At 68.4% G+C, this 57,671-nt stretch carries 41 protein-coding genes (2 of these 41 running past the window's edge); 5 read left to right on the forward strand and 36 right to left on the reverse strand.

From position 1 onward, the window contains the following. The 13 genes from AQ610_RS31460 to AQ610_RS31520 form a co-directional block, all read right to left on the reverse strand. Positions 1-229 carry the start of a metallopeptidase TldD-related protein gene (locus tag AQ610_RS31460; protein WP_009917051.1) on the reverse strand. It extends 1,133 nt beyond the left edge of the window, so the window shows 229 of its 1,362 coding nt (coding positions 1-229); the start codon lies at positions 227-229; its stop codon lies beyond the left edge, outside the window. Next, entirely contained in the window at positions 229-1,662 is a 1,434-nt protein-coding gene (locus AQ610_RS31465; protein ID WP_009917052.1) for a TldD/PmbA family protein, read from the reverse strand. The genes AQ610_RS31460 and AQ610_RS31465 overlap by 1 nt, the downstream gene beginning before the upstream one ends. Then, positions 1,655-3,289 (reverse strand): ABC transporter ATP-binding protein, encoded by a 1,635-nt coding sequence (locus tag AQ610_RS31470; RefSeq protein WP_006028306.1) that lies wholly within the window; start codon positions 3,287-3,289, stop codon positions 1,655-1,657. Before AQ610_RS31470 ends, AQ610_RS31465 begins: the two co-directional genes overlap by 8 nt. After that, positions 3,286-4,401, reverse strand: a complete 1,116-nt coding sequence (locus AQ610_RS31475) for an ABC transporter permease (protein WP_006028307.1) — start codon at positions 4,399-4,401, stop codon at positions 3,286-3,288. Before AQ610_RS31475 ends, AQ610_RS31470 begins: the two co-directional genes overlap by 4 nt. Then, positions 4,355-5,407 carry a microcin C ABC transporter permease YejB gene (locus AQ610_RS31480; protein WP_006028308.1) on the reverse strand — a complete coding sequence of 351 codons (1,053 nt, stop codon included), beginning with the start codon at positions 5,405-5,407 and terminating at the stop codon, positions 4,355-4,357. The genes AQ610_RS31475 and AQ610_RS31480 overlap by 47 nt, the downstream gene beginning before the upstream one ends. Positions 5,408-5,419: 12 nt before the next feature. After that, positions 5,420-7,327: an extracellular solute-binding protein gene (locus tag AQ610_RS31485; RefSeq protein ID WP_006028309.1), complete on the reverse strand. Its 1,908-nt coding sequence runs from the start codon at positions 7,325-7,327 to the stop codon at positions 5,420-5,422. A gap of 237 nt (positions 7,328-7,564) precedes the next feature. Continuing rightward, entirely contained in the window at positions 7,565-10,396 is a 2,832-nt protein-coding gene (locus tag AQ610_RS31490; RefSeq protein WP_043282950.1) for a TonB-dependent receptor, read from the reverse strand. Between the two features lie 285 nt (positions 10,397-10,681). Beyond that, positions 10,682-11,257 carry a helix-turn-helix domain-containing protein gene (locus AQ610_RS31495; RefSeq protein ID WP_006028311.1) on the reverse strand — a complete coding sequence of 192 codons (576 nt, stop codon included), beginning with the start codon at positions 11,255-11,257 and terminating at the stop codon, positions 10,682-10,684. 178 nt (positions 11,258-11,435) lie between these two features. Next, positions 11,436-12,635, reverse strand: coding sequence for a tetratricopeptide repeat protein (locus AQ610_RS31500; RefSeq protein WP_006028312.1), 1,200 nt, complete (start codon positions 12,633-12,635; stop codon positions 11,436-11,438). Between the two features lie 17 nt (positions 12,636-12,652). After that, positions 12,653-13,084, reverse strand: coding sequence for an ExbD/TolR family protein (locus AQ610_RS31505; protein WP_015602703.1), 432 nt, complete (start codon positions 13,082-13,084; stop codon positions 12,653-12,655). 9 nt (positions 13,085-13,093) lie between these two features. Further along, a complete protein-coding gene (locus tag AQ610_RS31510; protein ID WP_006028314.1) occupies positions 13,094-13,516 on the reverse strand; it encodes an ExbD/TolR family protein in 423 nt (140 codons plus the stop codon). Between the two features lie 13 nt (positions 13,517-13,529). Then, the gene (locus AQ610_RS31515; RefSeq protein ID WP_015602754.1) at positions 13,530-14,426 is read right to left on the reverse strand and encodes a MotA/TolQ/ExbB proton channel family protein; all 897 of its coding nucleotides are present in this window, start codon (positions 14,424-14,426) and stop codon (positions 13,530-13,532) included. 73 nt (positions 14,427-14,499) lie between these two features. Then, the gene (locus tag AQ610_RS31520; RefSeq protein WP_043282952.1) at positions 14,500-15,198 is read right to left on the reverse strand and encodes an energy transducer TonB; all 699 of its coding nucleotides are present in this window, start codon (positions 15,196-15,198) and stop codon (positions 14,500-14,502) included. A 927-nt stretch (positions 15,199-16,125) separates the two neighbouring features. Here AQ610_RS31520 and AQ610_RS31525 point away from each other — a divergent pair. Beyond that, positions 16,126-17,526, forward strand: a complete 1,401-nt coding sequence (locus tag AQ610_RS31525) for a cache domain-containing protein (RefSeq protein WP_006028317.1) — start codon at positions 16,126-16,128, stop codon at positions 17,524-17,526. After that, positions 17,523-18,170 carry a response regulator gene (locus AQ610_RS31530; protein ID WP_009916120.1) on the forward strand — a complete coding sequence of 216 codons (648 nt, stop codon included), beginning with the start codon at positions 17,523-17,525 and terminating at the stop codon, positions 18,168-18,170. The genes AQ610_RS31525 and AQ610_RS31530 overlap by 4 nt, the downstream gene beginning before the upstream one ends. 71 nt (positions 18,171-18,241) lie before the next feature. On the opposite strand, the gene AQ610_RS31535 is transcribed toward AQ610_RS31530, so the two are convergent. The 14 genes from AQ610_RS31535 to AQ610_RS31600 all read right to left on the reverse strand — a co-directional run bounded on the left by AQ610_RS31535 (position 18,242) and on the right by AQ610_RS31600 (position 42,779). After that, positions 18,242-18,838 (reverse strand): MlaC/ttg2D family ABC transporter substrate-binding protein, encoded by a 597-nt coding sequence (locus tag AQ610_RS31535; protein ID WP_006028319.1) that lies wholly within the window; start codon positions 18,836-18,838, stop codon positions 18,242-18,244. 211 nt (positions 18,839-19,049) lie between these two features. Next, positions 19,050-19,790 carry an iron-containing redox enzyme family protein gene (locus AQ610_RS31540; protein WP_009916121.1) on the reverse strand — a complete coding sequence of 247 codons (741 nt, stop codon included), beginning with the start codon at positions 19,788-19,790 and terminating at the stop codon, positions 19,050-19,052. A gap of 33 nt (positions 19,791-19,823) precedes the next feature. Continuing rightward, complete coding sequence (locus AQ610_RS31545) at positions 19,824-22,442, reverse strand: putative bifunctional diguanylate cyclase/phosphodiesterase (RefSeq protein ID WP_009916122.1); 2,619 nt, start codon at positions 22,440-22,442, stop codon at positions 19,824-19,826. Positions 22,443-22,581: 139 nt separating this feature from the next. Beyond that, the gene (locus tag AQ610_RS31550) at positions 22,582-23,688 is read right to left on the reverse strand and encodes a triacylglycerol lipase (RefSeq protein ID WP_006028322.1); all 1,107 of its coding nucleotides are present in this window, start codon (positions 23,686-23,688) and stop codon (positions 22,582-22,584) included. Between the two features lie 95 nt (positions 23,689-23,783). Continuing rightward, a complete protein-coding gene (locus tag AQ610_RS31555; RefSeq protein WP_043282953.1) occupies positions 23,784-24,548 on the reverse strand; it encodes a 4'-phosphopantetheinyl transferase family protein in 765 nt (254 codons plus the stop codon). A gap of 81 nt (positions 24,549-24,629) precedes the next feature. Then, positions 24,630-25,028 carry a DUF4345 domain-containing protein gene (locus tag AQ610_RS31560; RefSeq protein WP_006028324.1) on the reverse strand — a complete coding sequence of 133 codons (399 nt, stop codon included), beginning with the start codon at positions 25,026-25,028 and terminating at the stop codon, positions 24,630-24,632. Between the two features lie 38 nt (positions 25,029-25,066). Continuing rightward, complete coding sequence (locus AQ610_RS31565) at positions 25,067-26,365, reverse strand: hypothetical protein (RefSeq protein ID WP_043282954.1); 1,299 nt, start codon at positions 26,363-26,365, stop codon at positions 25,067-25,069. After that, positions 26,362-27,144, reverse strand: coding sequence for an outer membrane lipoprotein-sorting protein (locus tag AQ610_RS31570; protein WP_009916127.1), 783 nt, complete (start codon positions 27,142-27,144; stop codon positions 26,362-26,364). The genes AQ610_RS31565 and AQ610_RS31570 overlap by 4 nt, the downstream gene beginning before the upstream one ends. A gap of 56 nt (positions 27,145-27,200) precedes the next feature. Then, a complete protein-coding gene (locus tag AQ610_RS31575) occupies positions 27,201-28,637 on the reverse strand; it encodes an ABC transporter permease (RefSeq protein ID WP_006028327.1) in 1,437 nt (478 codons plus the stop codon). Next, positions 28,637-29,335 (reverse strand): ABC transporter ATP-binding protein, encoded by a 699-nt coding sequence (locus AQ610_RS31580; protein WP_006028328.1) that lies wholly within the window; start codon positions 29,333-29,335, stop codon positions 28,637-28,639. Before AQ610_RS31580 ends, AQ610_RS31575 begins: the two co-directional genes overlap by 1 nt. Continuing rightward, positions 29,335-30,798: a flavin-containing monooxygenase gene (locus tag AQ610_RS31585; RefSeq protein ID WP_006028329.1), complete on the reverse strand. Its 1,464-nt coding sequence runs from the start codon at positions 30,796-30,798 to the stop codon at positions 29,335-29,337. Before AQ610_RS31585 ends, AQ610_RS31580 begins: the two co-directional genes overlap by 1 nt. 32 nt (positions 30,799-30,830) lie before the next feature. Beyond that, positions 30,831-34,913 carry a cytochrome P450 gene (locus AQ610_RS31590; RefSeq protein ID WP_006028330.1) on the reverse strand — a complete coding sequence of 1,361 codons (4,083 nt, stop codon included), beginning with the start codon at positions 34,911-34,913 and terminating at the stop codon, positions 30,831-30,833. Continuing rightward, complete coding sequence (locus tag AQ610_RS31595; protein ID WP_006028331.1) at positions 34,910-41,098, reverse strand: SDR family oxidoreductase; 6,189 nt, start codon at positions 41,096-41,098, stop codon at positions 34,910-34,912. Before AQ610_RS31595 ends, AQ610_RS31590 begins: the two co-directional genes overlap by 4 nt. 103 nt (positions 41,099-41,201) lie before the next feature. After that, positions 41,202-42,779, reverse strand: coding sequence for an acyltransferase domain-containing protein (locus tag AQ610_RS31600; protein WP_009916137.1), 1,578 nt, complete (start codon positions 42,777-42,779; stop codon positions 41,202-41,204). Between the two features lie 537 nt (positions 42,780-43,316). On the opposite strand from AQ610_RS31600, the gene hpnN reads away from it, so the two are divergent. Next, entirely contained in the window at positions 43,317-45,950 is a 2,634-nt protein-coding gene (hpnN, locus tag AQ610_RS31605) for a hopanoid transporter HpnN (RefSeq protein ID WP_009916139.1), read from the forward strand. A gap of 1 nt (position 45,951) precedes the next feature. Further along, positions 45,952-46,962, forward strand: coding sequence for an MlaA family lipoprotein (locus AQ610_RS31610; RefSeq protein ID WP_006028334.1), 1,011 nt, complete (start codon positions 45,952-45,954; stop codon positions 46,960-46,962). 116 nt (positions 46,963-47,078) lie between these two features. On the opposite strand, the gene AQ610_RS31615 is transcribed toward AQ610_RS31610, so the two are convergent. The 9 genes from AQ610_RS31615 to hpnD form a co-directional block, all read right to left on the reverse strand. Then, positions 47,079-47,642 carry a carboxymuconolactone decarboxylase family protein gene (locus tag AQ610_RS31615; protein ID WP_009916143.1) on the reverse strand — a complete coding sequence of 188 codons (564 nt, stop codon included), beginning with the start codon at positions 47,640-47,642 and terminating at the stop codon, positions 47,079-47,081. Positions 47,643-47,681: 39 nt separating this feature from the next. Beyond that, the gene (locus AQ610_RS31620) at positions 47,682-49,025 is read right to left on the reverse strand and encodes an aspartate aminotransferase family protein (protein WP_006028336.1); all 1,344 of its coding nucleotides are present in this window, start codon (positions 49,023-49,025) and stop codon (positions 47,682-47,684) included. Further along, positions 49,022-50,092, reverse strand: a complete 1,071-nt coding sequence (locus AQ610_RS31625; RefSeq protein WP_006028337.1) for a C45 family autoproteolytic acyltransferase/hydrolase — start codon at positions 50,090-50,092, stop codon at positions 49,022-49,024. Before AQ610_RS31625 ends, AQ610_RS31620 begins: the two co-directional genes overlap by 4 nt. A gap of 12 nt (positions 50,093-50,104) precedes the next feature. Continuing rightward, on the reverse strand, positions 50,105-50,833 hold the full coding sequence (gene glnQ, locus AQ610_RS31630; RefSeq protein ID WP_006028338.1) for a glutamine ABC transporter ATP-binding protein GlnQ: 729 nt from the start codon (positions 50,831-50,833) through the stop codon (positions 50,105-50,107). Continuing rightward, entirely contained in the window at positions 50,830-51,486 is a 657-nt protein-coding gene (gene glnP, locus AQ610_RS31635; RefSeq protein ID WP_006028339.1) for a glutamine ABC transporter permease GlnP, read from the reverse strand. The genes glnQ and glnP overlap by 4 nt, the downstream gene beginning before the upstream one ends. A 64-nt stretch (positions 51,487-51,550) precedes the next feature. Next, entirely contained in the window at positions 51,551-52,303 is a 753-nt protein-coding gene (gene glnH, locus AQ610_RS31640) for a glutamine ABC transporter substrate-binding protein GlnH (protein WP_006028340.1), read from the reverse strand. Between the two features lie 402 nt (positions 52,304-52,705). Beyond that, positions 52,706-53,413 (reverse strand): phosphorylase, encoded by a 708-nt coding sequence (locus AQ610_RS31645; protein ID WP_043282957.1) that lies wholly within the window; start codon positions 53,411-53,413, stop codon positions 52,706-52,708. Between the two features lie 6 nt (positions 53,414-53,419). Further along, positions 53,420-55,438 (reverse strand): squalene--hopene cyclase, encoded by a 2,019-nt coding sequence (shc, locus tag AQ610_RS31650; protein WP_006028342.1) that lies wholly within the window; start codon positions 55,436-55,438, stop codon positions 53,420-53,422. A gap of 202 nt (positions 55,439-55,640) precedes the next feature. After that, a complete protein-coding gene (gene hpnD / locus AQ610_RS31655; RefSeq protein WP_006028343.1) occupies positions 55,641-56,489 on the reverse strand; it encodes a presqualene diphosphate synthase HpnD in 849 nt (282 codons plus the stop codon). A gap of 553 nt (positions 56,490-57,042) precedes the next feature. On the opposite strand from hpnD, the gene AQ610_RS31660 reads away from it, so the two are divergent. Next, on the forward strand, positions 57,043-57,671 hold the 5' portion of the coding sequence (locus tag AQ610_RS31660) for an alpha/beta hydrolase (protein WP_009916148.1). 277 nt of this gene lie beyond the right edge of the window; 629 of the gene's 906 nt are visible here — the first part of the coding sequence; it begins with the start codon at positions 57,043-57,045; its stop codon lies off the right edge, out of view.

The following is a 57,671-nucleotide window of genomic DNA, read 5'->3' on the forward strand; positions in this document are numbered from 1 at the left end:
CCTGCCGCGCGCCCGCCACGAGCCGCACGCCGAGCTTGCCCTGCACGACGCGCCCCGTCTGGCGAATCCTGCCCGCGTTGAAGCGGATGAAATCGGACGTCTCGCCGGCGAACCACAGCAGCACCGTCTCGCCCGGCTGCTTCAGCCGCTCGGCCTCGTCGGCGAGCCGCGCGAAATGCGCATGCCAATCGATCGGGGCCGCGCGCCCCGGCTTCGCGAAGTCGGTCATCACGCGCCTCCGAACACGTCGACGTCGGCGAACACGCACGCGGGCGACGCGTGGCCGACACGGATGATCTGCGCCGGCTCGCCCTTGCCGCAATACGGCGTGCCATGCACGCCGAACGTGCTCTCGTCGCCGACCGCGCGCAGGCTGCGCCAGAAGCTCGCGGAAATGCCGCGGTAGTTCGGCCGCTTGACGACCTGCGTCAGCTCGCCGTTCTCGATCAGTTGTCCGAACTCGCAGCCGAACTGGAATTTGTTGCGATTGTCGTCGATCGACCACGACGTGTTCGTGCGCATCAGGATGCCGCGCTCGATGCCCGCGACGAGCTCGCCGAACGCGTGCGCGCCGGGCTCGACATTCAGGTTCGCCATCCGGTCGATCGGCGGCCGGTTCCAGCTCGACGCGCGCGCGTTCGCGACGCCCGGCAACCCCGCACGCGCCTGCGACAGCGCGCCGCCGAGCGGCCGCTCGAGCACGCCGCCGCGGATCAGGTATTGTTTGCGCGCGGCGCTGCCGTCGTCGTCGAACGCATACGATGCCGCCTCGCCGGGCAGCGCGGGATCGAACGTCACGTTCAGCAGCGGCGAGCCGTACTGGTACGAGCCGAACATCTCCGGCTTCACGAAGCTCCAGCCGGCGAAGTTGCGCTCGTCGCCGAGAATGCGGTCGAGCTCGAGCGGATGGCCGATCGATTCGTGGATCTGCAGCATCATCTGGTCCGGCATCAGCAGCAGATCGCGGCGGCCGGTCGGGCAGTTCGGCGCGGCGAGCAGTTGCAGCGCCTCGTCGGCGACGCGCGCGCCCGCGCCTTCGAAGCCGTAGCGCGCGAGCACGTCGACGCCGCCCTGCGCGAGCGTGCCCGCGTTGCCGAGCGTGCGCACCTGCGTGTCGCCGCGCGCGTGCGCGACGACGCTCAATTGCGGCATCACGTGGCGAAAGCGCTGCTCGATGCGCACGCCGTCGCTCGTCATGTAGAGCTGGTCGGTCTGCACGAGCATCACGGCGGCGGTGCGCTCGACGATCCGCGCGTCGACGGCCGCCGCCGCGCATTCGCGCGCGAGGCGCTCGATCCATTCGGCGCGGGCCGGCAACGCATCGTCCGCATGCGGCGACACGTAGCCGCCGCTCGCGTCCGGCCGCGCAACCGCGCGATGGTCGATCAGCGACAGCGCCGCGCTCGCCTTCGCGCGCGCAGCGGCCGCGTCGAGCGCCGCCTGCAGGCCGGCCGGCGACAGATCGGCCGTCGCCGCATAACCCGCGCCCGCGCCGGACCACGCGATCAGCATCGCGCCGCGATCGCGCGCACTCGAAAGCGGCTGCGCGACATCGTTGCGCACCGCATGCTCGTCGATCCGTTCGTCGACGACGCGCAGCGACCAGAATCCGGCGTCGCTGCGCAAGTGTCGGGCGGCCTGCGCCCAGCGTTCGTCAATCATCTGCCCTCTCCCGCGGGCTGCGCCGCGCCGTCATCATCGAAGACGCAAGCAGCGATCGCGTGTACGGATGCGACGGCGCATCCAGCACGTCCAGCGTGTCGCCCGCCTCGACCACGCGCCCCTCCTTCATCACGAGCACGCGGTGGGCCATCGCCCGCATCACCGCCAGGTCGTGCGTGATGAACAGGTAGCTGAGTTTGTACTTTTTTTGCAGATTCGTCAGCAGATTCAACACCTGTTTCTGGATCGACACGTCGAGCGCGCTCGTTGGCTCGTCGAGCACGAGCAGCTCCGGCTCGACCGCGAGCGCGCGCGCGATCGCGATCCGCTGCCGCTGGCCGCCGGAAAACTCGTGCGGATAGCGCAGCATCGCGTCGCCCGGCAGACCGACTTCCTGCAACAGCCCGGCGATCCGCGCGCGCCTCGCCTCGCCGGCGATCTCCGGCCGATGCACGGCAAGCCCCTCGCCGACGATCTGCTCGATCGTCATCCGCGGCGACAGCGAGCCGAACGGGTCCTGGAACACGACCTGCATTCGCCGGTACAGATCGCGCCGGCCGCGCGCCGTGCGCAGCGCATCGAGCGGCCGCCCGTCGATCTCGATCCCGCCCGCCGCTGGCCGCTGCAGCCCGAGCACGGCCGACGCGAGCGTCGACTTGCCCGACCCCGATTCGCCGACGATGCCGATCGTCTCGCCGCGACGCAGCGCGAACTGCGCATCGTGCACCGCGCGAAACGTCGTCTTGCCGAACAGCGCGCGCCAGCCCTTCGGCGCGATCCGGTAATCGACCGCGAGCGACCTGACGTCGAGGATCGTCCGCGCGGCCGGCGCGACGGCTTCGATCGCGCGCCGCGGCTCGCTGTCGAGCAGCCGCTGCGTGTACGGATGCTGCGGATTCGCGAACAGCGCGCCGGTGTCGCCCGTCTCGACGAGCACGCCGTGCTCCATCACGGCGACGCGCTGCGCGAAGCGCCGCACGAGGTTCAGATCGTGCGTGATGAGGAGCACCGCCATGCCGCGCGCCGCCGCCTCCTGCTCCTGCAGCGCGATCAGCAGATCGACGATCTGCTCGCGCACCGTCACGTCGAGCGCGGTCGTGGGCTCGTCGGCGAGCAGCAGGCGCGGCCGGCACGCGAGCGCCATCGCGATCATCGCGCGCTGCCGCTGGCCGCCCGATAGCTGATGCGGAAAACTGTCGATCCTTCGTTCGGGCTCCGGAATGCCGGTGCGCGTCAGCAGCTCGATGCCGCGCGCGCGCGCCTCGCCCGGCCGCAGCCCTTCGTGCAGCCGCAGGCTCTCGGCGATCTGCTTGCCGATCGTGTAGAGCGGATTGAGCGCCGTCATCGGCTCCTGGAACACCATCGCGATGTCCGCGCCGCGGATGCCGCGCATCTGCTGCTCGGTCTTCGTCAACAGGTCTTCGCCGTCGAACAGCATCCGGCCGGACAGCGTCGCGTGCTGCACGAGCCGCAGGATCGACAGCGCGGTGACGCTCTTGCCCGAACCCGATTCGCCGACGAGCGCGACACGCTCGCCGCGCGCGATCGACAGGCTCAGCTCGCGCACCGCGATCTTCTCGCCGAACGCCGCGCAGAAGCGATCGATTTCGAGGAGCGGCCGGGTCATCGCGGGCCTCCGCCGAACGCCGAGCCGCGCGTGCGCGTATCGAGCGCGTTGCGCAGCGCGTCGCCCATGAACGTGAGCAGCAGCAGCGTGACGACGAGCGCCGCGAACGCCGACATCGAGATCCACCATGCGTCGAGATTGTTCTTGCCCTGCTGCAGCAGCTCGCCGAGGCTCGGCGTGGGCGGCGGCACGCCGAGGCCGAGGAAATCGAGGCTCGTCAGCGACAGGATCGCCGCGCTCATCCGGAACGGCAGGAACGTGATGACGGGCGTGAGGCTGTTCGGCAGCACGTGCCGCCAGATGATCTGCCCGTTCGTGAGCCCCATCGTGCGCGCGGCCCTCACGTAGTCGAGCGCGCGGTTGCGCAGGAACTCGGCGCGCACGTAGTCGGACAGCACGAGCCAGCCGAACATCGACAGCAGGATGAACAGCAGCCACAGCGTCGGCTCGAAGATCGCCGCGAAGATGATCAGCAGGTACAAGTCGGGCAGCGCGCTCCAGATCTCGATCAGGCGCTGCCCGATCAGGTCGGTTCGCCCGCCGTAGAAGCCCTGCAGCGCGCCCGTCAGCACGCCGATCGCGACGCCCGACACCGTCAGCGCGATCGCCATCAGCACCGACAGCCTGAAGCCGTACAGCAGCCTCGACAGCACGTCGCGGCCGAACTGGTCGGTGCCGAGCCAGTTGCTCGCCGACGGCGGCGCCGGATACGGGCGCGACGCGAAATAATCGATCGTGTCGTAGCGGTAGCGGTTCGGCGGATAGATCGCGAAATTGCCGTTCGATTCGATCTTCGCGCGGATGTACGGATCGAGATAGTTCGTCTTCGCCGGGAAATCGCCGCCGAAGCGCGTCTCCGGGTAGTCCTTCACGATCGGAAAATAGTAGTGCCCCGCGTAGCGGACGACGAGCGGGCGATCGTTGGACAGCACGTCGGCGAACAGGCTGACCGCGAACAGCGCGGCGAAGATCACGAGGCTCCAGTAGCCGAGCCGCTGGCTGCGAAACCGCAGCCACGTGCGCCGCCACGGCGACGGCGACGCCGCGCACGCGGCGCACGCGGGATCAGCGGTCCACGCGGTGGAATTGGATGCGGGGGTCGACGAGGACATAGCAGACGTCAGCGATGAGTTTGGTGACGAGACCGATCAGCGTGAACAGGAACAGCGAGCCGAGCACGACCGGATAGTCGCGGCGGATCACCGAGTCGTAAGACAGTTGCCCCATGCCGTCGAGCGAGAACAGCGTCTCGATCAGCAGGTTGCCGTTCAGGAACGCGCCGACGAACGCGGCGGGCAGGCCGGTGACGAGCGGAATCGCCGCGTTGCGCAGCACGTGCTTCCAGAGCACGTCGCGCTCGGGCGCGCCCTTCGCGCGCGCGGTCAGCACGTATTGCCGGCCGATCTCTTCGAGGAACGTGTTCTTCGTCAGGATCGTGACGATCGCGAAATTGCCGACCACCGACGCGGTGACGGGCAGCACGATGTGCCACAGATAATCGAGCGCCTTGCCGAGCGCGGTGAGCTCGTCGAAGTTGTCCGACGTGAGGCCGCGCATCGGAAACACCTGCCAGAACGTGCCGCCGCCGAACAGCATCAGCAGCAGCACGCCGAGCACGAAGCCGGGAATCGCGTAGCCGGCGAGCACGAGCACGCTCGTCACGGTATCGAAGCGCGAGCCGTTGCGCACGGCCTTCGCGATGCCGAGCGGCACCGAGATCAGATACGTGAGGATCACCGTCCAGAGCCCGAGCGTGATCGACACGGGCAGCTTCGAGCGGATCACGTCCCACACGCTCGCATGCGCGTAGTACGACTGACCGAGATCGAACGTCGCGTAGCTCTCGAGCATCAGCGCGTAGCGCGTGAGCGGCGGCTTGTCGAAGCCGAACTGCTTCTTGATCTGCTCGATCTGCTGCGGATCGACGCCCTGGCTGCCGTGATAGCCGCCGCCCGCGCCGCCCGCCTCGCCGCCGCGCGCGGTGCCGTGGCGCAGTTGCGTCAGCACCTGCTCGACCGGGCCGCCCGGCACGAACTGCGTGACGACGAACGTGATCGTCACGACCCCGACGAGCGTCGGCACCATCAACAGCAATCGTCTGACTATGTAAGCAAGCATCGTCGCTCCCCGCTACGCGGCCGGGCCCGGCTTCGACGCGGCTGCGCCGCTCGCCGGCTGCTTCCGGAACCAGTAGTCGATGATCCAGTCCTCGTATTGATAGGATGCCGGAATGACGGACGGATGCCCGTACGTCGTCTTGTAGGCGATCCGCGCGTTCGGCAGGTAGTACTGCGGCACGAGGATGTACAGGTTGATCAGCACGCGGTCGAGCGCGTGCGTCGCCGTTTGCAGATCGTCGAGCGTATCCGCCGCGAGCGCCGCGCGGATCAGCGCGTCGACCGCCTTCGAGCGCACGCCCGGATAATTCTCGGAGCCGACTTCCGACGCCGCCGCGCTGCCGAAGCGGCGCACGAGCTCCGCGCCGGGAATCGTGACGGGCGGATAGATGAACGTCGTCATGTCGTACTGGAAGTTGTCGAGGCGCTTCTGATACAGCGCGCTGTCGATCTCGTGCATGTACGCGCGGATGCCGAGCATGCCGAGCGCCTGGATGTACGGCAGGATCAGCCGGTCCATGCCGGGCTCGTCGTCCATGATCTCGATCGTCATCGGCGCGCCGCTCGCGTCGCGCAGCGCGCCGTCGCGATAATGCCAGCCGGCCTGCGCGAGCAGATCGCGCGCCAGCTTCAGGTTCGCGCGCAGCGAGCCGGGCGGCAGCGTCGTCGGCTGCCTGACCATCGGGCCGAACACTTCGGGCGGCAGCTCCGCGCGGAACGGCTCCAGCAGCGCGCGCTCCTTGTCGCTCGGCAACCCGGACGCGCCGAACGGGCTCGCTTCCCAGAAGCTGTTCGTGCGGCGGTACTGGCCGTAGAACATCATCCGGTTCATCCAGTCGTAGTCGAACGCGAGCGCGAGTGCGTGACGCACGCGCACGTCGCGGAACTTCGGCTCGCGCATGTTGATGAGGAAACCCTGCATCTGCGCGGGGCCGTCCGCGAACTCGCCCTTCTTCAGCATGCCGTTGCGGAAGTTCTTGCCGACGTAGCGGCGCGCCCACTGCGTCGAGCTGTATTCCATCCGCACGTCGACGTCGCCCGCCTTGAACGCCTCGAGCATCGTGTATTGATCGAGGTACAGCTTGAACGACACGCGCGCGAAGCGGAACATCCCGCGCCGCGCCGGCAGATCGGCCGCCCAGTATTGCGGATCGCGCGCATAGACGATCTGCTTGTCGTTCTTGCGCTGCTCGATCCGGTACGCGCCGCTTGCGATCGGCGGAACGTTCACGATCTGGTCGAACGGCGGCCGCGTGCCGTCCGGCCGCTGCCCCCATTTCGGCGAGAACACCGGCAGATCGCCCGCGATCAGCGGCGCCGCGCGCTCGGGGCGCTTGAAATCGAAGCGGACCGTCAGCCGGTCGATCACCGTCGCGCGCTTGATGATCGCGAATTGCGCGTTGACGAGCGGCGACGCCTGCGGGCTCGTCAGCGTATCGAACGAATACTTGACGTCGGCCGCCGTGATCGGATCGCCGTTCGAGAAGCGTGCGGCCGGATTGATGTGGAACGTCGCCGAGCCGCGGTCGGGCGCGACGTCCACGTTGTCCGCGATCAGCGGATATTCGGAGGCGAGCTCGTCCCAGCTACGCTGCATCAGCGTGTCGAACATCAGGTTCTGGATGTCCGGCGCGGGCGAGCCGCGCACGAGGAACGGGTTCAGCGAATCGTAGCTCTGCGCTTCGTTGTAGTTCTCGAAATTCAGCACGCCGTCGTTCGGCGCGTCGGGGGCCGCATAGTCGAAGTGCGTGAAGCCCGGCGGATACTTCGGCTCGCCGTATTGCGCGAGCGCCGTCGCGGCAACCGCGCTCGACGGCGCAGCGGCGCAGGCGGCGAACGCCGCGCACACGACGGCCGCGATTCGCGCGGTCTCCCGCACGCGCGTCGCGAAGCGCGCGACGGTCGGCAAACGCAACTTCATGGGTCTCATCGTCACCTGCGTATGATCGCATCGGCATCGCGCCGATGCGGAGTCAATTCGAGCGGCGCGCACGGCGCAAGGCGCGCTTCGCGGCTGACGCCGCGCGTGCGGTTCGCATCATCGCGATTCATGGCCAAGCCGTCGCCGCCCGGCATCGGGCAAAAAGAGGCCGCTCCAAAGGGGTGGTTAGGGAAGCGGAGCGGCCCGTCGAATGCCGAAGGACGATGCGGGGCGGCGTCAGAACCGGTACGTCGCGCCGACCTGGATCACGCGGCCGTAGTACATGTACAGCGACTGGTCGTAGCCGTTCTGGTTGAGCGCGTTTTGCCAGACCGGATCGAACGGCGGCGCACGGTCGAAGATGTTGTTGATCCCGCCGTACAGCGTCCAGTTCTTGAAGCCGGTGTAGCTCGCGTACAGGTTGAACTGGCTGTACGACCCGACGTGATCCGCCGCCTGCGTCGGCGCGGCTACGCCGAGCGCCTGCGCATACGGCCCCGTGAATTCCCAGCTCAGCGTCGCATTCCACTTGCGATACGCCCAGTTCAGCGACGTATTGCCCTTCCAGCGCGGAATGCTCGCGCCGAACGGCTGCGTGATCGCGAAGTTGTTGCCCGCCGAATCGACGGTCGCCGCGCCCGGGAAGCCGATGTTGAAGTGATGCACGTACGCCCAGTCCGCCGACAGCGTGAACGTGCCGTACTTCGTCGGCAGCGCCTGGCGGAACGTCATTTCGAAGCCGTCGGTTTCGAGCGTGCCGAGGTTCTGGTACGGCAGCACGACGTACGTGATCTGCCCCGTCACCGGATCGCGCACGACCTGCGACGGGTTGTTGGCCGCGACGACCGAGTTCAGGCTCGCCTGGCCGATCACGTTGTCGATGAAGATCTTGTAGAAATCGAAGCCGAAGTCCGTGTAGCGCGTGGGCGAAGCCTGGAAGCCGATGTTGATGTTGCGCGTGCGCTCGGGCTGCAGGCTCGTGTTGCCGGTCTGCAGCGTGTTGATGAGCGAGTTGCCGAACGTTTGCAGGCCGATGTTCTGCGAAGGCGTGTTCTCGACGAACGTCGGCGCGCGGAAGCCGCGATTGTACGAGCCGTACATCGTGAATTCCTTGATCGGCTGATAGCGTAGCGCGAAGCGGGGCGAGAACGCGCCGCCGAAGTCGCTGTAATGGTCGTAGCGGCCCGACTGGCTGAACGTCAGGTTCTTGATGATCGGGATGTCGAACTGATAGTAGACCGCCGCGACGTTGCGCGAACCGCTCACCGATTGGGTGAGCGGATTCAGGACCTGCCCGCTCAATGCCTCGGAACCCTGGCCGATGAACTCGCTTTCATGCAGGAACTGCGCACCGAGGCCGAAGCCGACGTCGCCCGTGGGCAGCTTGAACAGGTTCGGCGTCGACAGCGTCGCGTCGAGCGCATCGAGCTTCGATACGCCCAGGTTGCTCGTCTTCATGTACAGGCCGTTGAACGCGTTCGGCGTCGCCGACGGATTCGCGAAGTTGAGCGTGCCGTTCTGATAGATGTCGTTGACGACGGATGCGTTCAGCACGTTGTTGAACGTGTTGGACACGACGCTCTGCGAGTGCGTGTACGCGGCCGACCAATCCCAGTCGCCGTACGGCAGCGCGAACGAACCCTTGACGCCCGTCGCGGCGCGCCAGAAGTTCGAGCTCGTCCGGTCGGACGCCGCTGCCGGGAACGTATACGCAAGCGGCGTGTCGACGCCGAACGGGTTGTACGGATTGCTCGCCGGCACGACCGAATTGAACTGGCTCAGCTTGCCGGTCGCCGGATTGAGCACGAGGCTCGGCGTCGTCGGGCTGCCCACCGTCAGCACGCCGTTGTTCTGCACCGTCGTGTTGTTGCTTTCCCACAGATCGGCGAACGCGGTCGTCTTGTCGTCGATCTTGAAATCGGCATGCACCTTCGCGCTCAGGCGCTCGGTCCACGGCGCGATCGACGTCGACTCCGCCGAGTTGAAGCCGCACACCGTGCCGCCCATGCCGGCGCCCGCGCTCAGATAGTTGCTCGCGGCGGGTCGCACGGCGCCGCCGAACGGGCAATTGCTCAGCGCCTGCGCGGTCGCGCCGCCGTTGGTCTGCCAGAACGAAGGCGCGAGCAGCGACAGGCCGCCCGCGCGGTTCGTGAAGTCCTGGTTCTTCGTCGTGTCGCGATCGGCGATCGTGAAGCCGTTCGACTTGTAGTAGCTCGCGGCCGCCGTGATGTTGAAGCGGTCCGAGTTCAGATTGCCGAAGCCGCCGAGAATGCTGAACTTCGTCGTGCCGTCGCCGCCTTGCGTCGCGCCAGAGTAGCTGCCGTCGAGTTGCAGCCCCTGGTAATTGTGCTTCGTGATGATGTTGACGACGCCCGCGATCGCGTCCGAGCCGTACTGCGATACGGCGCCCGTCTTCACGATCTCGATGCGGTCGATGATGTTCAGGGGAAGCGTGTTGAGGTCGAAGAACGTATCGGTGCCGTTCGACGCGAACGCGTACGGCGCGACGCGCTGGCCGTCGACCATCACGAGCGAATATTTTTCGCTCAGGCCGCGCAGCGCGATGCCCGCGCCGCCCGCCGCGAAGCCGTTCGTCTGCCCTTCGCTCCAGCTACTCGCGGAGTTCGCCGACACGCCGCGCAGGAAGTCCGCAACGTTCGTGTAGCCGCTGTCCTGAATGTCCTTCGCGGTGACGGTCTGGACTTGCTGGAAGCCGACCTTGTCGGCGCTTCGAATCAGCGAGCCCGTCACTTCGAAGCGCTTGATCTGTGCGACGCCCGGCTTCGCTTCCGGCGCGGCGGGCGGCGTGCCCGTTGCGGCCGCGCCGGAAGCGGGCGCGGGCGCGGCCGCGGCAGGCGCGGAGACGGCCCCCGTCGCGCTCGCCGCGCCCGTCGCGCCAGTCGCCGCGTCCGCCTGAGCGAGCGCGATGCCCGAGCCCTGTGCAGGCGCCGCGGCGGCGCCCAGCGCCGGCTGGCTCTGCGCGAACGCGGGCGCCGCCAGCGTGGCAGTCAGCGCCAGTTCGGCCCAGACGATCCGCTTGATCGCCGACGCCAATATTCTTTGCTTCATCTTTCCCCTCTCACTCGTCAGTAAGACCCCACCCGTTGCGCGCGGCAATCTCTTGAACTCCGCGCCCGACTCGCGGCGCTCGCGCACCGCCCCCGCTGCTGCCCGACTGCCCGCCGGACGCCGCCAACCGATCGACGCGCCTGCGTCGTCACAATCGTTTCGCTTCTTTTCAATTTGTTAGGTTCCCGAAATTTCCACGATGAATGAAACCGCTTTGCATCGGCGTTTCCTTTCATCACGACATCAGGAATCCATCCGTATTGCTTCGGGAACCGCCCGGCACGCTCAGAACAACCGGGGCGTCCCCACCCAAACCACCAGCGCCTCGCTGTCGCCGCCGTTGCGCCATGCATGCGGCGTCGTCGATTCGTAATGCGCGGTATCGCCCGCCGCCAGCGTGAACGTCGCGCGCTCGAGCGTCAGCTCGACGAGGCCGCTCACCACATACAGGAACTCCTCGCCCGCATGCGTCGTGACCTCCGAAACCGGCTGCCCGGCCGGCATCCGGACGAGAATCGCATCGAGCTGCCGGCCGTCGACGAGGTTCGTCAGACGCGCGAACGCGTTCGTCGAATTCGCGAGGCTGAAGTACCGGAGCGCCTCGTTGCGGCATACCGATCGCGCCTCCGTCGGCGCATCGACGAAGTACTGCATCGTCACGCCGAGCGCGCGAGCGATGCCGACGAGCGACGTGATCGACGGCGTCGCGCGTCCGCGCTCGACCTGCGACAGAAACGGCTTCGATAGGCCGGCCGCCGCTGCTGCTTCGTCGAGCGTGAGCCCGAGCCGCTGCCGCAGCGCCCGCATCTTGTTGCCGATCGAGGCTGCGACTACTGCCGATTCGTCGAGTGGCAAAACCATGACAAGGCACAATCCCGCGATCAAGAATCGTTTGTGTTGAGGAAGCCGGCGCCTGCAACGCGCACGCGCCACGCGATACGACACCGTTCGTTTCGCCGATCAGCAAAGCCGCTCCTTTCCCGTGATTCATCGACAGCCGCCATTTCCCGCGCTTCGCGAGGCAGCACGCGCGCGGCCGCTACCTCGACGCGACGAGCGCCCACAATCGCGCGAGATCCGCCGAACCGTCGCTGCCTCGCACGCTGCGGAAAGTCTGCACGGCGCGCGCCTTGTCGCCCGCGACGTAATACGCCTCGCCGAGCCGCAGCCGCGCTTCGTCGACGTGCTCGATGCCGCCCTTCGCAAGCGCTGCCTCCATCGCCGCGATGCCTTGCTTCGTCTGCCCGGCGAACACGAGATTCATCCCTGCGTCGATCGGTGCGACGGGATTCGCGCTGTCGGCCGGCGACTGCGCGCGCTTCGCCGCGAGCGCCTGCAGCCGCTTCTCGCGATCCGCGCCCGCATCGCGCCCGAGCACGCCGGACGCAAAACCCTGGTCGATCACCTGCTTCGCTTCCGCCGCCGCGCCCGCGACGAGCGCGAGCTGCGTCATCTCCATGTACGCGTCGGCGCCGTTCAACACGCCCGTCGCGCGCCGCAAGCGGTACATGTCGAGGTCGAGCGACGACAGATAGCCGGGCTTGTCGCGAATCGAACGGAACAGTTCGTCCCAATACGCCGGATTCGGGTGATACGCTACGAGCTTTTCGAGCGACGCCCGATAGGCCGCCCCGTCCTTCATCTTCTGCGCGCACGTGCCGAGCATCTGCAACTGCGCTTCGTCGGGCGCGCGCCCGGCGCGCGCCTGCGCCTCGACGCCCGGCTTGAGCTGGCCCACCACCGCCGCGCAGTCGTTCGACAGGTAGTACGACTGAACGAGCAGCGTGCGCATGTCGGGATCGCCGCCCCCCGCCTTCAGATAGCGCTGCGCGATCCTGATCGCCTGCGGGTAGTTCCGCTGCTGGAAGTAGACGCCTGCGAGCGCCGCCGTCGTGCGCTGCTCGTCGTCCTTCGACAGCCGCCCGGAACCGAGCACCGCCTCGTACGCCTGGATCGCCGCGCCGGCATCGCCCGCCGCCATCGCGGCCGCGCCGCGCATCTGCTCGACCATGTAGGTCTCGTATGGCGTCTTGTTCGGCACCGCCGCGGCCTGCGCGATCTTGCCGAGCGCGTCGCGGTACTTGTGCGCGCGATACAGGTCCTGCGCGGCACTGAGCGGCCGCGCGACGTCCGGGCGCAGCGATTCGGCGGCCGCCGCCGCGCCGAACGGCGCGGCAAGGACGCAGCAGCCTCCGAGCGCGGCCGCCAGCACGGCGCACTTCAACCATCGTTGGATCATGGGAAACGCTCGCTTCGTTATTGCATGTACTGCTCGTTGCCGATCAGCCCGATCTTCGTCGCCCCGATGCGCTGCGCGGACGCGAGCACCGCGGCGACGTCCCTGTACGGCACGAGCTTGTTCGGCCGCAGATGGATCTCCGCCTGCACCGGCTCGGCCGCGACCTGCGCGAGCTTCGCCTCGAGCGCCGCGCGGTTCGGCACGAGCGCGCCGTTCCAGGTCGTCGTGCCGTCGAAATCGATGTCGATCTGCACGATCTCGGGCTGCGTCGCAGGCGGCGGCGGATTGCCGATCGGCAGATTCATCTTGATCGAATGCATCTGGATCGGGATCGTGATGATCAACATGATCAGCAGCACGAGCATCACGTCGATGAGCGGCGTCGTGTTGATGTCGACCATCACGTCCGGCTCGCCGCCGCCACCGCCTGAAGATACGTTCATTCCCATCGTCGCCTCCTAGCCGCCGCGCGCGGGCGGTTCCGTGATGAACGAGACTTTCGCGATGCCGGCCCGCTCGCACGCGGTGATCACGCGGCCGATGAACTCGTAGCGCGTGCTCTGATCGCCGCGCACGTGCACGTCCGGCTGAGGGTTGATTGCCGACACCGTCTTCAGCTTCGACAGCAGCGTCGGCGCATCGACGAGCGTCTCGTTCCAGAAGACGTCGCCGTCGCGATTGATCGCGATCTCGACGCTCTTCGGGGTGGTCTGCAGCGGCTGGATCGTCTCCTTCGGCAACTGCAGTTGAATCGTGTGCGTGACGACCGGAATCGTGATCAGGAAGATGATCAGCAGCACCAGCATCACGTCGACGAGCGGCGTCGTGTTGATGTTGGAGATCACTTCGTCGTTATCGTCCTGCCCGACGCTCATGGCCATGGCGCACCTCGCTTCAGCGGACGAGCGACGCGGCCTGCACGTTCGCGCGCGGCAAGCGCTTGCCGCCTGCGAGCAGCACCGTGTGCAGTTGCGCGCCGAAGTTGCGCACGCGCTCCATCACCGACTTGTTGCGACGCACGAGGAAGTTGTAGCCGAGCACCGCGGGCACCGCGACCGCCAGGCCGATCGCGGTCATGATCAGCGCCTCGCCCACCGGCCCGGCGACCTTGTCGATCGACGCCTGGCCCGCGATGCCGATTGCCGTCAGCGCGTGATAGATGCCCCACACGGTGCCGAACAGCCCGACGAACGGCGCCGTCGAGCCCACCGTGCCGAGAAACGCGAGTCCGTCCTGCAAGCGATTCGATACGTTCGTGATCGCGCGCTCGACCGACACGTCGATCCACGTATTGCGGTCGACCGCTTCGAGCAGCGCTTCGTCGTGATGCTCGCCCGCCTCGATCGCGGTTTCGGCGATGAAGCGGAACGGCGACGCCTCGTCGAGCCGCTTCGCGCCTTCGGCGAGCGACGGCGCGCTCCACAGCTGCTCGTCGGCGACCTTCGCGCGGCGGTACGCGCGCAGTTGCTCGAGGAACTTGGTGATCATGATGTACCAGCTACCCATCGACATCACGACGAGCAGCAACAGCACGAAGCGCGCGACGAAATCGCCGTTCTTCCACAGCGCGCCGAGGCCGTACGGATTCTCGACTGCTTCGGTCGCGGCCGGCGCGGGCGGCGGCGCCGGCTGCTCCGCGCCGCTCGCCGTCTGCGGCGCTGCTGCCGCGGACACCGCGGCCGCCGCACCGCTCGCCTGCGCGAAAGCCTGCTGCGGCGCGACAAGCGCGTCAGCCGCGGCGACGGAGATCAACATGCTTGCCGCCAGAGCGGCCAGTGAACGCTTGGTCATACCCCACTCCAAATTTTTTCGTTGAACTGACTAAAAAGGTTCGAACCTGATTCCGGCCAGCCCGCGCACGGGCTCAGTTCAGGTTGAACGAGAATGGAACCTGCACGCGCACCGGCTGCCCCTGCGCCAAGCACTTGAACTGCCTGACCGCATTGAACGCCGCACGATCGAGCACCGGGTCCGCCGATTGCGCGACGCGTTCATTCGTGATGTGACCTTGCGCGTCGACGACGAATTCGATCGTCACGTCGCCCGTGACGTTGTTTTCCTGGGCTTCCTTCGGATACTGCATCGACGCGCGAATCTGGTCCGAATTCGGGCACACGACGCCCACTTCATGGCTGACGGCCTTCGCGGGCGCCGGCGGCGCGGCCACGGGCGCCTGGACGGCGGGCGCGGACGGCACGGGCGCCGCCTGATGCGTGATCGTCGGCTGGAGCGGCGCCTGCACCGGCACTTCCGGCGGCGGCACGAACGGCGGAGGCGGCGGCGCGAACTTCGGCGGCGGCAGCTTGACGGTCGGCATGGGCGGCGGGGGCGGCGGCTTCACCGGCTCGATGATGCGCGTCTCGATCGGATGCTGGATGACCTGCACGACCTTCGTCGCGAGGCCGTTGAGGAGCGCATAGACCAGCACGACGTGCAGCGCGAGCACGATCGCGAGGCCGCCGAAGCGCCGGGCGGGATTCTGCTGCTTGTTGCCGAATTCGCGCACGCGACCGAGCCGGGCGAGTCCGTCGTTTGAAACAGCCAAGCCATCGTCGACTTTCATACCCACTTCCCCCAAAGCACGATTCGTCCGGCCGTCCGGCCGCGGCGCAGCGCACCGGATCCGTCATTCGCCCTTTACCCGAAAGCTTTCAATTTGCTTTGGAATCCAAATTATCAGATTCGGTATGCGGCGCGAATTCGATCGATATGACGCTATTGATTTATTCCCTGCCAGCCGGATGCCCGATTTCGCTGTTTCAGCAACACCTTTCAGACAGCCTTGCGTCAACCGGATGCTTGCACACCATTCGTCAGACAAAATGCACGATCTTCACCTTCTTCAGGCAGCCTGACAGTAAAGGCCTGTCTTGGGTGCAGAAGATAGCAAGGAAAAAATTTTGCCGTCAAACTTTATTTGATGTGCCCACACAAAATTTGGAGCATTTATTCGAAATACAATTTAGTAAGCCATTTGAATTGAAACCGTCGACAAAGTAATTGTTTTGTATGGCGACGATATTCGATTATCTGATAAGCAGCGTTATTCGCTTGTTTGGTGCACTGCAAAGCGAATCTTCCTTTTTTGGTGCATCTCTGCATTTCGATCATTTCCCGTGCGATTGCAACGTCTCGCCTGTCTTTCACCTCTTCAAGTTGATTCGTATCTCTAATCAATTCACCGAGGCATGCGGCCCGGAAGATCTGCATCGCCCGTTCGAATCGCCGTTACGCACGCGCCGCGCGCCGTCAAATCGACTGGACGATTCTTCCGCTAGAATGCGCTCGGCGACATGCGCGGCGCCCCAACGACAACCACGAGCCGCCCGCCGACATGAGCCAATCCCGGCGATGGAAACCAGATGAGACTCGCGCGCGACATCATTGCAGGCGGCGCGCCGCCGACCGCACAGACAACCAACGCCGCGCACGCGCGCGCGCCCCGTCGCGCCTGCGCGACGCGCGCACCGATGAGCGAACGCCTGCCGCGATGAGACTGAAAATCAAGATCTTCCTGCTCGCGATCGTGCCCTTCCTCGTGACGATCGCGGCGATCGGCCTCGGCGTGCGGCAGCAGGCAACCGTGCTCGCGCGCACGCAGCACGCGACGATCGAAGCCGCGTATCTGTCGAGCAAGGAAATCGAACTCAGGCATTACGTCGACCTCGCGACGAGCGCCATTGCCCCGCTGTACGAAGCGGGCCGCGCGAACGCGCGCGACGACGCGCTGCTGCGCCAGCAAGCGCTCGCGATGCTGCAAAGAATGGAATTCGGCCCCGACGGCTACTTCTTCGTGTACGACCTGCACGGCAATTCGCTGATGCATCCGCGCGAGCCCGAGCGGGTCGGACACAATTACTGGACGCTGCGCGATCCGCAGGGCTCGCTGACGATTCAGCAGTTGATTGCGGCCGCGTCGCGCGGCGGCGGCTACGTGCGCTATGTCTGGCAGCGCCCGTCGACGGGCAAGCTCGCGCCGAAGCTCGGCTACGTCGTTTCGCTGCCGCGCTGGGGCTGGATGGTCGGCACCGGCATCTATCTCGACGATGTCGGCACCGCGCTCGCGCGGGTCGACGCGCGCGCGTCGGCGAACATCGAGCGCACGATGACGTGGCTGAGCGCGATCGCGCTCGCGGGCGCCGCGGTCATCGCGCTGTGCGCGCTCGTGCTGAACGTGAGCGAGTCGCGCAGCGCCGACGCGAAGCTCAAGCGCCTCGCGCAACAGGTCGTCGAATCGCAGGAGCAGGAGCGCGCGCGTCTTGCACGCGAGCTGCACGACGGGATCAGCCAGATGATGGTGTCGGCGAAGCTGATGTTCGAATCGGCGCTCGAGCGCTTCGCGCGCCTGCCGGCGCGCGAGAACGCGGCGGAAGCCGCGCTGTCGAAAGGCATTGCGCGGCTCGGCGACACGCTGCGCGAAGTGCGCCGCATCTCGCACGCGCTGCGTCCGACGATGCTCGACGATCTTGGCCTCGCGGCCGCGCTCGATCAACTGGTGCGTGAGCTCGGCGCGGAAACCGGCGTCGAGCTCGGCTTCACGCAGGTCGAGCACAGCGGCGCGCCGCCGCTGCCCGCGCCCGTGAAAACGGCGCTCTTTCGCATCGCGCAGGAAGCGCTGACGAACATCCTGCGCCATGCGCACGCAACGCGCGCGGCCGTCACGCTCGAACTCTCGTCGCGCGAAGCCGCGCTGACGATCGCCGACAACGGCCGCGGCTTCGACGCCGGGCGCGCGCAAGCGGACGCGCGCGGCGGCGTCGGCCTGCGCAACATGCGCGAGCGGCTCGACGCGCTCGGCGGCACGCTCGCGATCAGCTCGCAGGTGGGCCATACCGTCGTCGCCGCGCGCGTGCCGCTGTCCGGCGCAGACTCAACAGGAACCACGCGATGACCACTGCCTCTTCCACGCCCCACACCGCGCGCCTCTTGCTCGTCGACGATCATCCGCTCGTGCGCGACGGCCTGAAGATGCGCCTCGAGGCGGCGCCCGGCCTCGCTGTCGTCGGCGAAGCGGGCAATGCGGACGAGGCGCTCGCGCTCGCCGAATCGCTCGCGCCCGATCTCGCGCTGATGGATATCGGCATGCAGGGCATGAACGGAATCGCGCTCGCCGGCGTCTTTCACGCGCGCTTTCCGGCGATTCGCGTGCTGATGCTATCGATGCACGACAACGTCGAATACGTAACGCAGGCGGTGCGCGCGGGCGCGAGCGGCTATCTGCTGAAGGATTCGCCCGCGACCGAGATCGTGCGTGCGATCGGCGCGGTGCTCGCCGGACAGACGTTCTTCAGTGAGGGAATTGCCGCCAGAATGATTCATGCGAGCGCGGAAGCATCGCCGCTCGATCGGCTCACGCCGCGCGAGCGCGACATCCTCGATGCGCTCGCGCAAGGGTTGTCGAGCAAGCAGATCGCGCAGCGCAACGGCCTGTCGGTGCGCACGGTCGAGACGCATCGGCTGAACCTGAAGCGCAAGCTCGACATCGAGGGGCAGGCGGAACTGATCAAGTTCGCGGTCGAGCATCGCAGGCGGTAGACGCCATGCCGCAACGCAAAAGGGCGCCGAGGCGCCCTTTTGCATGACGAATGCGCAACCCGCTGGCGCGCTCAGTTCGCGCGCGCGTTGTGCTTCGTCAGGAATGCGATCAGGCCGTCGATGCCGCCCTGAGAGAGCTGCGCCTTGAACTGCCCCTGGTAGACCTGGATCAGCCACGCGCCCGACATGTCGATGTCGTAGATCCTCCAGTCGTTGCCGATCTTGCCGAGCCGGTAGCCGACCGACTGGCTGTCGCCCGGCGTCGTCACCGTGGAGCGAACGAGCGCGTCGGCGCCGCCCGCGCCCGCCGCCTTGAACGTGAACTTCGCGTCCTGGCTGCCGAGCTGCGCGAGCGATGCCGCGTACGTGCGCGTCATCAGAATCCGGAATTGCTTGTACAGCTCCTGCTGCTGCTGCGGGCTCGCCTGCTTCCATGCGTCGCCGACGGCGATGCGCGTCGTGCGCTCGAAATTCGTCGCGGGCAGGAAACGCGCTTCGACGATCTGCGTGATCTTCGCCATATCGCCGCTGCGCGCGACGGGATCCGCCCTCATCGCGCCGACGGTGCCCTCGACGGCGTTCTTGACCACCTCGACGGGCGCGGTTTGGGCGAATGCCGAAACGGACACGACGGCCGCGGCCACAAAAGCAAACAGATGACGTTTCATGCGTGTATCGAACCAGGAGGAAAACATGCCGGACGCGGCGAGGCGCCGGCGCAGACAGAACAGTATACCGAGCTTGGCGCGCTCGCGCGGCGCCGTGACGGTCTGTTACCGAATAGTCGAAATATTTACGATGCAGCGGGCGGACCGCGACGCGCACTCGCCTTGCCGTCGCCGGCCGGGCACCCCTTCGCCAGGCGACGACGCGCGAGACTCACGCGTCGAGGCAGCAGGACAGGCTCATCTCGAAGTAGCGGAAACTGCGCTCGATGCCGGCCGCGACGTCGCGCACCTGCTCCGTGCTCGGCGATTGACCAAGAATCGTCGCGACGATGTCGAGCGCTTCCCACGGATGCTTGTCGTCGTAACTCGAATGCAGCTTCAGCCAGCGCATCGCGCGGCCGCGCACCGCTTCGGGAAAGCCCATCTCGTAGACGTCCGAGCGGCACAGGTCCGCGCTCCATTCGCCCGTCACGCCTTCGATCGCATAGTTGGTCGCCGCGACGCTCGCCGCGAGCGTATCCGCGCTGCTGCTCTTCCAGCACCAGTGGCTGAGCGCGAGCGCGGCGGGCGGACTGCCGCCGTCGATCAGTTGCCGGCGCGGCACGCCGCTCGCTTCCGCCCAGTTCACCCAGTGCTCGACGTGATTCAGCTCGACACGGATGTTGCGGATCAGATAGCGGCGCGCCTTCTCTTCGCCGGACGAGTTCGTGCCGTTCGCCTTCAGCAGGTTCATCGACATGTACTTCGGAAACTGCTCGACGACGGGCCAGCCGTTCACGAAGAACGCGGCGAGCTGCCGCGGCGCGAGGCGGCCGTCGCGCATCAGCGAGAATACTTCGTGAAAGCGTACGCGGTCGCGCGCCGCGCGCACCGTGCCGACCACGTCCTGTAGCCAGTGCGGATAGCTCCCGATATCCATCAACTCGCCGTCGCGTTCAAAAGGGATATGCAATTTCCTCTCCTTGGATAAAGTCATCGGACCACGTCAATAGCCGCCCTCGCGCCACGGCGAAGGCTGTGCAAAGAAATATCCCTGGCAGAAGTCGATGCCGAGCTCGCGCAACATCCCGAGCTCGGCCTCGGACTCGACATGCTCGGCGACGGTGCTGCAACGCATCGAGTGCGCGACTTCGTTGATCGCGCTGACGACGCCGTAGCTCACCCGGTCCGACATCATGTTCGACACGAACTCGCCGTCGATCTTCAGATAATCGATCGGCAAGCTGCGCAGATAGCGAAACGACGACATGCCCGCGCCGAAATCGTCGAGCGCGAAGCGGCAGCCGATCGCGCGCAGCTCGCCCATGAAGCGCGACGCGAGCTCGAGATTCTTCACGGCGATCGTTTCGGTGATCTCGAAGCAGATCACCGAAGGCTCGAGACCGGAGCTCACCAGCTCGGCGATCACGAATTCGAGAAAACGCTCGTCGGAGATCGACGCCCCCGACAGGTTCACGTTGTACTCGTGGTACTCGCGCGCGGGCAGCGCGCTCAGCTTGCGGAACACCGTGCGGATCACCCAGCGGTCGATGAGCCCCATCAGCCCGTAGCGCTCGGCGGCCGGCAGGAACGCGGCGGGCGAGATGTCGCGGCCCGCGTTGTCCGTCATCCGCAGCAGCACCTCCGCGCGCCCGGGCGTCTGCGAATCCGGGCATGTGTGGACGATCGGCTGCAGGTACAGGCGGAAGCCGTCGGCTTCGAGCGCGGTCTTGATCCGGCGGCTCCACTGCACGTCGCCGACGTGGCGCGCCTGCTGCAGATCGCTCGGGTCCGCGAGCTGGATGCGGTTGCGCCCGCGCTCCTTCGCGATGTAGCACGCGATGTCGGCGAGCTTGACGGCCATCTCGAGACTGCACGGCGCGCGGCAGAGCTCGAGCACGCCGATGCTGACGCTCACCGTGAAGCGCTCGCCTTCCCACAGGAACACGAAATCCTCGAGGCTGCGGCGCAGCCGCTCCGCCTTGTTCTTCGACGGCCACGAACCCGCGCCGCGCGGCAGCAGCACGCCGAACTCGTCGCCGCCGAGCCGCGCGAGCACGTCGTCGTCGTCGAGGCAGCTCTGGAAGCGCTGCGTGACTTCGCGCAGCATCGCGTCGCCCGCCGCGTGGCCGCAGGTATCGTTGATCTCCTTGAAGCGGTCGAGATCGAGCATCAGCAGCATCGAGTCGGCGCGGTCCTTGCCGGACGTCGTGTCGGCGAGCGCGATCTCGAGCCGCCGCTCGAACTCGACGCGGTTCACGAGCCCCGTCAGCACGTCGTGCGTCGCCTGCCACGCGAGGCTTTCGAGGAACTGCTGCTCGCGCGTCATGTTGCGCAGGATCAGCACGTAGCCGATGTGGCCGTGCATGCGGTCGCCCATCTCCGAAATCGTTGTCTGCACAACGATCTTGGAATGATCGCGGCGCAGCAGATGCACCTCGCGCTTGATCGGCGTGCGCTCGTCGCGCGCCCAGAATTCGTCGACGATGTCGACCGCCTGCCCAGTCTCCTTGTCGAGCAGCATCAGCACGCTCGACACCGGCGCGCCGACGCACGCGGCGGCCGAATAGCCGAGCAGTTGCTCGGCCGCGTTGTTGATGAAATCGACGTTCTTCGCGAGCCCGACCGTGATCACCGCCTCCGCGACCGAGCTCAGCGCCGCCTCGGCGAACGCCTCGCTGCGGTCGAGCGCGTACTGGATCGACAGCCGCTGCAACGCGGCCTTGCGCGCCCAGACGAGCGCGAGATACATCAGGAACATCGACGCGACGAAGTAGCAGACGAGCAGCAGCGCGACGCTCGAGCGGAATTCGTCGCTGAACGCCTTCGAGAAGCGGTCGGGCAGGCCGGACACGCGCTCGTTGATTTCCCACGCGCGGTATTCGAACGCCTTCACGCGCGGATCGCCGCGATGGCCGCTGCTGACGAGCGCGTGCAACTGGCTCGCGACGTTGCGGAACTCGGCGAGCTCGACGTCCGCCTGCATCCAGCATTGCAGCGCATAGTTGATCTTCGCGACCCAACTGAGCGCGGGCAGCAGCAGCGCGGCCGCCGTCGCGTCGGCCGGGTCGATGCCGCTCGCGATGATCGCCTCGCGCGCGCTCGCGCGATCGGGCGGCTTGCGCTGCAACGCGGTGCGCGCGATGCTCAGGCGATACGGCTTGTCGATCGCGGCTTCGTAGAGCTTGTACGCGCGCTCGTCGCCCGTCTCGGCGTAGCGGATCAGATAGATGACCGCATCCTTCTGCGATTTCGACCACGTGCTCTCGCCGCCGATGTAGACCCTGAGGAACGACACCACGGCGAGACTCACGATCACGACGCACACGAGCACCGACACCATCAGCAGGATCGGCCAGACGTCGAGCGCCGGCCTCAGTTCGGCCGCCTGGCCACCCCCGTCGTTCAAGCCGAGCACCTGTTCGCGCATGCTGGAAGTCCCGTTCATCGTCCACCTTGCCTGAGCCCCGCCGCCGCGCCGCTTCGTCGCGGCGGTCTCGTATTCCCCCGGCGCGCGCAAACGCCGGAAACGAACCGGCGGCGGCCCGTTGCCGGTCCGCCGCCAGATGCTCGAAGCGTGGCCTGTCACGCTGTCGCTCGTATGGATCGTGCGTAGACTGGCCATCTTGCGCGCATTCGTCTGCTCGTCGCGTTACATATGAAGCGTTTGCTTCATGAATGCGCGTGCGCCGCCGCCCGCGCAAGCGGCGGCGCAATCGTCGGACAATCATACGACGCGCGGCGCGCCGCCGCTCAACCTTCTTTCAAACACCCTGCAATTTCAGCCGGTTCGCATGCGTGCGCAGCACCGCGACCGGATCGGCCGCATACGCGCCCCGGATGCCGAGCAACTGATTGATCTCGTCGAAGTGGTTCCACTTGTAATCGGTCGAGATCACCGTTCCGTACAACGAACTGCAGGTCGACGTGAAGCCGTCGTTCAGCCCCGCCTGCCTGAGCGCCATGACGTTGCCGGCCGTCAGGAACACGAGCGTCGACGGGTCGAGCACGTTGGCCGGATCGATGAGCGGGACCGTGCTCCTGTCGAGCGCGCCCGTCGTCAGGCCGAGCACCGTGATCGGCTGGTACGCGCTGCCGCTCCACGAATACAGCAGGTGCACGTTGCCGCCGACCGTCTCGCTCGGCGCGCCCGTCGCGCATGCGCCCGGCGCGCCGAGGCCCGCGCTCGGGAACTGCGCGTTGAACTGCGTCGCATGCGGCGTGCTGAGCGCGTTCAGCGCGGCGATCGCGTCCTGATTCGTGTTGTGCGTGTGGCTCGTCAGGATTCCGAAGATGTTCAGCAACTGGCCGAAGATCGGCGTCGACAGGCCGGTCGGGTCGAGACTCAGCGCGCCGAGCACGAAGTCGGCGAACGGCGAGCCGCGATGCGGCGTCGCGATCGACGTCACCGATGCGACGAGATCCGGCGCAACCGCCGCGACGTAGCGCGACGTCAGTCCGCCCTGGCTGTGGCCGATCAGGTTCACCTTCTGCGCGCCGGTGACGGCGAGCACCTGCTTCACGTACGCGAGCAGTTGCTCGCCGCGCCCGTTCGGGCCGAGGTCGCTCTGGAACCCGGACAGATCGGCGACGAACACGGTCGCGCCATGCCGCTGCAGATCGGACTGCATTCCGTACCAGTACGGGACGACGCCGAAGTAATCGTCGGTGCCCGTCAGCCCGTGGACGAGAATGATCGGGTAGCGCGTCGCCGCGTAGTCGTCGACCGCGCCCGTCGCGGCATCCGCGTGCGCCGCCACCGGCGCGCCGAACGCGCACATCGCGGCGACGATCGCGGCCGCCCATGCATTTGCCAGTTTCTTCGCTGCGGCCCGCGCCGTCGCCGCGACGCATCTCGACATCGACTTCATACCGATTCTCCTGTGTATTGCGTTACTCGAACGATGCCGCCCGCCCGTGCGCGTCGATCGCCGCGATCGCGACGCCGAACGAACCGCCCGGCGGCTCACCACCCCAAACAGAATCCGCGCACGTCCGCGCCCCGATCCTCCATCGCGACCGCGGCGCGCCATCCCGCGCCGAGCGCGATGTCGGCAACCGCCCAGCGCACGCCGTCGCTCACGCATTCGTCGCGCGCGGCCCGCCGCGCGGGCCAAGGCATCTCCAGCTCCCGCGGATCGCGCCGCAGGCCCGCGCCGTGCGCCTTCAGCAGCGCCTCCTTGCGCGTCCAGAGCTGCAACAGCAGCCGCATTTGCGCATGCTTCGGCGTGCGCGCGAACACGTCGCGCTCGCGTTCGCCGAGACTGGCCGCCGCGAGCGCGTCGGCGTCGAGCTTCCGGCCGAGCGATTCGAGATCGCAGCCGACCCGCTTCTTAGCGACCGCCATCAGCACTGCGCCGCTCGCGCGGCTTACGCTGAATTCGAGATCGCGGCCGAACAGCACCGGCTTGCCGCCCGGCTCGACGTCGAACACGAGCCGCGCCGGATCGGCATCCAGGTACTCGCCGAGCACGACCCGCAGCATCGCCCGCGCGAACACGAACAGCTCGCGATGCGCGCCGTACCTGAGCCTCGCCGCGCGCTCGCGTTCGCTGAACGACAGGCAATCGCGCTTCAGGTACGACCCCGCTTCGTCCGCGCGGGCGCGCCACACGTGCACCTCGCCGCGCATCAGCCGCTCCGTGAGCGCCGCCGACGGCCGCGCGACGCTGAACCGCAGCGCCGCCGTATCGTCGCGCGGCATCGCGTGCGGCAATCCTTCCACCCTCATTTGTCAGTCAACCTAAGTGTTTCAAACGCACGCCGGCCACGCCGGCCGCATGCCCCGCCCCGCGCCGTCCCGCGCCGTTCGTCAGGCAGCCGCCGCCGCGACGCGGCTTTGCCACCAGATGAACAGCGGCGCGCCGACGATCTCGAGTACGGTAAAGCCGATGAACGGAGCAAACGGTGCGCCGAGCGACACGAGTGAGATCAGACGGCCGAATCCGCCGGCGAAGATCATCGTCCACAGCGCGCGGAACAGCACGCCGTTGCGCTCGATGTTCGGGATCGTCCAGAACGCGCCGAGGCCGAGCCCGAACCAGACGCCCGCGTAGAAGCGCAGGTTGCTGTCGAGCGTCGCGTCGGCGGGCAGCGCGACGCCGAGCGATGCGTACAGCGGATCGTGGATGCCCAGCATGCCGAGCGTGCCGGTCGCGACCGGCACGGCTGCGAGAATTGCGGTGACGATTTGCAGGATGCGTTTGCTCATTGTAGGGTGGCCCTTGTTATTGGACGATCGGCGACGTCCTATTGATAAAAAATGCCCAGCGCCTGCACGCTGCTCGCCTCGGGCATCGCGCCGAAGCGGCTCCACGAAGGTCCGGTCTGCCGCAGGAACTGCACGGCGACGTCGAACTTGTCGAAGCGCCGCCGCAGCTCCAGCCAGTACTGCTGCCCCGCGCCGGGATCGAGCTGCGCGAAGCCCGTCAGGTCGAGACGCCGCACGAACACGTTGCGCCACGCCGCCATCAGGAACACCCCGTGCCGCGACGGCAGCTCCTGCGCGGCGATCGACGTGCGCACCGCGCGCGCCCACGCATACGGATCGCTCGCCTGCAGCGCACGCCACTGCGCAGCGGATGCGCCGCCGCTGTTGCCCTGCAGCTCCGCCGTCAGCGACAGGTCGATCGGCAGCGTCCACGTGAAGCCCACCGCCGAGCGCGTGCGAAATGCGCGATCGCGGTTGCCGCCGCCCGTCGCCGAGCCGATCAGCGACGGCCGCCAGCCGCCCGTCCATTCCGCATACGCGACGACCGCGTTGCCGAGCAGCACGCTCAGATTCTGCCCGAACTGCGGCGATTGTCCGCTCTCGCCGTACAGGACCCATTGCGGCTGGATCGCGGGCGCGATCCGCTGGCTGCCGACGAGCATCCAGCGATCGACGCCGTTCGTGCGCTGCAGGTCCGACGACGCGAACGGATCGCCCGGCACGCTGCGGCTCGCTAGCCGCGGCGACAGCATCAGCGCGATCGAGCCCGAATCCCAGACGCGCTGTGCGCGCACGGCGACGCTGCCGAGCCGGTTCGTGTGCCGGCTGTCGGGATCGGGCGGCACGTCGAGGCTCACCGCGCCCGCCTTGAAGAAATCGGTCGGGTTGTAGCCGATCGCCGCGCCGATGCGCTCGTTGATCCGGCCCGCGTCGATCGCCAGCAGCGGCGACGGCTTCCAGCTCGCATACGCCTCCTTCACGAGCGTCACGTCGCGGTGCGACGCCGCGCCGGACGACAGCGGATCGAACCGGTCGAACCGCATCGCGAAATTCACACCCAGCGTCGGCGTCAGCGCGTGCTCGAACTGGAATTCCACCGACAACTGATTGCGCCATGACGACGCAGCGCCGCGTCCGTCGCTCCAGCGAACGGCGTCCTGCACGCTGAACTTCCACGGGCGCGCCGTTTCCGGCGCCGCGACGGGCGTCGCGTCCGCGAGGTCGAGCGCCGCGTTCGTCGCGTCGTTCGCCGCGGCCGCGTCGCCCGCCGCCGCGGCGCGCAGCGGCATGGCCGCCGCGGCCGCGCAAATCAGGATCGCCAACGATCTGCGCGTCATTGCGCCTGGAAGCGGGGCAGGTAGTCGCGCTGCAACCATGCGTCCGGAATGTCGCGCCACGCGTAGCCGGAAAAGCGCATCACCGTGACCCAGTTCGGATCGAGACCGTCGATGATCACGGTTTCGGTCGGTCGCTCGACGCCGAGCTCGGCCGTATAGCGCCGATAGAACGCGCTCTTCAGCAGCCGGTCGCTTTCCGAATAGAACTTCGCCTTCACCGGCCGGCTGTTCGATGCATCGAGCCACATCTCGATCCGGTGGTACGTGAGGCCCGGCGCGTTGCCCGTCAACGAAAGCTTGTAGCAATGCCGCGTCTGCCGGTCGCCGTCCATCACGTCCTCGGCGCCTTTGAGCTCCGCCCGGTAATCGTGCGCGAGATTGACGGTCACGACGTCGCCGTTCGCGGCCTGCCCGAGCAGGCGCTGGTCCGGCGAGATGCGGATGCTCGCCTGATTCGCCGGATCGTAGAACCACAGATCGTTGCCGTTCTTCAGCATCAGCTTGCCCGTGTCGCGCGCGGGCGCGACGAAGCGCACCAGCGTGCGGAACGCGCCGCCCGGCGCATCGGGCTTCGAGTAGATCGACAGCGTGTTGCCGTCGACCTGCTTGCCGGAGCGGTATTCGGCAAGCGTCGCGGTCAGCACGAACGACTTCGCCGGCGTGCGGATCGCATCGCTTTCCGCGAGCAGCTTCTGCGGATCGGGCGCTGTCTGCGCGTGCGCGAGCGCCGCCGCGCAAAGGCTCATGCCGACCCACCATTGACGAAACAAGCGACGCACGCCACACCTCCCGATCGATTCGATCTTTCGTTGTTCAAACTGAAAACTTCCACCGCTCACGCGTAACGCAGCGCGTCGACGATCGACAGCCGCGCCGCGTGGCGCGCGGGCAGCCACGCCGACAAGCCGGCGACGAACGCGAGCCCGACGAACGTCAGCGCGATGAGACGCCATTCGCCCCACACGCGCACCGTCAGCGCGACCGAATCGATCCGCGCGGGCGGCGTCCATGCGAGGCCGCTGTGGTTGACCGCGAATGCGAGCGCGAGCGCGACGAGCACGCCGATCGACGCGCCGGCGACGCCGAGCAGCGCGCCTTCGCAGACAAACAGCGCCTGGATGCCGCCGCGGCGCACGCCCATCGAGCGCAGTGTGCCGATCTCGACGGTTCGCTCGAGGATCGCCGTGCTCATCGTGTTGCTGACGACGAACAGCACGATCGCGCCGATCAGCACGAACACGAAGCCGAAGATCATCGAGAACATCCGGTTCGTCTGGTCGTAGAACGGGTTCAGCGCGGCGAAGTCCAGCACGTCGAGCGGCTGGCCTTCGAAGCGGCCGCCGAACAGCGCGTCGATCCGCGCGCGCGCGGCGGGCAGTTGCGCGGTGTGCCGAAGCTGGATCTCGATCGCCGTCACGCGCGGCGCGTCGCCGCCGTAGACGAGCCGCTGCGCGCGCGGCAGATGCATCGCGAGATAAACGTCGTCGAGTTCCTTCACGCCCTGCTGCTCGGCCTTCGCGACCGTGAAGCCGCCGACGTTCGGCGCGCCGTATGCGTTCGCGGCGAGCACTTCGATGTGCGTCGCGCTTGCGCGCTCGTCTTTCTGCTCGCTCTTTCGCGCGCCCGCCTCGGCTGCGGCGAGCGCGAGCACGTCGTCCGGCGCATCGGCGGCCTGCGCGCCGGGCGCCGCGTCCGAAGCCGTCGCGGCTTCCTTCGCGATGTCGCCGTCGCCGCAATCGGGCACGCGCAGCGGCGCGCACAGATGCAGCACGCGCGCGACGCCATTGCCCACGATCGCCGCATCGGGCGCGGTGCCGACGAGCGGATACGGCTTCGGCGTCAACGGAAAGCCGTAGTCGTTCCATTGCTGCATCCGGTTCTGCTCGTCGGCGATCGCGCCCTGCGCGAGCACCGTGCGCGACACGCCCGCCTCGAAATTGCCCGCGATCCCGCCGAACTGCAGCGTCGGCGTGATCACCGCGATCATCGGCGCGAGCACCGGATCGTCGCGCAGCCGCGCGATCAGCCGCGCGTAGCCGCCGATCCCGTATGCGACCGGATTGCCGCTGCCGTACTGGAAATAGCCGTGGCGCTGGATCTGCAAATGGCCGCTGCGCCGCACGAAATCGGTCTGCAATCCGAACGTGATGTCCTTGCTGAAGCCGCCGAACAGCAGCACCGCGCAAACGCCGACGATCATCGCGAGCAGCGTGGTGATCGAGCGCCGCCGGTTTCGCTGCAGGTTGCGCAGCGCCAACATGAACGTATGCATCAGCTTTGCGCCTCCTGCGCGATGCGGCGCTCGACGATGCGCCCGTCGCGGATCTGCACCACGTCGTCGGCCGCGTCCAGCACTTGGGGATCGTGCGACGACACGATGAATGACACGCCGCTCTCGCGCTGCATCTCGTGCATCAGCGCGATGATCGCGCGGCCCGTGACGCTGTCGAGGTTCGCGGTCGGCTCGTCGGCGAGCACGAGCGACGGCCCCGCCGCGAGCGCGCGCGCGATCGCGACGCGCTGGCGCTGGCCGCCCGATAGCTGGCTCGGCCGGTGCGCGCCCTTGCCGGCGAGGCCCACTGCGTCGAGCAGATACGCGACGCGCTCCGCGCGCTCGCGCGCCGGCGTGCGCGCCATCAGCAGCGGATATTCGACGTTCTCGTACGCGGACAGCGCGGGCAGCAGGTTGAACGACTGGAACACGTGCCCGACCTCGCGCGCACGGAAGTCGGACAGCGCATCGTCGGACAGCGTCGCGGTGTCCTCGCCGGCCACGACGACGCGCCCCGCATCCGGCCGATCGATGCAGCCGATCATGTTGAGCAGCGTCGTCTTGCCGCTGCCGGACGGGCCGCTCAGCACGGTGAAGCGGTTCGCGTCGATGTCGACCGACACGCCGGCGAGGCCGGTCACTTTCACGCTGTCGAGCAGGTAGGTCTTGCTGACGTTCTCGACGGAGACGAGCGCCATCACGCGTCTCCCGTCCGCACGCGCGCGGCTGTGGCCGTGGCCGGCGCTTGCGCCGCGGACGCGACGGCCACGGGCCGCGCGTGCCGCGACGCGGCGCGCGAATCGGGCAGCGCGCGAATCAGCCGCTTCAGTTGCAGCCGGTACGCGAAGTGCTCGACTTCGATCACGTGCCGCTGCGTGTCGCTGAAATGAATCCCGCCGTTCCAGTTCGAGCGGTCGCGGCCGATCAGCCGGTCGAGCCGCGCGGCCTTGCGCGGCGCGGCGTCGCGCGCGCGCAGGTAGCGCGCGACGAGCTGCGCCTGATAGTCCATCAGCGGCCAGTTGCCGGTCGACGTCTGGAACAGGCCGATGAAGAACAGGTTCGGATGCGCGCGATCGAAGATGTTCAGATACAGGCGCGGCTGCATCTTGTCCCATTGCAGATACGACTGGTCGAGAAACGGGAAGCTCAACTGGAAACCGGTCGCGTAGACGATCGCGTCGATCTGCTCCTCGCTGCCGTCCGAGAACGCGACGCGGTCGCCCTTCAGCTCGACGACGTCCGGCTTCGCGACGAGATCGCCGTGCCCCAGGTGGTAGAACAGCGTCGAATTGATGATGAAGTGCGCCTCGAACAGCTTGTGATCCGGCTTCGGCAGCCCGTAGTCTTCCGGCTGGCCGGCCGTCGTCAGGCGCAGCAGGCGCTCGCCGAAGAAGCGCCGCGCCCATAGCGGCATGCGCAGCTTCAGCGGCCATTCGGCCCAGCGATCGGCAGGAATCCCGAACAGGAATTTCGGCCAGTAGAAGTAGCCGCGCCGCGTGCTGTGAAACACCGCGCTCGCGTGATGGACCGCCTCCACCGCGATGTCGCAGCCCGAATTGCCCGCGCCGACCACGAGCACGCGCTTGCCCTTCAGCGCGTCGGGGGTCTTGTACAGCGCCGAATGCAGTTGCAGCCCGTCGAAGCGGCCCGGATAGTCGGGCACCTGCGGCTTCGACAGATGCCCGTTGCAGACGAATACGCCCTTGTAATGCCGCACCTCGTGGCCGTCGAGCTCGACGCGCCACGCGCCGCCTTGCGCGAGCGGCGCGACTTCGAGCACGGTCCGGTTGAACTCCGCGTGCCCGTAGACGCCGAAGCGGCGTGCGTAGTCGCGCAGGTAGGCGAGCGCCTGATCGCCGCGCGCGTAGGTCGGGTAATCGGCGGGCATCGGGTAGTCCGTGTATTCGGAGAACTCGCGCGAGCTGATCATGTGCACCGATTGGTAGATCGCGCTGCACGGCTTGCCGTAATACCAGGTGCCGCCGATGTCGTCCTCGCGCTCGATCAGGTCGAACGCGATGCCCTGCTCGCGCAGGTTCTTCGCGGTCGCGATGCCGGCCGCGCCGCCGCCGATGATGCAGTAGCGGTCGCCGCAATCGCGGATCGCCGGGGCCGCGGCCGTCGGCGCGGCCGGGTTCGTCGTGGTGTTCGTCGTCGTCATCGTTGCCGTTCCTCCACTTGTGCGCTCGCGCGTCATGCCGTCAGCGGAGCGGCGAGCGCGCCCGTTTCGGTCTGCATCGCTTGCGCGGCGTCGCCGTCGACGCGCGTGTCGTCGATACGCAGCAGCACATAGCCGCGCGCGTCGAGCACCGCGAAGCGGCCGGTCGCGTACTCGACGACGCCATCGGCCGACGCCGCCGGCAGGCGCGCGAGCTTCGCGCCGCCGATCCGCCACACGGCCGGCGCGTCGGTCTGCGCGGCGCCCCATTCGGCGAGCAGCACGCGCAGCACGTGCTCGACGTGATTGACGGGCAGGCGCAGCTCGAGCGGCAACGGCAGCGTCCACAGGCTCAGCACCGCGGCGGGCGGCACGCGGCCGATCCGCACGATGCCGGCCGACGCGTCGTCCGGCACGCTCCAGTCGCCCGCCGGCAGCAGCTCGCCGTTCCATGCGGCATGCGGCGCGCTCGTGAGCGGCGCCGGCTCGGGCGTCGCGCCGGGCGCCCGTGCATACGCGGCGCCGATCTGCTCCGGCTGCGGCCGGTAGACGAGCGTCATGCTGAGCAGCTCGGCCCGCGTGCGCGCGTCGCTGCACCGCACGTCGACGCACCAGACGTCGCCGATCATGTAGCCGGCCGCCTCGCTGCCGATCTCGACGCCCGCGCCGCCCGCCGGCACCGCCGGCAGCGCGTCGAGCCGCAGCACGACGTTCGCCATCTCGCTCAGCTCGCGCGGCTCGCCTGTCGGCGGCATCACCCAGTCGCCGACCGCGCACGCGTGCTCGAGCACGAGCGACGCGGGCACCACCGCGCGCCCGTTGAAGCGGAACGCATGCGCATACGGCGCGACGGCGGGATCGATCGCATAGCGCCCCTCGAAGCGCTTGAACGGCCGAAAGCGCACCGGCTCGCCGACGTGATGCCGGCGCGTGACGAGCTCGCCGATGTTCGGCAGCTCGCGGATCGGCTGGAAGCCCTTGATCTGCACGGGCGTCGGCGCGCGGCCGACCGCCCCCATGAACATCACCTCGCCGCTGCCCGGCGAAGCCAGTTCGCGCAGCCAGTGCCGCACGCCCTCGTCGACGTTCATCGGGCTCACGTAGCGCTGCGTGACCGCGAAGTTCGTGATCATCCCGACGCCTTCCCACGTCGGCCACACGAGCGTCTTCACGCCGCATGCGGGAGAAAGCGCGTGCTGCGCGGCCCAGAGGCCGAGGCGCGCGAGCGCTTCGTTCGCGGCCGCGTAGTCGGTCTCGCCCGTCATCCCGCCCCAGCGGCCCGTCAGCGAGCCGACGTTGCAGAACTGCGCGAGCCGCGGCCGCGCGCGCACCGCATCGCACAGATTCGCGAAGCCCAGCACCTTCGTGCGGACCGTGCGCGCGAAATCGTCGGCGCGCTTCCGGATCAGGCGTGCCGGCTCGTCGACGCCCGCGTTGTGGATCACGATCCGCAGCGAATCGCCGAGCTCGTCGCACAGCGCGCGCACGGCCGCGCGGTCGGTCACGTCGCACACACGGTAATGGACCGGCAGGCCGAGCGCGGCCATCTCGTCGAGCGCCGTCTTCAGCTCGCGCCGGCGCTTGAGCCGCTGCAGCGACGCGCGGATCGCCTTCGGCGGATGCTCGGGCGTCGCCGCACGCAACTGTTCGAGGCCGTAGCGCTTGAAGCCTTCTTCGTCGAGCGTCATCCACGGCTCGCCGCCGTCGGGCGGCGTCTCGCGCCCGGTGACGATCACCGTGCAGCCGTGGCGCCCGGCGAGCGCGCGCGCGCACAACAGGCCGATCCCGCGCGCGCCGCCCGAGAACAGCACGGCGTCGCCCGGCCCGAGCGCCGAGCGCGCGTCGACGGCGAGCGGCGGCAGTTCGTTGCGCTTCGCGTGCAGCGTGTAGCGCACGCCGTTGCGATAGCCGACCTCGAACAGGCCCCAGCGATACAGCTCGTTGACGACGAGCCGGTCGACGCGGCCCGTCTCGTCGGGCGCGATGTCGAGCACGCGCACGTTGCAGTTCGGCAGCTCCTGCGGCAGCGTCTTCGCGAGCCCCGCCCACAGGCCGCCGAGCGGCTGCGCGCCGGCGTCGGCGCCATAGCCCATCTGCCCGTCCATCCATGTGAGCGCGACATAGAAGAGCCGCGACGTGTCGTCCTCCGCCGCCCAGTCGCCGTAGCACGCCTTCAGCAGCTCGACCGTGCGACGCATCGGCGCTTCCCACGCGCTCGCGTCGTCGAGCGCGAACGGCGCTTCGAGCCCGAGATCGACGATGCCGTCGAGCGGCCCCGCTTCGTTGACGAAAACCCGCGCCGCTTCCGCGTGATCGGCGTTCGCGGCGGGCGCGAACACCGACACCTTCGCGCACGTTCGCGCAAGCGCCGCCGCGACGCGCTCGACCGTGCCGCCGCGCCCGTTGACGAGCGCGATGCGCCTGCCGCTCAACGCGGGCGAAGGCTCGTCGGGCACCGGATCGACGGGCACGGGCCGCCACGTGAAGCGCCACGCGGGCACGCTGCGGGCGCTCGCGTCGGTGTCGGTGCCGGCCGCGGGCAGCGCCGTGGCGGGCGAAGTCGCGAGCGACAGCGTCGCGACGTCGCCCGGTTCGTGCTGCCGGGCGGCCTCGCGCGCGGCGGCGACAGCCGCGCCGCCTCCATGCGCGGCGTCGAGCGCGAGCGCCGCCGCCATCGGACACGCGGCGCCTGCCGCCGCAACCGTATCGCCGAGCGGCCGCAGCGCGCGCGCGGACTCGTGCTCGCGCACGCGCGCGAGATGGCTCTGCTGCCGCTCGCGCGGCTTCACGATCAGACGGATGCCGTGCACCGGCCGCAGCGAGATCGTCGCGCCGAACTCGATCGGGTGGCCGGGCAGCGCGTTCAGATCGAAGTGCTGCGCGACCACCGCGACGAGCACGCGCATCTGCAGGAGCGCGGTCTGGAAGCCGATGCACTTGCGCATCCCGCCGCCGAACGGAAAGTAGACGAAGCGATGGCGCGCCGGCGCATCGCTCGCGAAGTTCTCGGGATCGAACGCGTCCGGATTGCGCCAGAACGCCGGATGGCGATGCGTGACGTAAGGCGACATGAAGACCGACGAACGCGCGGGAATCCGGTAGCCGCCGATCTCGTCGTCTTCGACGAGATCGCGCGTGAAGCCCCAGATCGGCGGATAGACGCGCAGCACCTCGTCGACGACCTGCGACAGGTACGGCAATTGTTCGAAGTCCTGCACGGTGGGCGCGCGGCCGCCGAGGCGCGCGTCGAGCTCGTCGCGCAACTGGCGCAGCACGGCCGGATGCTGCGCGAGCGCGTACAGCGCCCACGCGAGGCCCGCGCCCGTCGTCTCGTGGCCTGCGAGGAACACGGTCATCACTTCGTCGTGCACTTCCTGCTGCGTCATCGGCGCGCCGGTGTCCGGATCGCGCGCGTTCAGGAGCAGCGAGATCACGTCGCTCGGCTCGCAGCGCGCCTCGCGGTGATCGGCGATGATCTTCGCGATGATCGTATCGATCGCGCGGCGCGCGTGCGCGATCCGGCGGTTGAAGCGCGTCGGCGCCCAGCGCGGGATGAAGTCGTTCATGTCGCCCTGCGGCATCATCGCTTCGATCCCGAAGCGCACCGCCGGGCCGACCGCCTCCGCGTGCGACGACACGTCGGTGTTGAACACCATCAGCCCGAGCATCCGGAGGCTCAGGTGCATCATCTCTTCGACGACGTCGATCGCCTTGCCGGGTGGCAGCGCGCTCCAGCGATGCGCGAGCGCGAGCGCCGCGTCGCCGACCGCGGCCGTATGCGCATCGACCTGCTTCTTGTGAAAGAGCGGCTGCACCGCGCGGCGGTGGCGCCGCCAGAATTCGCCGTCGGTCGTGAGCAAGCCGTCGCCGAAGAACATCTTGAAGTTGTCGTAGAAGCGCCCGCGCACGTAGTTGCGGTGATTCTCCTGCAGCACGTACTGGATGTGATCCGGATGCGCGATCGCGTGCGTGACGAACGGGCCGAGCCGGTTGCGCGCGACGTCGCCGTATTGCTGGTGCAGCCGCAGCAGCATCGTGATCGGATTGCGCTTGTACGCGGCGAGGTTGCCCATCACGAGGCTGCCGCGCGGCCCCGGCGCCTGGCGGTACTTGCTCATGCCGTCTCCCGCTCGGTTGCGAGGCGCGCGGCGAGCGCGTCGACCTCGGCCTTCGTCACATATGCGAGCGTCGTGCGGTGCACGTAGCCGATCACGACGCCCGACACGTCGCTCATCTCCATCAGCATCCGGCCGTCGGGGCGCACCGCCGCGAAGCGGTTGCCGCCGTGCGCGCCTTCGAGCGCGAACGCGCGGGGCGTCGCGTACAGATCGATCCGGTCGTAGCGGCGCGCAAGCTCGCAGTCGTTGCCGCCTTCGTACAGATCGATCCGGCCGATCGATACCGGCGCGGCGAGCGGAATGTAGTCGTTCGCGACGTAGTTCAGCACCGCGACGCGCGCGAGGCCGTCGAGCATGATGCTCGGGACGACGAAACGCGAGAACACGGGGTCGTCGGCGCCGACGTTCAACTGGTAGCGCGCGACCTTGCCCGTTGCGGTGACGCCCGTGTCCGCGGTCGACACGAACATGCCCGTCAGCCGCACGGGCGCCGATTCGAAGTGGTACGGATCGGCAACCGGCGTGCGCGGCTCGTCCGGCCGCATCGGCCAGACGGGCCCGTTCGGATGGCGCGGCGCGACGAGCGCCTTGATCTCGAAGTGCAGCTTGTCTTGGACGAGCACCTGCCCGTTCGGCGCGAGCACGTCGCCCGTGATCCGCACCTGCACGACCGCCGCTTCGCCGTCGCGGCCGACGACCTGCGCGTGGATGCGCTTCGTGCTCGGCCGCTGCGCGTCGTACACGCGCAGGAAGTGGCGGAACGCGGCGTCGCGGAAGCCGACGACGCGCAGCCCCGGCAGCAGCTTCATCGCCGCTTCGGCCGCGAGCTCGGGCACGAACGTGCCGGGCAGCGTCGCGAAACGATTCACGACGTGGTGCTGCAGGTACGCGTCGGTGCGCAGATCGAAGATGCGCTCGAACGTCACGCTGTCGCTCGTGCGGCGCACTTCGCGGCCGAGATAGAAGTCGTGGCTCGGCAGCGGCGCGATGCGCTCGCGCGGCGGTGCCGGGGGCGACGGCGGCTGCGCGGACTGCTCCGTTCGAGCTTGCGGCGCGGACGCCGGCGCGTCGAAGAACGTCGGCAGATGCGCCTCGATCGCGCGCCGCTCGGCATCGCCCAGATGCACGGAGCTCGCCGCGCGCTCGGTCAGGTTGATCTCGCGCAGGAAGTGATGGATGCCCTCGTTGGTCCGCATGCTCGTGAAGAGCCCGCTCTTCTCGAGGAACGCGCGCGTGACGGGATTCGCACCGAGCCCGACCGAGCGCCACAGCGTCCAGCCGATCGTGAACTCGTCGCGCGCGAGCGCCGCGCGATGGTACGCGGCCTGCGTGTTGAGGAAATCGTTGCCCGATGCGTAGTCGGTCTCGCCCGCCTGGCCCGTCAGGCCGATGAACGAGCCGAAGTTGCACCACGCGCGCGGCTGCGCGGCGCCGAACGCGTCGCGCACGTTCCAGTAGCCGCGAATCTTGATGTCGCGCACCGCGACGAAATCGTCGAACGATTTCACGTTGACCGACGCGGAGCGGTTCAGGCCCGCCGCGTTGACGACCAGATCGATCGGCTGGCCGGCCGCGGCGATCCGCTCGACCGCCGCGCGCACGCTGTCCGCGTCGAGCACGTCGGCGCACAGGTAGAACACCTTGTTCGGGCCGCAGTACGACTTCATCACGTCGATGTTGCGGCGCGCGGCGCGGGCCTCGACCTGGCGCTCGAACGCCTTGATGATCGCGGGCAGCGGCAGGCCCGGATTGAGCGCCTTCTGCTCGCGGATGTAATCGGGGCGGCGGCGCGCGAACGCTTCGTCGCTGCCGGCGAACACGTCGGGGCCGTAGGCGTCGAGCGCGCTGCTGCCGATCAGATGGATCGTCGGCTGGAAATGCTCGGCAACCGCCTTCATCAGTTCCGCGGTGATCCCGCGCGCACCGCCGAACGCGACGACGACCGAATCGGGCCCGAGCCGCGCGAAGCCGTCGGCGGGCAGCTCGCCCGCGTCGCGCGTCACGCGCGGCGTGAGGCGCCGCCCGCCGCACAGCGCGACGACGGGCAGCAGATGCTGCGCGCCGCTCTCGCGCTCGGCCCGTGCGACGCCGTGCCGGATGTCCGCATCGTCCGTCAGCACCGCGAGCGAGCGCGCATGCGGCAGCTCGATCGCGAGCGCCTTCACGAGGCCCGTGAACATCCCCGCATCGGGATGCAGCACGTCGTCCTTCACCGCGTCGAGCAGCAGCGCGATGAACGAGCCCTGCTGCGCGACACCGTCATAGCACTGCTTGAGCGCGAGGAATGCGAGGTCGTGCAGCTTCAGCCGCCCGGACGACGGCGCCGACAGGCGATCCGGCGCGAGCGCGCTCGTTTGCAGCGACGTCAGCAGCCGCACGTGGCGCGTGCCCGACGGAATCAGCCCTTGCAGCGCGGTTTCGCCGAGCGCGTCGACGACGACGAGCCGCGCGCGCGAGAACGCCGTCGCGCGCGTCGACAGCACGAGCAGGTCGGCGGGCAGCATGCCGATGCCGTCGAGCAGCTCGGGCGCATCGGTCACGACGACGCTGCCCGCGGGCAGGTACGCGATCGCACCCGCGCCCGCATGCCACGGCGTCTCCCGCAGATCGATCCGATAGCGGGCGACGCCGAGCGGCTCGCCATCGGCGGCAACGTCGGTCGCTTTCAGCGTCGCGGGAATCGGCACGCGCTTGTCGGGCGACGCGGCGGCGGCGGATGCCGCCGCCGCAGGCGTCGACGACATTGCGCCAAGGTGAGAAGAAACGGGAGCCGCCGAAGACGGCACCGAGGACGGCACCGAAGCGCCGCGCGCGCCGGACGCGTCATGCGAGCGCTTGCCGCCGTCGCCGCCGGCAAGCGCCGACGGCGGCGCATGGCGATCGATACGCAGGCCGAAACGCATCCGGTCGCGCGCATTGCCGAGCGCAACCGACGTCGCGGCCGCGCCGCCGACGAGCGCACGCAGCACCGCAAGCGCGCTGTCGGCGCCCGCATATGTGAGCTCGCGGCCGCGCGCATCACGCAACACGAGCGGCGTTGCCGCGGCGGCGTGCGCGAACGCCCGATCGCTCTCGATCCACGCGAGCGCCGGCAGCCCGGCCGCGTCGGCCTGCGCCTTCGTCGTCACCGCGAACAGCACGATCCCTTCGGCGAGCGGCCGATCGAATGCCGGCTGCACTTCGTCGGCCGAGTTGCCGTTGATGCCGCCGACGATCACCATGTCGAGCTCGCCGCTTCTCAGGAAGCGCGATGCCACCTCGAACGCGGCGAGCGTCGACGCATGCCCGGCGTCGACCGTCATGTTCATCCCGTGCAGGTCGTGGTAGTTCGCGACGCGCGCCGGAATCACGTTCGGCATCATGCCGGGGAACGAATTCTCGGTCGTCGGCGGCACGAGGCGCCTCGTCTTTTCGGCGACGCGCGCGAGCGCATCGTCGAGCGGCGCGCGCGATGCGTCGTCGAAGCTCGCGCGCACCGCGGCCGCGATGTCGTCGACATAGCAGCGGCTCGCATACAGCGCGGCGTTGCGCGTCGGCCCCATGTGGCCCATCACCACGCCGATCGAGTTCGCATGCGCGCTCCAGTAGTCGCGCAACTGCTCGCGCATGTCGTGCGCGGCGTCGAGCGCCATCAACTGGCAGCGGTCGAGCGCGCGCAGCACCGCGGGCGGCATCCGCACACGGTCGAAGCTCGGCAGCGGATACGCGGGGCCGAAGCTCGCGCCGGGCGCCCCGCCCGCGCCGTTCAGCCACGCGGCGATCGCGTCGCGGCCGTCGAGCCCCGGGAATTTCGCGGACCAGCCGACGATCGCGAGCGGCTCGCGGCTCACGCGCGCGGCAGGCTGCGACGCGCTCAGGTCCGGCCGATACTCGCCGACGATCAGATGGCCGTTCGTGCCGCCGAAGCCGAAGCCCGACACCGCCGCGACGCGCGCCGCATCGGCCTTGCGCGGCCAGTCGACCGCCTGCGTCGGAATCGTGAAGCCGCTCGACTCGATGTCGAATTCCCGCGGCGGCTCGGCGAACCGATGCTGCGGCGGGATGCGGCCGTGCTCGAGCGCGAGCAGCACCTGGATCAGCGAGACGACGCCCGCCGCCCAGCCGGTATGGCCGACGAGCGACTTGTTCGACGTCACGTACACCGGGCGGTCGTGCTTGAGCCCGTCGCGCAGGCTCTGGAACTCGGCGAGGTCGCCCGCGGGCGTGCCCGTCGCGTGCGCGACCACCCAGTCGACCGCTTCCTTGCGCACGCCGGTCTGCCGGTACGCGCGCTCGATCGCGATGCTCTGGCCCGCCGAATTCGGCGCGTAGATCGCCTTGCCCTTGCCGTCCGACGACGAGCCGAACGCCTTCAGCACGCCGAGCACGCGGTCGCCGTCGGCGAGCGCGCTCTTCAGGCGCTTCAGGATCACGACGCCCGCGCCGTCGGCGAACAGCACGCCGTCGCACGCCTTGTCGAGCGGCCGCACTTCGCCGCTCTTCGACAGCCCGTGCAGCTTCGAGAACAGCACCGAGCCGCGCGGCGCGAGCGCGAACGCGCCGCCGCACGCGACGACGTCGTGCTTGCCGGCGAGCAGGCTCTTGATGCCGAGGTCGACCGAATAGAGCGACGACGAGCACGCGGTGTCGACCATCATGTATTCGGCGTCGTCGGGCAGCACGCCGCGCATCGCGTTCAGGCCGACGCGATGCGGGAAATATTCGGACAGCTCGCCCGTGCCGCGCGCATAGCGCGCGCGCAGCACCGCGTCGATCTGCGCGATGCTGCGCTCGCGCTCGTCGGGCGGCGCGCCGGCCTCGTCGAGCGTTTCGCGCAGCCGCGCGCGCATCGCTGCGAGCACCATCCCTTCTTCCAGATGCTGGCTGCCGTCCGCCGTATAGCCGACGACGAACGACGCGCGGTCGCACGCGCGCACGCGCACGCCGTCGAGCGCCTGGCGCAGCGAATGGCGCAGCCACAGCGTCGTCAGCTCGCCGGGCGCGGCGGCCGCTTCAATCTCGGCGCGCAGCCGCGCTTCGGGCTCGAAATGCTCGATGAACACCGAGCGCGACTGATAGCTCTTGTCTTCCGCCGACGGATCGGTCGAATGGAACGATCGGTAATCCCAACGATCGGGCGGCACGTTGCCGAACAGCTCGGGGCCGTTCAGCAACGCCTGCCAGAACGCCTCCGGGTCGCTCGCGCCGGGCAGCGCGACGCCCATGCCGACGACGGCGATTTCGTCGGTATCGTCGTCGGGCGCGGTTGCCGCGCGAGACGCGTCGATTGGGGCGGAAGGCGATGCGCACGCGAATTCCGCCGTCGCCGGAGCCGCCGCCGGAGCCGATGCTGAAGCCGTGGCCGAATCCGCCGGCACCGACGAAGAAACCGCATGCGCCGCCTGCGCCGCGTCGCGCCACTCGCGCCGCGGCGACAGCGCCTCGCTGCACAGCGACAGCCCGCCGTCCGCGACGATCACCTGCCCGGTGATCCAGCGCGCCGCGTCGGACGCGAGAAACAACACGACGTCCGCGAGATCCTCGGCGGTCGCGAGGCGGCCGAGCGGCGTCGCCGCGATGCTCGAGCGCTTCGTGTTCTCGGGATCGGGAAACTGCGCAGCCACGTCGCCATCGATCAGCGTCGACGACGCGCCGTTCACACGAATGCCGAGGCTCGCGTACTCGACGGCCAGATAGCGCGTCAGCGATTCGAGCGCGGCCTTCGCGGTGCCGACGACGAGATAGTTCGCCGGCACGAGCGTCGCGCCCACCGACGACACGTTGACGATCGCGCCGCCGCCCGCGCGCGCCATCAGCCGCGCCGCGCGGCGCGCGCACCAGAACGCGCCCTTCAGATTGGTGTCGAGCGCGCGGTCGAAGTGCGCGGCCTCGATGTCGTCGACGCTCAGCAGCGCGCCCGACGCCGCGTTGTTCACGAGAATGTCGAGCTTGCCGTACTTCGCTTCGATTTCGTCGAACATCCGCTCGACCTGCGCCGGCTGCGCGACCGACGCGCGCACGACGTCGACCGTCGCGCCGAGCGCGCGCAGCTCGGCCGCGGTCTCTTTCGACGCGTCGAGCGAATGAAAGAAATTCACGATGACGTGCGCGCCCTCTTCGGCAAAGCGGCGGCAGATCGCCCTGCCGACGTTCTTTGCCCCGCCCGTCACCAGAACCCGTTTCCCCAACAGATAGGAATTCGACATAAATCGCAGTGTTCAGGATTACCAAACATTCGGACGAGACTCTCCGTCTGATCCGGCCCTCTCCCCTCGTTATCCTCGTGGCGCGCAGTGCGTGCGCGGCGCTTCAGCTCGTGACGAGCGCCGCCTCGCCTTGATGCTCGTAGACGAAATCGACGATCTGGCCCATCGCCTTGAAATCGCCGGCGCGGAAGTTCGCCGGCAGCGGCGGCAACCCGTAGCGCGCGCTGATCCGCTGGATGATTTCCGTCTGCTTGACCGAATCGATGCCGAGCTCCGCTTCGAGCTCGACCGTCTCGGTGAACACCTCGACCGGGTATTCCATCGCCTCCGCGTAGATCCCGACGAGCTCGGCGAAGAGCCGATCGCGCGGCACCCGCGCGGATGCGGCGGCCGCAACCGGCACGGCCGCTGCTTGCGCGACCGGCGCAACCGACGCAACGGGTGCCGCAGCCGGCGGGACGCCCGTCGCGGCCGCGGGCGCGAAACCGGCCGCCACGCCGCGATCGGTCACGATTTGCGGCGCGGGCGTCGCTTGCAGCCCGCGCGCGTCGAAGAACCGCTTGAGCTCGCCCTTGATCTTGTCGACGATTCCGGGACCGCTGTTGCGCCAGAACTCGTCGAAATCGAGTTGCAGATTGCTTGCGCGAATGTCGTCGTTCATGACACTACCCCCATTGAAATATGCGAGAACGTTCTCCAGGCCGGCGAGTTCGCCTTCCGCGCTCGACGCGCCCGGAAAGGTCTTGGCGGCGCCGGGCCCCAGCGCGCGCACCGAGATCCTGCTGAGCGCGTTCAGCGCCCCGCACTCGACGAACGCGCCGACGCCGGCGGCTTTCAGTCTTGCGACCCCATCTCCGAACCGGACCGGCAGCACGAGATGGCGCGCGAGACACGCGCCGAGATCGTCGGCCGCCGCGTAATGGCGATTCAATATCGGTGAATAAACCGGATATTCAAGCGCTTTGTTTTTATAGGCTTTCAGACATCGTCCAAATTCGATTCGCGCATTTTCCAGATCGTCATGATGAAATGCGTAAGGCGAATTCAATATTTGCGCGGAGATATTGTTTCGAGCGCAATAGGCGCAGAATTCGTCGACGTATTCGCGCGCGCCGGACACGACGGTCTGCAACGCGTGATTTTCGACCGCGATCCGCACGCGCCCCGCGCGGCCGTCGGGCACGCCGCGAAAGCACGCGGCGAGATGCGCGCGCACCGCGTCGGGCGACGCGGACACGGCCGCCATCCGGCCATCGGCGGGCGCGGCTTCACGCAACGCGTCGATCCGGTCGCAGACGATGTCGGCGCCTTCGTCGATCGAGAACGCGCCGGCGCACGTGAGCGCGGCGATCTCGCCGAAGCTGTGGCCGACGAGCACGTCGGGCCGCGCGCCGTGCACGCGCAGCGCCTCGAAGCATGAGACGGACGTCGCATAGATCGCGAGCTGCAGCAGATCCGGCGCGTGCCGCAGCAGATCCTCGACGCCGATGTGCCCGTCCCACATGGTCGCGAGCAGCGGGCGGCGCAACCGCCGCACCGAGACGGCGTCGATCGCCTGCATGGCCTGCCGCACCACGGGATACGCGCCGCTCAATGCCCGCGTCGCGCCCGCATAGAACGCGCCTTGCCCGGGAAACAGAAATGCCACTTGCGCCATGAGATTGCCTTTGCCCACCACCAATGCCGAACGGCCCGATGTCGATCGGTCGAGCGTCTCCCCAGCCTCCTGGTGAATATTTATTCGATTACGCATCGCGGCGGCGATATGCAATCCTTAAATCCATTAATGAATTGGCGTAAAGTAACATATACGCTTACACACCTATGTTCGCCAAACTACACATCTTCTGTGCGCATTTATGCGTCGAATGCACATGACATCGCGTTGCGCCTGCTCGAACCAAAGTCAAAGCCGCGACAATATTTGTTAAATATCTTGAATTAACCGACTGAAAATCGATATTCGCGCGCGGCGCTCCGGATTGGCGGCCATCATGAACGAATCGGCGCGGAGCGCGGGCCGCAACGCGCCCGTCGCCTTCCCCGCGGCGACACATCACTCCCCGTTTTTTCGCAGGCATCCACGCCCTCGCATTCCCGCCCTATTTCACAACAATCCGGCGGGGATTCCCCCGCGCCGGAACCCAGCCGACTCTGAAACCCGCGCGCCGGTATACTTGGACACTTTGCCTTTCCGCAGCCCCCAACCCGCCGCCTCATGCTGACTTCCGTCCTCGTCCGACTCGTCGCCTGGTCGGTGCGGCGCCCTATCTGGGTCGTCGTGCTGTCGCTCGCCGCCGCCGCGCTCAGCAGCGTCTACGTCGCACACCATTTCAAGATCAACACCGACATCAGCAAGCTCGTCGAGAACGACCCGGAATGGGCCGCGCTCGGCCATGCGATCGACGACGCGTTCCCGCAGCGCAGCCAGACGATCCTCGCCGTCGTCGAAGCGCCCGCGCCCGAATTCGCCGCCGCCGCCGCCGACGCGCTCGCCGAAGGGCTGCGCCGCGAAGCCGAAGCGGGCCGCATCGGCCAGGTATCGGAGCCTGCGGGCGGCCCGCTCTTCGAGCACGACGGGCTGCTGTTCCTGCCCGAGCAGGACGTCGCGACGACGACCGCGCAGCTCACGGGCGCGCGGCCGCTCGTCAACGTGCTCGCGAAAGACCCGAGCATCGCGGGCCTCGCGACGACGCTGTCGACGACGCTCGGCGTGCCGCTGCAATCGGGCCAGGTCAAGCTCTCGGGAATGGCGAAGCTGCTGTCGCGCAGCGCGGCGACCGTCGACGACGTGCTCGCCGGCAAGCGGGCCGCGTTCTCGTGGCGCGCGCTCGTCGATGCCGATGCGGCCCGCGAGCCCGCGCGCGCGTTCGTGACCGTGCAGCCCGTCGTCAACTACGGCGTGCTGAAGGCGGGCGAGCAGGCGTCGCGCACGATCCGCGCGACCGCGCAGGCGCTCAGGCTCGACGAGCGCTTCGGCGCGGCCGTGCGGCTGACGGGCGAGCAGCCGCTCGCCGACGAGGAGTTCGCATCGGTCCAGGACGGCGCGGCCGTCAACGGCATCGCGACGCTCGCGATCGTGCTCGCGATCCTGTGGATCGCGCTGCGCTCGAAGCGGATGATCGCGTCGGTGTTCGTCACGCTGTTCGTCGGCCTCGTCGTCACGGCCGCGCTCGGGCTGATGATGGTCGGCTCGCTGAACATGATCTCGGTCGCGTTCATGGTGCTGTTCGTCGGCCTCGGCGTCGATTTCGCGATCCAGTACGGCGTCAAGTATCGCGAGGAGCGGCACCGCGATCCGAATCTCGAGCACGCGCTCATCGGCGCCGCGCATGCGATGGGCATGCCGCTCACGCTCGCCACGGCGGCCGTCGCCGCGAGCTTCTTCTCGTTCCTGCCGACCGCGTACCGCGGCGTGTCCGAGCTCGGCCTGATCGCGGGCGTCGGGATGTTCGTCGCGCTCTTCACCACGCTCACGCTGCTGCCCGCGCTGCTCAGGCTGCTCGCGCCGCCCGGCGAGCGCAAGGCGCCCGGCTTTCCCCGCCTCGCGCCCGTCGACGACTATCTCGACCATCATCGCAAGCCGATCCTGATCGGCACGCTCGCCATCGTGATCGGCGCGCTGCCGCTCCTCGCGCATCTGCATTTCGATTTCAATCCGCTGCATCTGAAGGACCCGCATAGCGAATCGATGGCGACGCTGCTCGCGCTGAAGGATTCGCCGGAAGCGTCGGTCAACGACGTGTCGCTGCTCGCGCCGTCGCTCGCGGCCGCGAACGCCGCCGCGAAGCGCCTCGACGCGCTGCCCGAGGTCGGCCGCACGACGACGCTGTCGACGTTCATCCCCGACGCGCAGCCGCAAAAGCTCGCGACGATCGCCACGGCCGCGCGCGAGCTGCTGCCCGCGCTCACGCAACCGGCCGCGGCGCCCGTGCCCGACGCGCAGCGCGTCGCGGCGCTCAAGCGCGCATCGAACCTGCTCGAATACGCGTCCGAAGACTACCCGGGCCCAGGCGCGGCGGCCGCGAAGCACCTGTCGGAATCGCTCGCGAAGCTCGCCGCTGCCGATGCGGCGACGCGCGACCGCGCGGAGCACGCGTTCTCCGCGCCGCTGAAGATCGCGCTGAACCAGCTCGCGATGCTGCTGCAGCCCTCGGAGATCACGCGCGAGAACCTGCCGCCGCAGATCGTGCGCGACTGGATCGCGCCGGACGGCCGCGCGCTCGTGCAGATCTCGCCGAAGGTGCCGAAGGGCGTCGATCCGGGCGACGACGCGACGCTGCGCCGTTTCGCGAAGGCCGTGAAGGCGGCCGAACCCGGCGCGATCGGCGGCCCGATCTCGATCCTGCATTCGGCGGATACGATCATCCGCGCGTTCCTGCAGGCGGCCGCGCTGTCCGTCGTGTCGATCACGGTGCTGCTATGGATCACGCTGCGCCGCTTCGGCGACGTGCTGCGCACGCTCGTGCCGCTCCTCGTGTCGGGCGTCGTGACGCTCGAGCTGTGCGTGCTGCTCGGGATGCCGCTCAATTTTGCGAACATCATCGCGCTGCCGCTGATGCTCGGCGTCGGCGTCGCGTTCAAGGTGTATTTCGTGATGGCGTGGCGCGCGGGCCAGACGGGCCTGCTGCAGTCGAGCCTCACGCACGCGGTGCTGTTCAGCGCCGCGACGACGGCCACCGCGTTCGGCAGCCTGTGGCTGTCGCATCATCCGGGCACGGCGAGCATGGGGCGGCTGCTCGCGCTCGCGCTGTCGTGCACGCTGATCGGCGCCGTCGTGTTCCAGCCCGTGCTGATGGGCAAGCCGCGCACGAAGCGCGTGACGAATCAATCGCAAGGAATCGATGAATAAGATGCGAACCACCGCGTCGGCGCTCGCCGTCTGCCTGCTTGCGAGCGGCTGCGCGACCGGCCCCAACCGGCACCCGGGCGACCCGCTCGAGCCGATGAACCGCGCCGTTTTCAAGTTCAACGACACGGTCGACTCGGCGATCGCCGTGCCGATCGCGAAGGGCTATCAAAAAGTGACGCCGACGCCGTTGCGCACGGCAATCAGCAATTTCTTCTCGAACCTCGGCGACCTCGGCAACATCGCGAACAACCTGCTGCAGCTCCGGATCACCGATGCGACGCAGGACGTGATGCGCGTGGCGATGAACTCGGTGTTCGGCGTCGCCGGGCTGATCGACGTCGCGTCGCTCGCCGGGCTGCCGAAGCATCACCAGGACTTCGGCCTCACGCTCGCGCGCTGGGGCGTGCCGTCCGGCCCGTATCTGGTGCTGCCGGTCTTCGGGCCGAGCTCGTTTCGCGACGGCGTCGGCCGCGCGGTCGACGTCCGCTTCAATCTGCTGAACTACATCGAGCCTGCCGCACGCAATCCGATGTACATCGCGCAGTTCATCAGCGCGCGCTCGGATCTGCTCGGCGCGACCGATCTGCTGCAACAGGCGGCGCTCGACAAATACTCGTTCGTGCGCGACGCGTACGTGCAGCAGCGCCGCGCGCTCACGTATCACGGCGGCGGCGAGGAGGAATCGCTGCCGAACTACAACGAACCCGGCGGCGAGCCGGCGGGCGGCAAGGGCGGCAGCGCGCCGGGCGGCTTGCCGCAATACGAGAACCCGGGCGAGGGCGCGGGCGGCATGCCGCCGGGCGGCGGGCGCGAGCCGGCCGGGCTGCCGCAGTATCAGGACCCGGGCGACGCCGGCGCGAGCGGCGCGGCCGCGGCGCCGGCGGCGGCATCCGCCGCGGCGCCCGCCCCCGCATCGGCGGCTGCGCCTTCGCCGGTTGCGCCGGTTGAACCAGCCGCGCCGGTCGCGCCAGCTTCCGCGCCGGCGGCAAATTCTCCGTCGTCGACGAACTGACACCCGCCCCGCCTACCGACAACGGCGGCCGTTTCGCTTCCGCAACGGCCGCCGTTGTCTCGTCCGGGTCGGGCGCGCGCATTGCCCGCCTCGACGCGGCTTCGTCTTTCCTCCCGTCACTCCGCGAACGGCAACGCCGCCTGCCCGTCGGCGCGCATGTCGAACACGTTCAGCGTCATCGCGACGAGCGCGTAATAGCCGAGCAGCGCGACGAGATTCACGACCACCTGATGCCCGAACCGCGCGACCGCCGCGTCGTACGTCGCATCCGACACGCGCTTCGTCTCGTACAGCTCGGTCGAAAAGCGGAAGATCAGCGCGTCGTCGGCATCGTCGAACGTTGGGGCCGCGCCGGCCCGGATCGCTTCGGCGACGGCGGCGGGCACGCCCGCATCGAGCGCGATCGGGTGGTGGATGTGCCATTCCGCCTGCGAGCGCCAGCGCGCCGCCGTCACGAGGATCGCGAGCTCCGACAGCCGCAGCGGCAGCCCCGTCCGATACCGGCAGAACGCGCCGAGCCGCTGCGCATGCCGTGCGAGCTCGGGGCTCGCGATCCAGCCGAGAAACGGCCCGTTCAGGTTGCCGCGCGGCCCGCTCAGGATCTCGTCGAGCACGGCGTTCTGCTCGTCGGTCGCGGTGTCGCGATTGAATTCAGGAAGCCTCATCTTCGTTTTCGTCATGTCGATCATCGATGGCAAGGATGCGCGAGCGGGCGCGCATCAACGCGCCGCCGCGCCGATCGAAGCGAGCGCCGCATCGATCGCGTCGCCAAGCCGCCCGACGATCGTGTCGATCTGCGGCGCGGTGCAGATGAACGGCGGCGCGAGCAGGATATGATCGCCGAGATGGCCGTCGACGGTGCCGCCCATCGGATACACCATCAGCCCGCGCTGCATCGCCTCGCGCTTGACGATCGCATTCAGCTTCAGCTTCGGATCGAACGGCGCTTTCGTGCCGCGCTCGCGCACGAGCTCGACGCCGACGAAGAGCCCGCGGCCGCGCACGTCGCCAATGTGCGGATGATCGGCCGAGCGCGCGCGCAGCAACGCGCGCAACTGCTCGCCGCGCGCCTTCACGTTGTCGAGCAGCCGGTCCTCGGCGATCACGCGCTGCACTTCGAGCGCGGCCGCACACGCGCTCGCGTGGCCGATGTACGTGTGGCCATGCTGAAAGAAGCCCGAGCCGTCGACGATCGTCCGGTAGATCGCGTCGCTCACGAGCGTCGCGCCGATCGGCTGATAGCCCGCGCCGAGCCCTTTCGCGATCGTCAGGATGTCGGGCGCGACGCCGTCCTCTTCGCACGCGAACAGATAGCCGGTGCGGCCCATCCCCGACATGATCTCGTCGAGGATCAGCAGCACGCCGTACTTGTCGCACACCGCGCGGATCTTGCGGAAATAGTCGCGCACGGGCGGCACCGCGCCCGCCGTCGCGCCGACGACGGTTTCCGCGACGAACGCCGCAACCGTGTCCGGCCCAAGTTCGAGAATCCGGCTTTCGAGCTCGTCGGCCAGGCGCTGCGCGAACGCCTCCTCGGTTTCGTCCGCACGCTGCTCGCGATACGCGTAGCACGGGCTCACGTGATGCGCTTCGATCAGAAGCGGCAGGAACGGTTCGCGCCGCCACGCGTTGCCGCCGATCGCGAGCGCGCCGAGCGTGTTGCCGTGATAGCTCTGCCGGCGCGCGATGAAATGCCGGCGCGCGGGCTCTCCCTTTTCGACGAAGAACTGGCGCGCGAGCTTCAACGCGGCCTCGATCGCTTCCGACCCGCCCGATACGAAATACACGTGCTCGAGCCCGGCGGGCGCCGCCGCGACGAGCCGGTCCGCGAGCGCCTCCGCCGGCTGCGTCGTGAAGAACGACGTGTGCGCGTATGGCAGTTGCTGCGCCTGCCGCTTGATCGCGTCGATCACGCGCTGATTGCTGTGCCCGAGGCACGACACGGCGGCGCCGCCGCATGCGTCGATATAGCGCTTGCCGGTCGAATCGACGATCTCGATGCCGTCGCCCGCGACCGCAACCGGCAGATTCGCGCGCGGCGCGCGGTGAAATACGGTGGTCATGCGTGTCCTTGTTCCTGTCGATGCGCCGACGGACGCTGCGCGTCCCGCGGCACGAATTGCTGAAATCGCACCGAGCCCTGCTCGCGCACCTCGAACGCGACGCCGTCGTCGCCGATCGAGAACAGCGCGGTCGCAAGCGTGTTCTCGTCGTCCGGATCGTGCGGATCATCGCGATAGATCGGCAGGCCGTCGCCCGCGCGATCGGCGAGCACGCGCCACAGCGCGGGCGCGTCGGCCGCGCCGCCGAGCGGCGGCAGCAGTTGCGCGAGCCGCGCTTGCCGATCGGCTGACGACGCGGTGACGATCTGCGCCTCGGCGTCGCAACCCGGATGGATCAGATGGTTCGCATGGCCGTACACGCCGTCGACGTCGAGCACCGACGTGCGCATGACGCTCGCCTCGACGCTGACGACGCGCGCATCGCCCGCGCAGCCAAGCGTGTGATGGAAACCGCTCGCGCGCGGCGCGCCGCGCAGCACGCGCAGCGCATCGTCGAGCGATGCGGCGTCGAGCACCGCACGCGCGAGGATCATCCGCGGCACGCCCGCCGCCGGCCGTCGAACGCGCACGTTGTTGATCGTCTGCACGAGCCCCGCGCGATTCGCCGCGAACGTATGGCCCGGCAGCGAGCCCGGATAGTAGAAGCTGACGAAGCCCGGCTTGCCGTCGGGCCGCACGTCGACGAGCATGCACTTGCCGCGCAGATGCGGATCGCCGTCTTCGTTGTGCGCGATCGTCCGCTCGCGCGGCGTGCGCACCGCGAGCGTCGTGCAGCCGTCGGGCGCATTGTGGATCAGCTCGCCGCGGCAGTTCCAGACGAACACGTCCTGCGCATGCCAGCCGAGGCCGGCGGCAATCCCGTCGAGCTCGGCGACGAGCGCCGGAAACGCCGCCTCGGCCGCGCGGCGCAGCGCGGCGACGAACGGATGGCCGCGCCAGCGCGCGACCGCGCGCCACGCGCCGCTCTGCGCGAAGTACGCATCCATTGCCGGCCGGGCGAGCTCGCCGAGCTGCCGGCCGATGTCATGCGGCGAACCCGTCACGACGACGGGCGTAAGAAACTTCATCGGTTGTCCTGATCACGAAACATGTTTGAGAAAATCCTTCAGGCGCGGCGTCGGCGGCTGATCGATCAGCGCCTTCGGATCGCCGTCCTCGGCAATGCCGCCCTGATCCATGAACAGCAGGCGCGTGCCGACCTGCTTCGCGAAGCCGATCTCGTGCGTGACGACGATCATCGTCATCCCTTCGTTCGCGAGATCGCGCATCACCTTCAGCACCTCGTGGCGCAGCTCGGGATCGAGCGCCGACGTCGGCTCGTCGAACAGCATCAGCTTCGGCTTGATCGCAAGCGCGCGCGCGATCGCGACGCGCTGCTGCTGGCCGCCCGACAGCTCGGACGGATAGTGGTTCGCGCGCGCCTCGAGGCCGACTTTCGCGAGCAGCGCCATCGCCTGATCGCGCGCCTGCGCGCGCGACGCGCCGCGCACCTGGATCGGCCCGAACATCACGTTCTCGAGCGCGGTCATCTGCGGAAACAGATTGAACTGCTGGAACACCATGCCCGCTTCGAGCCGGATGTTGTGGATCACCGCGGCCTTGCCCTTCACGCTCTGCCCGTCTACGAGCAGATCGCCGCCCGTGATCTTCTCGAGGGCGTTGATGCAGCGGAGCATCGTCGACTTGCCCGAGCCCGACGGGCCGACCACGACCACCACCTCGCCCGCGTCGATGCGCAGGTTGATGTCCTTCAGCACCGGCACGTGGCCGAAGCTCTTCGACACGTTGCGGAATTCGACCATGCTCATAGGATGCGCATCCTTTTCTCGACGAAGCGAAGCGTGAGCGTCATCACGCCGGTGAGCACGAGATAGATCGCGGCGACCGCGGTCCAGATCTCGACCGCCTGGAAATTGCCGGCGATGATCTCCTGGCCCTTGCGCGTCAGCTCGCCGACGCCGATCACGATGAACAGCGACGTGTCCTTCAGGCTGACGATGCATTGATTGCCGAGCGGCGGAATGAGCCGCCGGAACGCGAGCGGCCCGACGATCTTCACGAGCACGCGCGGCATCGACAGCCCCATCGCGAGCCCGGCTTCGGTCAATCCTTTAGGAATGGAAAGCAGTGCGCCGCGCACGACTTCGGCGAGATACGCACCCGAGTTCAGCGTGATCGCGACGATCGCGGCCGTCAGGCCGTCGATGCGGATGTGCGCGAGCAGCGGCAGCGCGAAATAGAGAAACATCACCTGCACGACGATGGGCGTGCCGCGAATCAGCTCGATGTACACCTGCGCGAGCACGTTCAGCACGGCGGGGCCGTACGCGCGAAACATGCCCGCGATCATGCCGACGAGAAAACCGCCCGCCAGCCCGAAGAATGCGATGAAAACCGTGAGCCGCACGCCGTCCATCAGGTCCGGCAGCGCAGCCCATATCGCTGACCAATCGAATTGCACATTCAGCTCCCGATAACGTTCCGATCGACGCGGTGCCGCGCGCCGCGTCGCCCTGATGCGTCGCTCAAGACTTCGGCGGCTCGGAGCCGAACCATTTCTTGTAGATCTTCGCGTAGCGGCCGTCAGCCTTCATCTTCGCGAGCTCCGCATTGACCTTCGCGACGAGCGGGCTGCCCTTCGGGAAGCCGATGCCGTACTTGTCGCCGCTCACCGGCGCGCCCGCCACCTTCACGCGCCCCTTGCCCTCGTTGTTCACGAAGAACAGCACGTTCGGCGTGTCGTGCATTGCGGCGTCGACACGGCCCGCCTCCAGCGCGAGATACGCCTGATCGATGTTCGGGAACTGGCGGATCTCCTTGGGCTTCAGATGCGCCTTGATCCAGTCGATCGTCGCGGTGCCCGTCTTCGCGGCAATCACCTTGCCGTTCAGATCGTCGATCGACCTGATCATCGTGTCGTTCGCCTGCACCATCGCGGCGAGGCCGCTGTCGTAGTACGGGTCGGAGAAATCGATCGCCTTCCTGCGCTCCTCCTTGATCGTCATCCCGGACAGCGCGACGTCGATGTTCTGCGTCTGCAGCGCCGGAATCAGGCCGGCGAAATCCATCGGCTGGATCTTGTAGGTCCAGCCGGCGTCCTTCGCGATCTCGGCCCACAGGTCGAGATCGAAGCCGACGTACTTGTCGCCCTGCTTGAATTCGAACGGCATGAACGAAGTGTCGGTGCCGACGACGAGCTCCTTCGCATGCGCGCTCGCGAGGCTCGCGCCGACGAGCGCGACCGCGACGACTGTCTTGATGAACGAACGGCGTCCCATGATTTCTCTTCTCCGCAGTGAATGGCGATGCCCCGAGCCGACGGGGGATTGGCGACGAACACCGGCGACATCTAAACATCCGATGTCATTATCGTAATCTATGCAACATGTGTTGTCATGACGGATGCTAAGCCGCCAAAAAAGAAAGCAACAGGAATTCGTGTCGCGAGAAACCCTAGGGTCGGTGGAGGATGGGAAGGAGGGCGGAATGGCCGCGCGCGCCGGTCATGGTGGAGCGGATGTCGGAATCTCTGGCGGGGTCGGAGCAAGAACGGGCGCGCATTGCTTCGAATGACGAACCGATTCGCACGGCGGCTGCGCAGCGGAATGCGGCCGCGTCGCACACGCGCCGAAACGACGCAACGGATCAGTCCATGCTGATCGCGGACCGCCGCCCCGCGCTCAACCGATCCGCCACGCCCCCGCGCGCTCGAACGCCTGCCGCGCCTGCACGAGCGTCGCGCGGGCGGCGCGCGCGTCGCCCGCGACTTGCAGCAACGCGCCGAGCTGCGACGGCGCTTTCGCGAGTTCGCGCAGGATCGGCAGGATCGCCGTGCTGCCGTCTTCGCGCAGGCCGGCCATCGCGGCCTTCGGCAGCGTGCGCCACGCCGGATCGACGATCGCGCGGCACACCGCGAACGGCACGCCGCGCGCCGCCGCGAATGCGCCGGCGATATGCGATTCCATGTCGACCGCGAGCGCGCCCTTCGACCGGTGCAGCGCGTCCTTCTCGCGCGCGTCGACGACGGGCGCGCCGACCGCCGCGACCGCGCCGCGACGCGTGCGCGACGCGACCGGCGTGCCGGCGAGCGCGGCGACGATGCGCGCGCTCCACGCGGCATCGGTATCGAGCACGCCGAACGGCCCGTCGACGGAATCGGCGACGATCAATGCGCCCGGCGCGAGTTCGGGCGCGAGCCCGCCCGCCGTGCCGAAGCTGACGACGCCCGCGCAGCCGTGCGCATCGGCCGCCTCGGCGAGCGCACGCTCGAGCCGGTCCGCGCGCGCCGCATAGACGGCCTCGACGCCCACGCCGCGCGCGATCCGCGCTTCGAACGCCATTCCGGCGACGGCGATCACGGCTGCGGCCGAACGACCGAAACCAGCCATCGGCCGTTACATCCCGACCGTCACGCGCGCCGCACCCGCGCGCTTCAGGTTGCGATAGCGGGCGAGCGCCCACAGCGGGAAGAACTTGCGGTAGCCGTGATAGCGCAGATAGAACACGCGCGGGAAGCCCGTCGCGGTGAAGCGCGTCTCGTCCCACAGGCCATGCTCGCGCTGCGTGCCGAGCAGATGGCCGATGCCGCGCGCGACGGCCGGATTGTCGACCTCGCCCGCCGCCATCAGGCCAAGCAGCGCCCACGCGGTCTGCGACGACGTGCTCGGCGCGCGCTCGTAGCCGCGGTAGTCGAGCTTGTAGCTGTCGCCGTCCTCGCCCCAGCCGCCATCGGGATTCTGGATCGACAGCAGCCATTGCGCGGCGCGCTTCACGCGCGGATCGTCGTGGCCGAGGCCGGCCGCGTTCAGCGAGCACAGCGCGGTCCACGTGCCGTAGATGTAGTTCATCCCCCAGCGGCCGTACCAACTGCCGTCCGGCTCCTGCTCCTTCAGCATGTAGTCGAGCGCGCGGCGCGCGGGCTCGCTCGACGCGCTCGTCTCGCCGAGCTGCGCGAGCATCGACAGGCAGCGGCCCGACACGTCGGCCGTCGGCGGATCGAGCAGCGCGCCGTGATCGGAGAACGGGATGTTGTTCAGGTAGTACTGCGTATTCTCCGGCTCGAACGCACCCCAGCCGCCGTCGCTGCTCTGCATGCCGACGACCCACTCGCGCGCGCGCGCGATCGACTCGCGGTACGCGTCCGTCTGATCGTGCTTCGCGACGCGGTCCATCGCCATCACGACGACCGCCGTGTCGTCGACGTCCGGATAGTGCGCATTCGCGTACTGGAACGCCCAGCCGCCGGGCCGCACGTGCGGGCGGCGCGAGATCCAGTCGCCGCGCACGTCGAGGATCTGCCGCGGCACGAGCCAGTCGAGGCCGCGCACGGCCGCTTCGCGCGCGCGCTCGTCGCCCGTTTCGAGCAGCGCGTGCGCGGCGAGCGACGTGTCCCAGACGGGCGACAGGCACGGCTGGCAATACGCCTCCTCTTCGCCGACGACGAGCAGCTTCTCGATCGACTGGCGCGCGATCGCGCGGTTCGGATGATCCTCGGGGTAGCCGAGCGCCGCGTACATCATCACCGCGTTCGCCATCGCCGGATAAATCGCGCCGAGGCCGTCCTCGCCGTTCAGGCGCTCGTCGACGAACGCCGCCGCCTGGCGGATCGCGCGCTCGCGCGTATAGCGCGGGAAGAGGCCGTCGGCGAGACGCAGCACGCCGTCCACCGCGCGGAAGAACGCAAACCAGCCGGCATGCTGATGCGGCTGCTTCGGCAGCAGGCCGGTGTTGACGGGCGCGCTCTTGAACAGCTCGTCGATGCGCACGCCGCGCGGGTTCTTCGCGACCGGGCGCTTCGCGTTCAGCACGAGAAGCGGCACGATCACGGTGCGCGCCCAGTACGACACCTTCGACAAATGGAACGGGAACCACTGTGGCAGCAGTATGATCTCGACCGGCATCATCGGCACCGCGTACCACGGCACGACGCCGTACAGCGCAAGCTGGATCCGCGTGAACACGTTCGACATCTCCGCGCCGCCCATCGCATGGATCGCGCGGCGCGCACGCTGCATGTGCTCGGCGTTCTCGTCGTCGCCGATCACCTTCAGCGCGAAGTACGCCTTCACGCTCGCGCTGATGTTCGGCGCGCCGTCGGTGAAGAGCGGCCAGCCGCCATCCGGCTGCTGGATGCGGCGCAGATAGCGCGCGATCTTCTGCTCGAGCTCGGCGTTCGGCTCCTCGCCGAGATAGTGGACGAGCAGCACGTATTCGGCGGGAATCGTCGAATCGGCTTCGAGCTCGTAGACCCAGTGGCCGTCCGCGTTCTGCGCGGCGAGCAGCGCATCGGTCGCGCGCGCGACGGCGGCGTCGAGGCCGGTCGTCGCGGCGGACGGGGCGGGCGCATCGGCGGCGGCCGGCGCGGCGGGCACAGCGGTGGCGTCGAGCGTGTGCATTTCGGTCATGTCGTTCATCGGTCCCTCTCTTATTGCCGGCGCGTGCCCGGCGGTTTCGCCTGGCGGAGCGCGCCCGTTCGTCGCGGGCCGGCCTGCGGCCGTCCAAGCGCCCGCGAGCACCTGGATCGGCACGCGCATGCGCGTGCCGGGGGGGTTGCATGCGCCGCGCGGGTGTCGCGCGACGGCGAATGGCGATGCGGCGCGCGCCGCCCGCATCGAATCAGAACAGCGCGTAACGCGCCACGAGCAGCAGCATCCGCGCGCGCGGCTTGCGCAGCGGCGCGCGCGGCGGTGCGAAGCCGCGCGCGACCGCGGCTTCGAGAATCAGGCGATACGCGCCCGACATGATGCGCGGCGCGCGAACCTGCGCGCGCCGCGACGCGTCCATCACCGCGTCGGCCTGCGCAAAATGTTGCTGCGCGCGCTCGACGAGCGTCGCGCACACGCGCGGCAGCTTCGGGTCGCGCGCAATCGTCTGCGGATCGGCGATCGCGATCCCTTCGCGCGCGAGCAGCTCGCGCGGCAGGTAGCAGCGGTTGATCGTCGCGTCGTCGTCGATGTCGCGCAGGATGTTCGTCAGTTGCAGCGCGCGGCCGAGGTGATGCGACAGCTCGCGGCCGGGCTCGTCCGGCATCCCGAAAATCCTCACCGATAGCCGGCCGGCCGAGCTGGCGACGCGGTCGCAGTACAGATCGAGCGTCGCTTCGTCGGGCGCGCAGATATCCTCGGCGGCGTCCATCGCCATGCCGTCGATCATCGCGTGAAAGTCTTCGCGACGCAGGCCGAACTTGCCGATCTCGCGCGCGAGCGGCACGAGCGACGCGCGTGGCTTGCCCGCGTAGCAGTCGTCGATGTCGGCGCGCCAGCGGTCGAGCTGCGCCGCGCGCTCGGCGCGCGGGCCGCCTTCGTCGGCGATGTCGTCGACCGCGCGGCAGAATGCGTAGACTTGGAACATCGCGTCGCGCTGCTCCGCGGGCAGGATGCGCATCGCGAGATAGAAAGAGCTGCCCGATGTGACGGCAGCGGCGTCGGTTTCGTTATCGTCCACGACGGGATTGGAAACGGCCAAGACGAGCTCCGCTAAGACGCCCCCGCGGGGCGATTGAAGAAGCCATGCCCGGCTGGGGATGGTAAATGCGTGCGAGATGCGCGAACGATCGGCGCAGACAGGCACAAATTACCGGCGGGAAACCGGAATTGGGCGTGAGTATAGCAATCTTTAAAGGCCGCTGCCGCGCGGTTCGGCTGTCGAATTCGGGGCGGGCGGCGAAGCGTGGCGCGGTTGCGACGCGGTCGTGGCGAATGCCTGGCGATGGTGTGGCGAGCGATCCGGCTTGGCGGACGGAGCCTGGCCGAATGGCCGGTGGAATAGGGGACGGAAGCGTGGCAATGGTTGACGTCGAAGACCAATTTCACTCCGATAAAACCACAATTCGTCAATTTCCCTAGAATTGACAACCTCATAAATTCAATCGAGATCAGCCTGCGCCAGACACGCCGCCCACGACGGCAGAGTACATTCTTGGGGCACGATCACCCGCCACAGTGCGCCGATTCGTCACTAAGATGGCGCTGGCTCGCACCCGAAGTTTGAAGCAAATCGAAGATATAAGGAGACAGACTTGCCGACCGAACCGCGCGACACCCCCGCCGACCGCCGCGACCCCGCGGCCGCGACCCCGCTGCCTTTCGTGCTGGTGCACGGCGCCTGGCACGGCGCATGGGCCTACGAGCGGGTGATCCCCGCGCTCGCCGCGCACGGCCACGCGGCCATCGCACGCGATCTGCCCGCGCACGGCGTCAACGCCCGCTTCCCCGCGTCGTTCCTCAAGCGGCCGCTCGATGCCGCCGCCTTCGCGAGCGAGCCGTCGCCCGTCGCGGGCACGACGCTCGACGATTACGTCGACCACGTGCTGCGCACCGTCGACCAGGCTCGCGCGCTCGGTCACGAACGCGTCGTGCTGGTCGGCCACAGCATGGGCGGCATCGCGATCACGATGGCCGCCGAGCGCGCACCCGAGAAGATCGCGAAGCTCGTCTATCTGGCCGCGTTCATGCCGACCGCCGGCACGAAGGGGCTCGACTACGTGCGCGCGCCGGAGAACCAGGGCGAAATGCTCGCGCCGCTGATGATGGCGAGCCCGAAAGCGACGGGCGCGCTGCGGATGGACCCGCGCAGCGAAGATCCGGCATACCGCGCGGCCGCGAAACGCGCGCTCTGCGACGACGCGGACGACGCCGATCACACGGC

The sequence above is a fragment of the Burkholderia humptydooensis genome, from assembly GCF_001513745.1.
GTDB lineage: Bacteria > Pseudomonadota > Gammaproteobacteria > Burkholderiales > Burkholderiaceae > Burkholderia > Burkholderia humptydooensis.

Coding starts and splice junctions, on each gene's coding strand:
- AQ610_RS31465 (WP_009917052.1), bottom strand. CDS start 1,662: ATGATTGACGAACGCTGGGCGCAGGCCGCCCGACACTTGCGCAGCGAC.
- AQ610_RS31470 (WP_006028306.1), bottom strand. CDS start 3,289: ATGACCCGGCCGCTCCTCGAAATCGATCGCTTCTGCGCGGCGTTCGGC.
- AQ610_RS31475 (WP_006028307.1), bottom strand. CDS start 4,401: ATGTCCTCGTCGACCCCCGCATCCAATTCCACCGCGTGGACCGCTGAT.
- AQ610_RS31480 (WP_006028308.1), bottom strand. CDS start 5,407: ATGCTTGCTTACATAGTCAGACGATTGCTGTTGATGGTGCCGACGCTC.
- AQ610_RS31485 (WP_006028309.1), bottom strand. CDS start 7,327: ATGAAGTTGCGTTTGCCGACCGTCGCGCGCTTCGCGACGCGCGTGCGG.
- AQ610_RS31490 (WP_043282950.1), bottom strand. CDS start 10,396: ATGAAGCAAAGAATATTGGCGTCGGCGATCAAGCGGATCGTCTGGGCC.
- AQ610_RS31495 (WP_006028311.1), bottom strand. CDS start 11,257: ATGGTTTTGCCACTCGACGAATCGGCAGTAGTCGCAGCCTCGATCGGC.
- AQ610_RS31500 (WP_006028312.1), bottom strand. CDS start 12,635: ATGATCCAACGATGGTTGAAGTGCGCCGTGCTGGCGGCCGCGCTCGGA.
- AQ610_RS31505 (WP_015602703.1), bottom strand. CDS start 13,084: ATGGGAATGAACGTATCTTCAGGCGGTGGCGGCGGCGAGCCGGACGTG.
- AQ610_RS31510 (WP_006028314.1), bottom strand. CDS start 13,516: ATGGCCATGAGCGTCGGGCAGGACGATAACGACGAAGTGATCTCCAAC.
- AQ610_RS31515 (WP_015602754.1), bottom strand. CDS start 14,426: ATGACCAAGCGTTCACTGGCCGCTCTGGCGGCAAGCATGTTGATCTCC.
- AQ610_RS31520 (WP_043282952.1), bottom strand. CDS start 15,198: ATGAAAGTCGACGATGGCTTGGCTGTTTCAAACGACGGACTCGCCCGG.
- AQ610_RS31525 (WP_006028317.1), top strand. CDS start 16,126: ATGAGACTGAAAATCAAGATCTTCCTGCTCGCGATCGTGCCCTTCCTC.
- AQ610_RS31530 (WP_009916120.1), top strand. CDS start 17,523: ATGACCACTGCCTCTTCCACGCCCCACACCGCGCGCCTCTTGCTCGTC.
- AQ610_RS31535 (WP_006028319.1), bottom strand. CDS start 18,838: ATGAAACGTCATCTGTTTGCTTTTGTGGCCGCGGCCGTCGTGTCCGTT.
- AQ610_RS31545 (WP_009916122.1), bottom strand. CDS start 22,442: ATGGCCAGTCTACGCACGATCCATACGAGCGACAGCGTGACAGGCCAC.
- AQ610_RS31550 (WP_006028322.1), bottom strand. CDS start 23,688: ATGAAGTCGATGTCGAGATGCGTCGCGGCGACGGCGCGGGCCGCAGCG.
- AQ610_RS31555 (WP_043282953.1), bottom strand. CDS start 24,548: ATGAGGGTGGAAGGATTGCCGCACGCGATGCCGCGCGACGATACGGCG.
- AQ610_RS31560 (WP_006028324.1), bottom strand. CDS start 25,028: ATGAGCAAACGCATCCTGCAAATCGTCACCGCAATTCTCGCAGCCGTG.
- AQ610_RS31565 (WP_043282954.1), bottom strand. CDS start 26,365: ATGACGCGCAGATCGTTGGCGATCCTGATTTGCGCGGCCGCGGCGGCC.
- AQ610_RS31575 (WP_006028327.1), bottom strand. CDS start 28,637: ATGCATACGTTCATGTTGGCGCTGCGCAACCTGCAGCGAAACCGGCGG.
- AQ610_RS31580 (WP_006028328.1), bottom strand. CDS start 29,335: ATGGCGCTCGTCTCCGTCGAGAACGTCAGCAAGACCTACCTGCTCGAC.
- AQ610_RS31585 (WP_006028329.1), bottom strand. CDS start 30,798: ATGACGACGACGAACACCACGACGAACCCGGCCGCGCCGACGGCCGCG.
- AQ610_RS31590 (WP_006028330.1), bottom strand. CDS start 34,913: ATGAGCAAGTACCGCCAGGCGCCGGGGCCGCGCGGCAGCCTCGTGATG.
- AQ610_RS31595 (WP_006028331.1), bottom strand. CDS start 41,098: ATGTCGAATTCCTATCTGTTGGGGAAACGGGTTCTGGTGACGGGCGGG.
- hpnN (WP_009916139.1), top strand. CDS start 43,317: ATGCTGACTTCCGTCCTCGTCCGACTCGTCGCCTGGTCGGTGCGGCGC.
- AQ610_RS31610 (WP_006028334.1), top strand. CDS start 45,952: ATGCGAACCACCGCGTCGGCGCTCGCCGTCTGCCTGCTTGCGAGCGGC.
- AQ610_RS31615 (WP_009916143.1), bottom strand. CDS start 47,642: ATGACGAAAACGAAGATGAGGCTTCCTGAATTCAATCGCGACACCGCG.
- AQ610_RS31620 (WP_006028336.1), bottom strand. CDS start 49,025: ATGACCACCGTATTTCACCGCGCGCCGCGCGCGAATCTGCCGGTTGCG.
- AQ610_RS31625 (WP_006028337.1), bottom strand. CDS start 50,092: ATGAAGTTTCTTACGCCCGTCGTCGTGACGGGTTCGCCGCATGACATC.
- glnQ (WP_006028338.1), bottom strand. CDS start 50,833: ATGAGCATGGTCGAATTCCGCAACGTGTCGAAGAGCTTCGGCCACGTG.
- glnH (WP_006028340.1), bottom strand. CDS start 52,303: ATGGGACGCCGTTCGTTCATCAAGACAGTCGTCGCGGTCGCGCTCGTC.
- AQ610_RS31645 (WP_043282957.1), bottom strand. CDS start 53,413: ATGGCTGGTTTCGGTCGTTCGGCCGCAGCCGTGATCGCCGTCGCCGGA.
- shc (WP_006028342.1), bottom strand. CDS start 55,438: ATGAACGACATGACCGAAATGCACACGCTCGACGCCACCGCTGTGCCC.